General features: G+C 67.1%; 46 protein-coding genes (2 of these 46 only partly in view). 33 read left to right on the top strand and 13 right to left on the bottom strand.

All coding sequences use genetic code 11. From position 1 onward, the window contains the following. The 21 genes from AACZ75_RS11305 to AACZ75_RS11405 all read left to right on the top strand — a co-directional run. Positions 1-446 carry the 3' portion of a nuclear transport factor 2 family protein gene (locus tag AACZ75_RS11305; RefSeq protein WP_339872959.1) on the top strand. The gene continues 25 nt to the left of window position 1, outside the view, so the window shows 446 of its 471 coding nt (coding positions 26-471); the start codon falls outside the window, past its left edge; it ends in the stop codon at positions 444-446. Positions 447-496: 50 nt separating this feature from the next. Next, positions 497-961 carry a DUF411 domain-containing protein gene (locus AACZ75_RS11310; protein WP_339872960.1) on the top strand — a complete coding sequence of 155 codons (465 nt, stop codon included), beginning with the start codon at positions 497-499 and terminating at the stop codon, positions 959-961. Between the two features lie 39 nt (positions 962-1,000). Further along, positions 1,001-1,702 carry a PepSY domain-containing protein gene (locus AACZ75_RS11315; RefSeq protein WP_339873032.1) on the top strand — a complete coding sequence of 234 codons (702 nt, stop codon included), beginning with the start codon at positions 1,001-1,003 and terminating at the stop codon, positions 1,700-1,702. A 213-nt stretch (positions 1,703-1,915) separates the two neighbouring features. Then, on the top strand, positions 1,916-2,341 hold the full coding sequence (locus tag AACZ75_RS11320) for a hypothetical protein (protein ID WP_339872961.1): 426 nt from the start codon (positions 1,916-1,918) through the stop codon (positions 2,339-2,341). A 98-nt stretch (positions 2,342-2,439) separates the two neighbouring features. Next, a complete protein-coding gene (locus AACZ75_RS11325) occupies positions 2,440-3,711 on the top strand; it encodes a TolC family protein (protein WP_339872962.1) in 1,272 nt (423 codons plus the stop codon). Then, complete coding sequence (locus tag AACZ75_RS11330; RefSeq protein ID WP_339872963.1) at positions 3,708-5,216, top strand: efflux RND transporter periplasmic adaptor subunit; 1,509 nt, start codon at positions 3,708-3,710, stop codon at positions 5,214-5,216. The genes AACZ75_RS11325 and AACZ75_RS11330 overlap by 4 nt, the downstream gene beginning before the upstream one ends. After that, complete coding sequence (locus AACZ75_RS11335; protein WP_339872964.1) at positions 5,213-8,362, top strand: efflux RND transporter permease subunit; 3,150 nt, start codon at positions 5,213-5,215, stop codon at positions 8,360-8,362. The genes AACZ75_RS11330 and AACZ75_RS11335 overlap by 4 nt, the downstream gene beginning before the upstream one ends. Next, complete coding sequence (locus tag AACZ75_RS11340) at positions 8,359-8,763, top strand: copper-binding protein (RefSeq protein ID WP_339872965.1); 405 nt, start codon at positions 8,359-8,361, stop codon at positions 8,761-8,763. Before AACZ75_RS11335 ends, AACZ75_RS11340 begins: the two co-directional genes overlap by 4 nt. A gap of 183 nt (positions 8,764-8,946) precedes the next feature. Then, the gene (locus tag AACZ75_RS11345) at positions 8,947-11,496 is read left to right on the top strand and encodes an NAD-dependent epimerase/dehydratase family protein (protein ID WP_339872966.1); all 2,550 of its coding nucleotides are present in this window, start codon (positions 8,947-8,949) and stop codon (positions 11,494-11,496) included. A gap of 187 nt (positions 11,497-11,683) precedes the next feature. Next, positions 11,684-12,211: a hypothetical protein gene (locus AACZ75_RS11350; protein ID WP_339872967.1), complete on the top strand. Its 528-nt coding sequence runs from the start codon at positions 11,684-11,686 to the stop codon at positions 12,209-12,211. 31 nt (positions 12,212-12,242) lie between these two features. After that, positions 12,243-12,524 carry a hypothetical protein gene (locus AACZ75_RS11355; protein ID WP_339872968.1) on the top strand — a complete coding sequence of 94 codons (282 nt, stop codon included), beginning with the start codon at positions 12,243-12,245 and terminating at the stop codon, positions 12,522-12,524. Between the two features lie 475 nt (positions 12,525-12,999). After that, entirely contained in the window at positions 13,000-13,383 is a 384-nt protein-coding gene (locus AACZ75_RS11360) for a copper-binding protein (protein WP_339872969.1), read from the top strand. Positions 13,384-13,838: 455 nt separating this feature from the next. Continuing rightward, on the top strand, positions 13,839-14,543 hold the full coding sequence (gene radC / locus AACZ75_RS11365; RefSeq protein ID WP_339872970.1) for a DNA repair protein RadC: 705 nt from the start codon (positions 13,839-13,841) through the stop codon (positions 14,541-14,543). Positions 14,544-14,550: 7 nt separating this feature from the next. Then, positions 14,551-15,444 (top strand): toprim domain-containing protein, encoded by an 894-nt coding sequence (locus AACZ75_RS11370; protein ID WP_339872971.1) that lies wholly within the window; start codon positions 14,551-14,553, stop codon positions 15,442-15,444. Between the two features lie 51 nt (positions 15,445-15,495). Further along, positions 15,496-17,538: a chromosome partitioning protein ParB gene (locus tag AACZ75_RS11375; RefSeq protein WP_339872972.1), complete on the top strand. Its 2,043-nt coding sequence runs from the start codon at positions 15,496-15,498 to the stop codon at positions 17,536-17,538. Positions 17,539-17,694: 156 nt separating this feature from the next. Further along, positions 17,695-21,957 carry a strawberry notch family protein gene (locus AACZ75_RS11380; RefSeq protein ID WP_339872973.1) on the top strand — a complete coding sequence of 1,421 codons (4,263 nt, stop codon included), beginning with the start codon at positions 17,695-17,697 and terminating at the stop codon, positions 21,955-21,957. Positions 21,958-22,078: 121 nt separating this feature from the next. Further along, positions 22,079-22,444, top strand: coding sequence for a hypothetical protein (locus AACZ75_RS11385; RefSeq protein WP_339872974.1), 366 nt, complete (start codon positions 22,079-22,081; stop codon positions 22,442-22,444). A gap of 50 nt (positions 22,445-22,494) precedes the next feature. Beyond that, a complete protein-coding gene (locus AACZ75_RS11390; RefSeq protein WP_339872975.1) occupies positions 22,495-22,914 on the top strand; it encodes a single-stranded DNA-binding protein in 420 nt (139 codons plus the stop codon). A gap of 145 nt (positions 22,915-23,059) precedes the next feature. After that, positions 23,060-23,521: a GcrA family cell cycle regulator gene (locus AACZ75_RS11395; RefSeq protein ID WP_339872976.1), complete on the top strand. Its 462-nt coding sequence runs from the start codon at positions 23,060-23,062 to the stop codon at positions 23,519-23,521. 451 nt (positions 23,522-23,972) lie between these two features. After that, positions 23,973-24,908: a DUF2493 domain-containing protein gene (locus AACZ75_RS11400; protein WP_339872977.1), complete on the top strand. Its 936-nt coding sequence runs from the start codon at positions 23,973-23,975 to the stop codon at positions 24,906-24,908. Positions 24,909-25,241: 333 nt separating this feature from the next. After that, on the top strand, positions 25,242-26,480 hold the full coding sequence (locus AACZ75_RS11405; RefSeq protein WP_339872978.1) for a DUF3363 domain-containing protein: 1,239 nt from the start codon (positions 25,242-25,244) through the stop codon (positions 26,478-26,480). Between the two features lie 66 nt (positions 26,481-26,546). Here the strand turns inward: AACZ75_RS11405 and AACZ75_RS11410 are convergent, their stop codons facing one another. From AACZ75_RS11410 to AACZ75_RS11420, 3 genes are read right to left on the bottom strand one after another with little or no spacing between them, the layout of a single operon-like run. Next, the gene (locus AACZ75_RS11410) at positions 26,547-27,203 is read right to left on the bottom strand and encodes a hypothetical protein (RefSeq protein WP_339872979.1); all 657 of its coding nucleotides are present in this window, start codon (positions 27,201-27,203) and stop codon (positions 26,547-26,549) included. 3 nt (positions 27,204-27,206) lie between these two features. Then, positions 27,207-28,070, bottom strand: a complete 864-nt coding sequence (locus AACZ75_RS11415) for an ImmA/IrrE family metallo-endopeptidase (protein ID WP_339872980.1) — start codon at positions 28,068-28,070, stop codon at positions 27,207-27,209. Continuing rightward, complete coding sequence (locus AACZ75_RS11420; protein WP_339872981.1) at positions 28,063-28,443, bottom strand: helix-turn-helix transcriptional regulator; 381 nt, start codon at positions 28,441-28,443, stop codon at positions 28,063-28,065. The genes AACZ75_RS11415 and AACZ75_RS11420 overlap by 8 nt, the downstream gene beginning before the upstream one ends. A 187-nt stretch (positions 28,444-28,630) precedes the next feature. Between AACZ75_RS11420 and AACZ75_RS11425 the strand changes: the two genes are divergently transcribed. Genes AACZ75_RS11425 through AACZ75_RS11435 form a run of 3 tightly spaced genes read left to right on the top strand, consistent with a single transcriptional unit; the run spans position 28,631 to position 31,148 of the window. Then, complete coding sequence (locus AACZ75_RS11425; protein WP_339872982.1) at positions 28,631-29,407, top strand: multiubiquitin domain-containing protein; 777 nt, start codon at positions 28,631-28,633, stop codon at positions 29,405-29,407. Further along, on the top strand, positions 29,404-30,810 hold the full coding sequence (locus tag AACZ75_RS11430; protein WP_339872983.1) for a ThiF family adenylyltransferase: 1,407 nt from the start codon (positions 29,404-29,406) through the stop codon (positions 30,808-30,810). The genes AACZ75_RS11425 and AACZ75_RS11430 overlap by 4 nt, the downstream gene beginning before the upstream one ends. Then, positions 30,807-31,148 carry a DUF6527 family protein gene (locus AACZ75_RS11435; RefSeq protein ID WP_339872984.1) on the top strand — a complete coding sequence of 114 codons (342 nt, stop codon included), beginning with the start codon at positions 30,807-30,809 and terminating at the stop codon, positions 31,146-31,148. The genes AACZ75_RS11430 and AACZ75_RS11435 overlap by 4 nt, the downstream gene beginning before the upstream one ends. 148 nt (positions 31,149-31,296) lie before the next feature. Here the strand turns inward: AACZ75_RS11435 and AACZ75_RS11440 are convergent, their stop codons facing one another. The 4 genes from AACZ75_RS11440 to AACZ75_RS11455 all read right to left on the bottom strand — a co-directional run bounded on the left by AACZ75_RS11440 (position 31,297) and on the right by AACZ75_RS11455 (position 37,744). Next, the gene (locus AACZ75_RS11440) at positions 31,297-31,767 is read right to left on the bottom strand and encodes a hypothetical protein (protein WP_339872985.1); all 471 of its coding nucleotides are present in this window, start codon (positions 31,765-31,767) and stop codon (positions 31,297-31,299) included. Positions 31,768-31,930: 163 nt separating this feature from the next. Next, complete coding sequence (locus AACZ75_RS11445; RefSeq protein WP_339872986.1) at positions 31,931-34,126, bottom strand: DEAD/DEAH box helicase; 2,196 nt, start codon at positions 34,124-34,126, stop codon at positions 31,931-31,933. A 1-nt stretch (position 34,127) separates the two neighbouring features. Further along, positions 34,128-35,441: an ATP-binding protein gene (locus tag AACZ75_RS11450; RefSeq protein WP_339872987.1), complete on the bottom strand. Its 1,314-nt coding sequence runs from the start codon at positions 35,439-35,441 to the stop codon at positions 34,128-34,130. Further along, positions 35,438-37,744: a TerB N-terminal domain-containing protein gene (locus AACZ75_RS11455; protein ID WP_339872988.1), complete on the bottom strand. Its 2,307-nt coding sequence runs from the start codon at positions 37,742-37,744 to the stop codon at positions 35,438-35,440. The genes AACZ75_RS11450 and AACZ75_RS11455 overlap by 4 nt, the downstream gene beginning before the upstream one ends. Before the next feature lie 374 nt (positions 37,745-38,118). Here AACZ75_RS11455 and AACZ75_RS11460 point away from each other — a divergent pair, with 374 nt between their 5' ends. Further along, on the top strand, positions 38,119-38,895 hold the full coding sequence (locus AACZ75_RS11460; RefSeq protein WP_339872989.1) for a TerB family tellurite resistance protein: 777 nt from the start codon (positions 38,119-38,121) through the stop codon (positions 38,893-38,895). Between the two features lie 151 nt (positions 38,896-39,046). Here the strand turns inward: AACZ75_RS11460 and AACZ75_RS11465 are convergent, their stop codons facing one another. The 3 genes from AACZ75_RS11465 to AACZ75_RS11475 form a co-directional block, all read right to left on the bottom strand. Further along, positions 39,047-42,436 carry a TM0106 family RecB-like putative nuclease gene (locus tag AACZ75_RS11465; RefSeq protein ID WP_339872990.1) on the bottom strand — a complete coding sequence of 1,130 codons (3,390 nt, stop codon included), beginning with the start codon at positions 42,434-42,436 and terminating at the stop codon, positions 39,047-39,049. 200 nt (positions 42,437-42,636) lie between these two features. Continuing rightward, a complete protein-coding gene (locus tag AACZ75_RS11470; RefSeq protein WP_292062164.1) occupies positions 42,637-42,843 on the bottom strand; it encodes a helix-turn-helix transcriptional regulator in 207 nt (68 codons plus the stop codon). A 111-nt stretch (positions 42,844-42,954) separates the two neighbouring features. Beyond that, positions 42,955-43,179 carry a helix-turn-helix transcriptional regulator gene (locus tag AACZ75_RS11475; RefSeq protein ID WP_339872991.1) on the bottom strand — a complete coding sequence of 75 codons (225 nt, stop codon included), beginning with the start codon at positions 43,177-43,179 and terminating at the stop codon, positions 42,955-42,957. 118 nt (positions 43,180-43,297) lie between these two features. Between AACZ75_RS11475 and AACZ75_RS11480 the strand changes: the two genes are divergently transcribed. The 4 genes from AACZ75_RS11480 to AACZ75_RS11495 all read left to right on the top strand — a co-directional run bounded on the left by AACZ75_RS11480 (position 43,298) and on the right by AACZ75_RS11495 (position 50,317). Continuing rightward, a complete protein-coding gene (locus AACZ75_RS11480) occupies positions 43,298-43,801 on the top strand; it encodes an RNA polymerase sigma factor (RefSeq protein ID WP_339872992.1) in 504 nt (167 codons plus the stop codon). A gap of 14 nt (positions 43,802-43,815) precedes the next feature. Beyond that, positions 43,816-44,796, top strand: a complete 981-nt coding sequence (locus tag AACZ75_RS11485) for a FecR domain-containing protein (RefSeq protein WP_339872993.1) — start codon at positions 43,816-43,818, stop codon at positions 44,794-44,796. A gap of 70 nt (positions 44,797-44,866) precedes the next feature. Then, a complete protein-coding gene (locus AACZ75_RS11490; RefSeq protein WP_339872994.1) occupies positions 44,867-47,812 on the top strand; it encodes a TonB-dependent receptor in 2,946 nt (981 codons plus the stop codon). 6 nt (positions 47,813-47,818) lie between these two features. Beyond that, positions 47,819-50,317 (top strand): prolyl oligopeptidase family serine peptidase, encoded by a 2,499-nt coding sequence (locus AACZ75_RS11495; RefSeq protein WP_339872995.1) that lies wholly within the window; start codon positions 47,819-47,821, stop codon positions 50,315-50,317. Here the strand turns inward: AACZ75_RS11495 and AACZ75_RS11500 are convergent. The 3 genes from AACZ75_RS11500 to AACZ75_RS11510 all read right to left on the bottom strand — a co-directional run bounded on the left by AACZ75_RS11500 (position 50,253) and on the right by AACZ75_RS11510 (position 53,853). After that, the gene (locus AACZ75_RS11500) at positions 50,253-51,725 is read right to left on the bottom strand and encodes an asparagine synthase-related protein (protein WP_339872996.1); all 1,473 of its coding nucleotides are present in this window, start codon (positions 51,723-51,725) and stop codon (positions 50,253-50,255) included. The genes AACZ75_RS11495 and AACZ75_RS11500 overlap by 65 nt on opposite strands. 259 nt (positions 51,726-51,984) lie before the next feature. Continuing rightward, the gene (locus tag AACZ75_RS11505) at positions 51,985-52,626 is read right to left on the bottom strand and encodes a lasso peptide biosynthesis B2 protein (RefSeq protein WP_339872997.1); all 642 of its coding nucleotides are present in this window, start codon (positions 52,624-52,626) and stop codon (positions 51,985-51,987) included. A 741-nt stretch (positions 52,627-53,367) separates the two neighbouring features. Then, a complete protein-coding gene (locus tag AACZ75_RS11510; RefSeq protein WP_339872998.1) occupies positions 53,368-53,853 on the bottom strand; it encodes a helix-turn-helix transcriptional regulator in 486 nt (161 codons plus the stop codon). A 232-nt stretch (positions 53,854-54,085) separates the two neighbouring features. On the opposite strand from AACZ75_RS11510, the gene AACZ75_RS11515 reads away from it, so the two are divergent. The 4 genes in view from AACZ75_RS11515 to trbB are tightly spaced (at most 16 nt apart) and all read left to right on the top strand, a layout consistent with a single transcriptional unit that may run on beyond the window. Beyond that, positions 54,086-54,715 carry a hypothetical protein gene (locus AACZ75_RS11515; RefSeq protein WP_339872999.1) on the top strand — a complete coding sequence of 210 codons (630 nt, stop codon included), beginning with the start codon at positions 54,086-54,088 and terminating at the stop codon, positions 54,713-54,715. Further along, the gene (locus AACZ75_RS11520) at positions 54,716-56,593 is read left to right on the top strand and encodes a type IV secretory system conjugative DNA transfer family protein (RefSeq protein WP_339873000.1); all 1,878 of its coding nucleotides are present in this window, start codon (positions 54,716-54,718) and stop codon (positions 56,591-56,593) included. A gap of 16 nt (positions 56,594-56,609) precedes the next feature. Beyond that, positions 56,610-57,020: a hypothetical protein gene (locus AACZ75_RS11525; RefSeq protein ID WP_339873001.1), complete on the top strand. Its 411-nt coding sequence runs from the start codon at positions 56,610-56,612 to the stop codon at positions 57,018-57,020. Continuing rightward, on the top strand, positions 57,020-57,671 hold the 5' portion of the coding sequence (gene trbB / locus AACZ75_RS11530) for a P-type conjugative transfer ATPase TrbB (protein WP_339873002.1). The gene runs 305 nt beyond the window's last position; 652 of the gene's 957 nt are visible here — the first part of the coding sequence; it begins with the start codon at positions 57,020-57,022; the stop codon falls past the right edge of the window. Before AACZ75_RS11525 ends, trbB begins: the two co-directional genes overlap by 1 nt.

Below are 57,671 nucleotides of genomic sequence, written 5' to 3' on the forward strand. Positions count from 1 at the left end.
GACTGGCGTTTGCCGCCGTCCTCGCCACCTCCGCACAGGCACAGGTCACGGATGAGCAGCAGGTCCGCTCGGTCGTGACAGCCTACAAGGACGCCATCACGCGGATGGATGTGTCACAGACTCCGGCCCTGTTCTGGGCGGACTCGGAGATTTTCGAGAACGGCGGGGTCGAGGGATCCTTCGCCTATTATCTGGAGCACCACCTCGGGCCGGAGTTCGCCGACCTGGCAGGCTTCGAATTTCGCAATCATCAGATGACGGTGGAGATGGACGGCGACACCGCCTTCGTCAGCGAAACCTATACCTATCGTATCACCTTCAAGGACACCGGGCGGGCACCGATCGAGCGCCGCGGCGTCGCCACGAGCGTATTGCGCAAGCGCGATGACCAATGGCGTTTCGATGTCTACCATTCGTCGGCCCGACCCATTCGTCCGGCGGCCTGAGCGCATGCAACCGGGCTCACCCTGCTCTTGATCACTGGAGGAATGAGTCGATGACAGCATCGTTCTCCCGCCGCACCCTTCTACTCGTCGGTGTCGGCGCGGCGGCGACCGCGGCCTGCGCGCAAACCGCGCGACCGTCGTCCGACCTCGCTGTCTACAAGTCGCCCACCTGCGGCTGTTGCGGCGCGTGGGTCGAGCATATGACGGATGCGGGGTTCCAGGTGCGGACAACCGAGGTGGCCGATCCCGGCGCGGTTCGCCGCGCCTGGAGCGTCCCCGACCCGCTGGCGGCTTGTCATACCGCCGTGATCGGCGGCTATGTGCTGGAGGGGCATGTGCCTGCCGAGGATGTGCGCAGACTTCTTGTGGAGCGCCCCGACGCCCTCGGGCTCGCGGTGCCGACCATGCCCCTCGGCTCGCCGGGGATGGAGATGCCCGATGGCCGCCGGGAAACCTATGAGGCCCTGCTGATCCTCAAGGGCGGCGGCACGCGCGTGTTCGCGCGTCACGCCTGAACGGAGGCTGTCCTGAAAGTCCTCAAACTCTCGACTCAACTGCATAAATGGATCGCGCTGGTGGTCGGCCTGCAGGTCCTGTTCTGGGTCGGCGGCGGCCTGGTGATGGTGGCGATACCGATCGAGACGGTGCGCAGCGAACATCGCGTGGCGGAAGCGCAGCCGCAGCCTCTGGCCCTCGACGGCCTGCCGGGACTGGCCGAGATCGCCGGTCGCGCCGGGGTCGTGCCGGTGCAGGTGGACCTGCACGGCACGCCGCGCGGCCCGGCCTGGACGCTGAAACCGGCGAGCGGCGAGCCGGTGATCGTCTCGGCCATCACCGGGCGACCGTTCGCGCCCATGTCGGCGGACGAGGTCTCGGCCTTCGCCAAACGGGCCTATCGCGGCGAAGCGGAGGTGACGGGGGTGGCCTATCTGGCCAGCGCGCCGGAGGAGACGGGCAAAACCGGGCCGCTGTGGCGGGTCGACTTTGCCGATGGCGAAAAGACCGCCTTCTATGTGTCGCCGTCCACCGGTGAGGTGGTGTCGCGTCGCTCGGGGATCTGGCGTCTGTTCGACTTCTTCTGGCGTCTGCACGTCATGGACTGGGACGACGGCGAGGATTTCAATCACCCGCTGATTATCATCACCACGGCCCTGACGCTGAGCATCGTCATCTCGGGATTCATCCTGTTGTGGATACGGATCGCTCGGGACATCAAGTCCTGGCGCGCCGTGAAACGGCGAGCAAGGCCCGACTGATCGCGGGGTCCGGTGCCAGCATGAGGTGGTCGAGCTCGAGCTACTCGAAACCGATGTTCGCGCCGGCCAGGATTCTGCGGGGTCGACGCTGATGGCGGGATGGAGCCGAGGCCACAGTGCACCTACGCCGGTCCGAAAGCGGGTAGTCGCTCACGGGTCGGCTTCCCGATCCGAAACCCGTCGCACCGGGGTTGTCCGTTCTGGTCCGGTGACTTGACGACCGTCAATTTGGGCGGCAACCGGGTTGTGCAACCGCCGGCGAAGTGGGATTATCTCGCCATGTGGAGCCTGCTGCGCATTGTGATCATCTCCCTGGCGTTCGTCGGCTTCCTCGGCCAGACGGAGGCGCGGGCGACTCCATTTTCAGTTGCGTCCCTAACACAGGATATGGCGCACTGCGCCGAGATGGCGGTGGGACCCACAGACGCCGCGCCGACCCAGAAGCAGACCCCATGCAGTGATATGACAGCGGACTGCATCGCCAAGATGGGCTGCGCAGTGGTCTCGCCGGTGTTTTCGAACGAGCCGTCGTTGGACCAGCCGGCTTCAGGTCTCTCTCCCTCCTATGGCGGAGTGACGGAGCGTCTGACCGGAATCGTAACGGCACCGCCCCGCGCCCCTCCAAAAACCGAAGCCTGATCCTGCATTCGCGGGTCTGTGCGGCGTCCCGGCGTCTGCGGACCTTTTCGATCAGCTGACCTCTGCTCCAGTGGAGTGGGTGTGTCCGGAGCTTCGTCGTGTTGAATTCAATAAACGGTCGGGCGCGCCGCGTCGCGCCGATCTGGGTCCGTGTGGCCCTGGTCAGCTGTGCGCTGGTCGCCGCGAGCGCCGCGCGCGCTGAACCCCTGACCTATACGCAGGCGCTGGCCCTGGCGCGTTCAGACGCCCCGGGCGTGCGCGCCGGTGCCCTGGGCGTGGCGGCGGCGGAGGCCTCGGTCGAGGCGGCAGGACGCCTGCCGGATCCGCGGCTCAGCTTCGGTCTGGACGGCTTTCCGGTATCGGGTCCCGCGGCCGGGCGGTTTGACGGGATCGAGATGACCAATGTCCAGGTCGGCCTGCAGCAGGAGGTGCCCAGTCGCGCGCGCCGTCGGGCTGAACGCCGCATTGCCGAGGCTGATATCGGCGTGGCCCGGGCGCGGGAGGACATCACGCTATGGGATGTCCAGGTCGCGACCGGTCAGGCCTGGATCGACCTGTACTATGCCGAACGGCGACTGGCGGAGATGGACGATGTGCTCACCGCCCTCGACCCTTTGTGGGAGACGGCCCCGTCGGGCGTCGCCTCGGGAGCGAGCCGACCGGCGCAGAGCCTGGGTCCGGTTGAGCTGCGCGCCGCTCTGGATGATCGACGTGACGGCCTGCGGGTCGATCTCGTCCGGGCGCGGGCGGAACTGTCACGATGGACCGGCGATCCGATGCCAGGCGTCACTGGATCACCGCCTTCCATCGACCTTGAACCCGGTGTGTTCGATGTCGATCTCGACCGGCTTCCGACCCTGCGCGCCTACGGCGCGGTGCAGGACCGGGCCGATGCCGACCTCGATCTGGCCCGGGCTGCCCGCCGACCCGACTGGTCGTTCGAGGCCGGCTACGCCCGCCGCGATCCGATGTTCGGCGACCTGGTGTCCGTCGGTGCCAGTGTCAGCCTGCCCCTGTTCCAGGGCAGTCGCCAGGCACCGGTGATCGCGGCCCGCGCCGCCGATGCCCGGCGTGTTTCCGCCGAGCGGGAGGCGGTGGAACGTGAGTGGGCGGCGACCCTGAAGGGCGACCTCGCCGAATATGAGGTGGCCCGGAGCCGCTGGATCCGGGCGCGGGACGTGGTCCTGCCCAACCTGCGCACGCGCGCCGATCTCGAAACCGCAAGCTACGGCGCGGGTCGGGCCGGGATCATGGAGGTGCTGGACGCCTTCACCGCCCTGGCCAATGGCCGACTGGATGCTCTCGACAAGGAAGCCGATGTGGCGCGCCGCGCCGTCCGATTCACCCTGATTTATGGAAACGACCAATGATCCGGTTTGAGCACAAGAACCTGAGGCTGGCGGCTGCGGCCGCCGGTCTGATCATCATCGGCGGTGTGGCCGGTCTGGCGCTGGCCCGCTTCGGTCCGGGCGGTGGGGACCCCGTCGCCACCTCTGCGGGCGAGCGTGAGGTCCTCTACTGGTATGATCCCATGACCCCGGGCCAGAGGTTCGACAAGCCGGGCAAGTCGCCGTTCATGGACATGCAGCTGGTGCCCCGATACGCCGATGAGGAGCCAGGCGCGGCGGGCGTTCGCATTGATCCCGCCCTGGTCCAGAACCTCGGCGTTCGTTTCGCCACCGTCCGGTCGGGGACCCTTGAGGGTGATCTGACCGCCAGTGCGGTGGTGGACTACAATGAACGTGACGTCGCCGTGGTTCAAACGCGCGCCAGCGGCTTTGTCCAACGGGTCTATGGACGCGCGCCCGGCGACGTCATCGCCGCCGGCGCTCCACTGGCCGACCTGCTGGTTCCGGACTGGGGCGGAGCCCAGCTCGAATACCTCGCGGTCCGGCGCACCGATGACGCCGCCCTGATCCAGGCGGCGCGCCAACGGCTGCTTCTGCTCGGCATGCCGGAGTCCCTGATCTCGGCGGTCGAGCGCTCGGGTCGCCCGCGCACCACGGTGACCATCACCAGTCCGATTGGCGGGGTCATTCGAACTCTCGGCGTGCGCGCCGGCATGACCGTGCCGGCGGGTCTGACCCTGGCAGAGGTCAACGGCCTGTCGACCGTGTGGCTCAACGCCGCCGTGCCCGAGACCCTCGGCGGCCAGCTACGGGTTGGCCGCTCGGTTGAGGTGACCCTCGCGGCCTTCCCCGGGGAACGCATGAGCGGTCGACTGATCGCCCTGCTGCCCGAGGTGGCCAGCGACAGCCGGACGCTGACCGCGCGTATCGAACTGCGCAATCCGGGCGGCCGTCTGCGTCCGGGCATGTACGGACGGATCGCCTTCGGCGGATCCTCGACACCGGCCCTGCTGGTGCCGTCAGAAGCGGTGATCCGCACCGGTCAGCGCAATCTGGTCATGCTCGCCGGAGAGGGCGGGCGTTATCAGCCCGCAGAAGTCCGGGTCGGGCGCGAGGCCGGAGGTCAGACCGAGGTCCTCGCCGGCCTGCGCGAAGGCGAGCGGGTCGTGGCCTCAGGCCAGTTCCTGTTCGATTCCGAGGCCAGTTTGTCCGGCGTCGAGGCGCGCAGCCTGGAACAGGCCCGGGCTCCATCGGCAGCCCCAACTCCAGCTCCTGCTCCGGCCGCAGCCCAGACCCCGGTCTACCGGACAAGCGGCCGGGTCCAGGTCATCGAAGGGCGGTCGGTCACCCTGGCGCACGGACCCGTACCCGCGCTGCAATGGCCGGCCATGACGATGAACTTTACGGTGGCAGACTCGGTCCCACTGGCAGGCATCTCCGTGGGAAACCAGGTCGATTTCACCTTCGACTTGGTCGGCGGCAAGGCCACGATCCGTAGTGTGACCCGGCGTGAGACGGGCCAATGATCGCCGCCATCATCCGCGCCTCGGTCAAGGCCCGCTTCCTCGTCCTGATGGCCACCTTCGCCCTGGTCGCCGCCGGTCTGTGGGCCGTGCGCAACACGCCGGTGGACGCCCTGCCGGACCTGTCCGACGTGCAGGTGATTATCCGCACCTCCTATCCCGGCCAGGCCCCGCAGATCGTCGAAAACCAGGTCACCTACCCACTGGCGACCACCATGCTGTCGGTGCCCGGAGCCCGCACGGTGCGGGGCTATTCCTTCTTCGGCGACAGCTATGTCTATGTGCTGTTCGAGGACGGGACCGACCTCTACTGGGCCCGCTCGCGGGTGCTGGAATACCTCAGCCAGGTCCAGGCGCGCCTGCCCGACAGCGCTCGACCCGCGCTCGGTCCGGACGCCACGGGTGTCGGCTGGGTCTATGAATATGCGCTCGTCGACCGCACGGGCCAGCATGACCTGTCGCAGTTGCGCAGCCTGCAGGACTGGTTCCTGCGCTATGAGCTCAAGACGGTTCCCGGCGTGGCCGAGGTCGCCAGTATCGGTGGCATGGTGCGCCAGTATCAGGTGGTGCTCGACCCCACCAAACTGGCCGCGTTTGGCGTAACGCACCAGCAGGTCGTCGCGGCGATCCAGCAGGGCAATGGCGAGGCCGGCGGGTCGGTCCTGGAGCTGGCCGAAACGGAATATGTTGTTCGCGCCAACGGCTATCTGACCACGCTCGACGATTTCCGCGCCGTACCGATCCGTACGGCGGCCGGCGGCGTGCCGATCCAGCTGGGCGACGTGGCCACCATACAGATCGGCCCCGAAATGCGGCGCGGCATCGCCGAGTTGAACGGCGAGGGCGAGGTCGCCGGCGGGGTGGTGATCCTGCGTTCGGGCGAGAATGCCCAGGCGGTGATCACGGCGGTGCGCGAGCGGCTGGAAACCCTCAAGGCCGGGCTGCCGGCGGGGGTCGAGGTTGTGACGGTCTATGACCGCTCACACCTGATCGACCGCGCGATCGAGAATCTCAGCACCAAGCTTATCGAGGAGTTCATCGTCGTCGCGCTGGTCTGCGGCCTGTTCCTTTGGCACGCGCGCTCGGCCCTGGTTGCCATCATCACCCTGCCCCTGGGGGTGCTGGCGGCCTTCATCCTGATGCATCTGCAGGGCGTCAACGCCAACATCATGTCGCTGGGCGGCATCGCCATCGCCGTCGGAGCCATGGTCGATGCGGCCGTGGTCATGATCGAGAACGCGCACAAACACATCGAGCGATGGGATCACGAACATCCCGATGAGGTTCTGGCCGGCGAGGCCCGCTGGCGGGTGATCACCGAGGCCGCGGCGGAGGTGGGACCGGCCCTGTTCCTCAGTCTGGTGATCATCACCCTGTCGTTCATTCCGGTCTTCACCCTTCAGGCCCAGGAGGGGCGGCTGTTCGCGCCGCTGGCCTTCACCAAGAGCTATGCCATGGCGGCGGCGGCGATCCTGTCGATCACCCTGGTGCCGGTGCTCATGGGCTATCTGATCCGCGGACGGATTCCAGCCGAGCAGAGCAATCCGATCAATCGCTGGCTGACCCATATCTATCGTCGGCCGCTCGACTGGGTGCTGCATCGTCCCCGCACGACCCTGTTGATCGCGCTCGCGGTGTTCGCCAGCTCGGCCTGGCCGATCAGCCAGCTGGGCGGTGAGTTCATGCCGCCGATGGACGAGGGCGACCTGCTTTATATGCCGTCGGCCCTGCCGGGTCTGTCAGCGGCCAAGGCGTCCGAACTGCTGCAGCAGACGGACCGCATGATCCGTTCTGTGCCCGAGGTGGACACCGTGTTCGGCAAGGCCGGACGAGCGGACACGGCCACAGATCCGGCACCGCTCGAGATGTTCGAAACGACCATCCGCTTCAAACCACGCGATCAGTGGCGTCCCGGTATGACGCCAGAGAGATTGGTCGAAGAACTGGATGCAGCCGTGCAGGTCCCCGGTCTGGCCAATGTCTGGGTGCCGCCGATCCGCAACCGCATCGACATGCTGGCCACCGGCATCAAGAGCCCGATCGGTGTCAAGGTCTCCGGTGCCGATCTTCAGGCCCTCGACCGGATCGCCGCCGAGGTCGCCGAGATCGCGAAAACCGTCCCGGGCGTCAGCTCGGCCTTGGCCGAACGCCTGACGGGCGGACGTTATATCAATGTCGACATCGACCGTCAGGCGGCCGGGCGCTACGGCCTCAACATCGCGGACGTCCAGAGCATCGTCGCCGGGGCCGTCGGCGGTGAGACCATCGGCCAGACGGTCGAAGGCCTGGCTCGCTATCCGATCAGCGTCCGCTATCCCCGCGAAATCCGAGATAGCCTGGCGGAGCTTCGAGCCCTGCCGGTCCTGACGCCCTCGGGCCAGCAGATCACCCTCGGCACGGTCGCGACCCTTCAGGTCGCGGACGGCCCGCCGATGCTGAAATCGGAAAACGGCCGTCCCACGACCTGGGTCTATATCGATGTCCGGGGCCGGGATCTGGCCTCGGTGGTCGGCGATCTGCAAACGGCGGTCACAGATCAGGTTCAGCTGAGTCCGGGCGTGACCATCGCCTATTCCGGGCAGTTTGAATATTTGACCCGTGCCGCCGAGCGGCTGAAGATCGTGGTCCCGGCCACCCTGCTGATTATCTTCGTCCTGCTGTATCTGACCTTCGGACGCTTCGACGAGGCGGCCCTGATCATGGCCACCCTGCCGTTTGCCCTGACCGGCGGAGTCTGGCTGCTGTATCTGATGGGCTATCACCAGTCGGTCGCGACCGGGGTCGGATTCATCGCCCTGGCCGGACTGTCCGCCGAGTTCGGGGTGGTGATGCTGATCTATCTGAAGACGGCGCTCAACGACCAGGGGCCAAACCCGGGGCCGGATCAGGTTGAGACGGCCGTGCGTGAGGGGGCCCTGTTGCGGGTGCGTCCCAAGGCGATGACGGTGGCCGTCATACTGGCGGGCCTGTTCCCTATCCTGATCGGCCACGGTGCCGGCTCGGAGGTGATGAGCCGCATTGCCGCGCCCGTCATCGGCGGCATGCTGACGGCACCTTTGTTGTCCATGCTCGTTATCCCCGCAGGCTATCTGCTGTTGAGACGCCGCAGGTCCCGTTCGAAAACGTCACCCCAAGGAGAAACACCATGAACCATGCCCTTATCCTGTCCGCGGTCGCTGCCCTCGGCCTGAGCGCCTGCGGTCAATCCGAGACCGCGCCGGCCACCGACCCGGCCCCCGCTTCTGAAATGCCCATGGCGTCGAACGCGTCCGGCATGCCGATGGCACCGGATATGTCCGGCATGCCGATGGCGGGAGGGCAGGCCGCCAAGACCGGTGCCGGCACAGGCACGATCACGGCTGTCGATGCCTCGGCCGGCACCGTCACCATCGATCATGGCGCGATCCCGGGTGTGGGCTGGCCGGCCATGGCCATGACCTTCTCGGCCCCGGCCGCTGTGCTGGAGGACGCAAAGGTCGGAGACCGGGTCGCCTTCGAAGTCTCGGTGCACGACGGGGTCAATGAGGTCACCGCCCTGCGCCCGCAGTAGTCGGGTGCCCCGGCCGGGCGGAACGCCCGTCGTAGGACGGGCCTGAACAAGGAAGAAGCGCGATGATGGATGGAAAGGAATGGGCTGGATGATGGGCGGCATGGGGCTGGTCAGCCTTCTGGCGATCGTCTTTCTGGTGCTGGCGATCGCGGCCCTGATCAACTATCTGCGAGGGCGCGGCTGATGGCGACGCCGGCCAGTGACCGGCCGGTCGTCATCGTCACCGGCTCCAGCGGTTTCATCGGTTCGGCCCTGGTCAAACGTCTGGCCAATCGGTTCCGGGTGATCGGTTTCGACCGCGACCTGCCGCCCCATCCCCCCGCCGACGCCGAATGCGTCTGCATCGACCTGGCGGATGACGCCAGCGTCGAGGCGGCGTTCGACCGGGTCCGGACGGGATACGGGCGCAAGATTGCTTCGGTCATCCATCTGGCGGCCTTCTTCGATCTCAGTGGCGAGCCCGACCCGCGCTACGAGGCGGTGACGGTGCGTGGAACCGGCCGCCTGCTGGACGCCCTCCAGGCCTTCGCCGTCGAGCAGTTTGTCTTCTCCAGCACCATGCTGGTGCACCAGCCGACGGAGCCGGGCCGGCCGATCGACGAATCCGCGCCGCTCGACGCGAGTCTGCCCTATCGCGAATCAAAGGTTCTCACCGAGGCCCTGATCCGCGAAAAACGCGGCAAGATTCCCGCCGTCTTCCTGCGGCCGGCCGGCATCTATGACGACAGCGGTCACTCCGCCTTCCTGGCCCAGCAAATCGCCCGCATCTACGAGAAGCGGGCCAGCGCGCGGGTCTATCCGGGCAGTCTGGCCACCGGCCAGCCCTCCCTGCACCTCGATGATCTGATGGCCGCCATCGAGCGGGTGATCGATCGACGCGCCGATCTTCCCGAGGTCTTTCCGGTCCTGCTCGGCGAGACCGATGTGATGACCTATGACGAAATCCAGCGCGATCTGGGTCGGCTGATCCATGACGAGGCATGGGAAACCCTCTCCATTCCCAAGGCCGCCGCCAGGGCCGGAGCCTGGGCGGAAACCGCCGTCTTCGACGAGGACAGTTTCATCCGGCCCTGGATGGTCGACATCTCCGGGGACCACTACGAACTCGATCTGACTGCGGCGCGGACCCATCTGGGCTGGTCCGCGAAACACAGCCTTCGCAAGAGCCTGCCAACCATTGTCGCCGGGCTGAAGGCCGACCCTTTCGCCTGGTATCAGGCCAACCGGCTTAATGCGGCCCGGGTCGCCGACGACAAGGTCGAGGCGGCGGCGTCGCGGGCCCACGCCATGAAGCCGGCCGAACACAGCCGGATGCTCGCCGATCACGCCCGCTCCATGCGTGGCATGCATTTCGACATGCTGTGGGTGCATTGGCTGACCATGGGGCTGGGCCTGTGGCTGGCGACGGTTCCCTTGATATTCGGCGTCTTCACCCAGACCGAATTCTCGACCGCGATTCTGATGGTCACCGAGGAACGGAACCTGTGGGCCCCCGCCCTTCGCAACGCCCTGAGCGGCTGGAACGACGTGATCTGCGGCGTCCTGATCATGGTCTTCGCCGGGTTTTCCATGTCGCCCAGGGGCGGCTGGGCCCAATGGGCCAACGCGGTGATCGGTATCTGGCTGCTCGGCGCCGCCATCCTGTTCTGGACGCCGAGCGCGGCCGTCTACAGCAACGACATGCTGGTCGGCGCCCTGGTGGTGGCCCTGACCATCCTGATCCCGATGATGCCGGGGATGAGCATGGAAGGGATGATGGACGAGACCGACACCCCGCCGGGCTGGAGCTACTGTCCCTCGACCTATCTCCAGCGCGTGCCGATCATCGCCCTGGGCCTGATCGGTCTCGTGCTGTCACGGATCCTCACCGCCTACCAGCTGGGCCACATCGACGGGGTCTGGGAGCCGTTCTTCAATGTTCCCGGACCGCTCAACGGAACCGAGCACATCATCACCTCCGACATGTCCAAGGCCTGGCCGGTGGCCGACGGCGGGGTCGGGACCATCACCTATATGACCGAGATCCTGATGGGCGCCATGGGCGGCCGGGCGCGCTGGCGCACCATGCCCTGGATGGTGCTGTTGTTCGGCATCGTGGTGGTGCCGCTCGGCGTGGTCAGCATCTATTTCATCATCGCCCAGCCGATCGTCATCGAGACCTATTGCACCCTGTGCATTGCGGCGGGCGTCGCCATGCTGGTCATGATCCCCTATTCGCTCGACGAACTGGTGGCCATGGGACAGTTCATGGTGCTGAACACCCGTCGGGGACGGCCCTTCTGGCGCGCCTTCTTCCGCGGCGACGCCCTGCCCGGGAGCACGAAAGATCGCCGCCCGGGGTTCGCGGACGGCTTCCCGGCCGCCGCCGCCTCGGCGTTGCGCGGCGTCAATGCGCCATGGACCCTCGTCGTCTGCGCCGGCCTCGGGGTCTGGCTGATGTTTTCCCGGACGTCGCTCGGATCGGTTCCGCCCATCGCCGACAGCGATCATCTCGTCGGTGCCCTGGTCGTGACGGTCGCCATCATCGCGATGGCCGAGGTTGCGCGACCATTGCGGTTCGTGAACGTCCTTTTCGGACTCTGGTTGATCGCCGCGCCATGGCTGCTCCAGGGATCGAATGTCATCGGCGATGTCGCGGGCATGGCCGCTGGTGTGGCGCTGATCGGATTGAGCCTACCGCGCGGGCGTCGCAGCCAGGAGCACTACGGAAGTTGGGATCGGCTTATCGTCTGAGCGGTCGTCTCATCGCCGCGCTTTGATACAGATGTGGCTTGCCGAACGAAGAGAGCTATACACTGACGCGCCCGGGGCCGGAGGCGACACGAGCCGGTGTGCGGGCACTGAACGGACGATGTCGGAGCTTCGGCGAGGTTAAGGACTCTGCAACAAGCGCGTAAAGATTCAATAGATCCGGGGCCAGATGACGATGCGTAAAACCGACCCGACAAATCGTGTAATCGATCGGTCAAGCGTTCTCCGCCAGGCGATCGATCTGCCGGAACTAAACTTTGCAGTATTCGCCTTTTTGCTGAACTTCCCATGGGAGTTGCTGCAGATAACCTTGTACGTCGGCATGGCCGAAGCGCCCCACTGGGCCGCTACCAAGGTCTGCGCTTTCGCCACACTCGGCGATGCCCTCATCATGGTCGGCGCTTATTGGATGGCAGCGTTCGCGGCGCGCTCGCGCCAGTGGTTCGTCAAGCCGCGCCAGTGGCCGATCACAGTCTTCTTATTGGCGGGTATTGCCATAACGATCGTGCTCGAACGTTTGGCCACAGGTCCGCTCGACCGCTGGCAGTATGCCGGCACCATGCCGGTCGTGCCGTTTCTGGGGGTAGGATTGACGCCTCTACTGCAATGGTTGGTCCTTCCCCCTCTATGCTTGTGGTTCGTGGGTCGCCAAATTCCTGGCCCGCAGTCCAGAATCTCCAAGGCAATCACTTGTTAGCGATAGCGACCGGGTAGATCTTGAAGCGTCGGTGCGGTCCTCAAACCCTCGCTTCCGTGCCTACGTCGGAATCGAACGGAGCCTTCAGGATCGGGCAATCCGGAGTGGAGCCGTCGGCGCAGCGGGCGACCCTCTCGACGAGCACTTCGTCCATCTTTCGCGGGTCTTGGGGGCTCATCTCATGGCGCCGAACATGGACGAGGTTTTCAACCTGTTCGCCTTGGCGATCCGCCATGGGCTGACCGCCGATGACCTTAAATCGCCGATGCTCGCCTATCCGACCGGGGCCTCGGACATCGGGTACATGCTATGATTGGTCGCGGCGCGTATGTCGGACGGAAAGCCGACTCGTCGACGATCGGCCAGCGAGGGGCCAGCGCGCGCGGGATCCAGCAGACGCCGATCAGCTTGACCCCGTTATATTCAATACCAGCGCCCAGCGCACCACAGCGCACCACAGCGCACCACAGCGACGCCATGCGAAGGCGCAGGTTCCTTCCGATGACCGCGCCGATCAGCACGGCTGCGGCGTGGAGGGGACGCCCGGATCGGTCGCGAGCGGTTTGGGCGCGCTGGCTAAGCAACGGAGGGATTGTTCGAGCGGTCCATGGGCACGGTCCTAGCCAGTTCGCCTTGCTGACAATCTGAATTTGGGCTGACGGCGCCTGCCCCGTGGTCGGCGGCATGTTCACGGCGCTTTTGTTCTCGATGCTCATTATTTATGCGAGTTTTCTGCTGCTGAGACGCCGCAGAGTCCGTTCGACCCCTGTTCCTCGACGAGACACACGATGAAGCGCCGCATTATCCTGATGTTCGGTCTTACCACTGTTTTGACCGCCTGCGGTCAGCGGGCGGAACCCGAAACCCCGGCGATGCCGATGGCCGAGCCCCGATCGCCGAGGGCGAGTGTTGCGGTGGATGGCGCGTCGTCCTCCCCGGCCGCCGAGGCCAAGACCGCAGACGGTGCGGGCGTGATCACGGCCGTGGATCCGGCGGTGTCGACGATCACCATCAACCACGAACCCATCCGTTCAATCGGGTGGCCCGCAATGACCATGAAGTTCAAGGCCTCGCCGGCTGCATTGCAGGAGGCCGCGGTCGGTGACCGCATCCAGTTTGATTTGACGGTTCGGGATGGAGCAGGAGAGGTGACGGCGATCTACCCCCATTGACCGGCGGAGGCTTCGGCCTCCGGAACGCCCCGACGCAACGCGGCATCGACTTCACGCCGCGCCATGCGGATTCGATGCGTGCCGGCCGACCACGCGGATCAGGCGGTCGCGGTCGGCTCGGCCGTTGGGGCTGTGCAGTTCGGCGGCGTCGAAGTCCGAAAGCCGCACCTCGATTCAGGTGGCGGGGTCGGTGGTGTTTCCCAGGCACAGGCTGTCGCCGTCGCCGACGTAGCGCACGATGCCCGCGAAGGTCTCGCCGGCGCGCCCCGGGCAGCCGGTCTTCGCAAGGGTCAGCTCGGGCGGCGGCGGGAACGAGCAGAATCCCGGCGCAGATCAGAAGGCCTTTCATCGGCGCAGGGTGGCGCGCCGCCGACGAGAGGACAAGCCCGGCCGAAGGGAGAAAGGAAGGCCGGATGGCGGGTGCTCCGTGGTGGAGCGGAGAAGGAGAGACCGCCATGAGACCGAACCCGACCCGGGCCTGGGGCCCGGACCCCCACAGCCGTGCGCTCGCGCCGCCGACCCTGGTGCACGCGGCGCTGGATGATCAGGCCCTGCTGGGCTTGATGTTGAGCCGGGCGGTTCAGGGTCCGGACGGCGATCCCGGCAGGAACACACATCGGCTCGCCGGAGCCCTGCTGGAGCGGTTCGCGGGACTGGGCGCTGTCGTCGCCGCCGAGCCCGGCGAACTGGCGCGCGCGCCCGGACTCGACCCGGCCGCCCTGTCCGATCTCAAGCTGCTGCGTGAACTGGCGATCCGCCTGGCCCGCGATGAAACCTGCCGGCGCCCCGTAATCACCTCCTGGACCGCGCTCGTGGCCTATGTCCGGGCGGCGCTTGCGCATGAGCCCCGCGAACAGTTCCGGACCCTGTTTCTGGACCGGCGCAACAAGCTGCTCCGGGACGAACTGGTCGCTCACGGCACCGTGGACCACGCCCCGGTCTATCCCCGCGAGGTGGTCCGGCGCGCCCTTGAGCTTTCGGCCTCCGCCCTGATCCTGGTGCATAACCATCCCTCCGGCGATCCGACGCCGTCGCAGGCCGATATCCAGATGACGCGCCAGATCGTCGAGGCGGCCCGGGTGTTCAATCTTCAGGTCCACGACCATCTCGTCGTCGGCCGGGAAGGGACGGCCAGTTTCAAGGCCCTCGGCCTGATCTGAGGCCGTCATGACCCTGCACCCCATCGTGGCCGCCCTGGGCGGCGAACTCTATTGCGAGGGGCGGCGCGCCAATATCCCCGCGCCCGGCCACAGCGCCGGGGATCGTTCGGTCTCGCTTCTGCTGACCGATGACCGGGTCGTCATTCACGGCTTCGGCGGCGCCGACTGGCGGATCGTCCGCGATCAACTGCGCGATGCGGGCCTGATCGATCACGCCGGCCGACTGATCGGCGGCACGCGACCGGGTCTGTCGGCCCCCAGACCCGATCCGCATGTCCGCTTCCGGGTCGCCGCCGAGCTCTGGGCCGGTTGTCGTTCCATCCGCTCCGGCGACGTGGCGGATCGCTATCTGCGTCGTCGGGGTGTCGGCTCCGCCCTGAACCTCAGATTCCATCCCGGGGCGCCGATCTCGGTCTACCGGCCGCGCGGACGAGGCCGTCCGGCCCTTGTCGCGCGGGTCAGCGACGGAGAGGATCGGTTGACCGGGGTCGAGCTGACCTATCTGGATCCGAACGGACATCGCGCTGCGGGGCTTCGCCTGACTCGCAAGACGGTGGGCCGGGTCCCGCCCGGCGCCGCTGTCCGTCTGGCTCCGTGCGCCCCTGAGATGCTGGTCGGGGAGGGGGTGGTGACGACCCTGTCCGCCATGGATCGCTTCCAGCTTCCGGGCTGGGCCCTGATGGCGGCGAACAATCTCTCAGCCTGGACGCCACCGCCGCCGGTGCGCCGCCTGCTGATCGCCGCCGACCGGGGAGCCGCGGGCGAACGCGCCGCGGTACGCCTCCGGCGACGCCTGAAGACCGTCGGTCTTGAGGTTCGCATCCGCCTGCCGGACCCCCCGTTCGGGGACTGGAACGAGGTGGCGGTGGAGGCGGCCAAAGGAGAGGAGCGAGGACGCTGACGGGCGCCGGAGCGGCGGGGATGGGCCCCGTGGCCCGGCGGGAGAGCCCCCATGACCGACCTTGTTACCCAGCCCGTCCCGGCCGTGACCGTCGAGCGCGATGAGCGCACCGTCCGCCTCGGCGACATCGGCATCGCTCGCGAGAATCTGCGCTTCAACGAGCCGCCGGATGACGACATCCCGACCCTGGCCGCCACATTGAAGGCCGCCGGCCAGCTGCAGCGTCTCACCGTCCGGCCCGGCCGCGGCAGGAAGGAGCAGCCCTGGATGGCGTTGGACGGGCGTCGCCGCCGCCTCGCCCTGGGTCTGTTGCTGGACGCCGGCGGGATCGACGCGGACTATCCCGTCACCGTCTGTGTCGAAACCGATCCGGCCCGTCAGGCCGCGGCGGTCCTGCTCACCAACACCGCCGTGCCGGTCCATGTCGCCGACATCATCGCCGCCATCGGCCGGATGCTGAAATCCAGGCTGACGGTGTCGACGATATCCCGGGCCCTCGGCTACGCCGAGATCGACATCAAGCGCCTGGCTGCCCTGGCCGGGCTGCCGCCGGTCGCGCTCCTGGCCCTGAAGGCCGGCCGGATGACCCTCAAACAGGCCAGGCTGCTGGCCCGGCTGCCAGACACCGCCGAACAGGCCGAGCTCGCCGAGGCGGCGCTCGACGGGCACGGGTTCCAGGACTGGCGCATCACCGAGCGGCTCGACGAGGGGCGGGTCACCAGCCGGGACCGACGCTGCGCCCTCGTCGACGCGGTCAGCTATGGCGAGGCGGGCGGGCGCACCGAGGCGGATCTGTTCGGGGAACTTGCCCCCGTCCTGCTCGATCCGGACCTGCTGACCGACCTGTGGATGGCACGGGCGCGCGCCATCGCCGCCGTGTTCGAGGCCGAGGGGATCGCCGTGCATGTCACGGCCGGACCCGAGCCGGACCTGCCGGACGACCTTGAGGCCCTGGGCTATGTCTATGGTGGCCAGCTTCCAGCCGACGACATGGCGCGCTACCGCGCCGAACGGGAGACGTTCAACACGCGGGCGGACGCGGTGCGGCAGGCCCTGGCCGAGGCCCGTGATCCTAAGGCCGTCGACGCCGCGATCGTCGCCATGATCCGCGCCCGGGTGCAGGCGGACCAGACCGGTTGCGGCGGGCGGGTGGTGACGACCATGGTGTTGTGGCCGGCCGCCGGCACGGGCGTCGATGTGCGCTGCTACACGCCGCAAGAGCCGGAGATCGAGGACGCCGGATCGATCGACAGTGATCCGGCGGACCGGGCGTCGGCTCCGCCGGCCTATGTCGCTCCGGAGGCGCCGGCGCCCGAGCCTGACACCGACGGCGTCAACCACGCCCTGCATGGGGTGCGCACCGATGTGGCCACGCGCGGACTGATCCGGGCCCTGGCCGACGATCCGGGCGCGGCGTTGACGGCCCTGATCGCGCGCCTGTTCACCCTCCTGGTTCTGCGCACCCATGTGGCGCGATCCGACTCGGCCCTGGCCATCGTCGCCACGGCCTTTGATCCGGTGGACGGGCGGGTGATCGAGACCCTGGATGGCGAGGTGCGGCAGCGGCTCGATGACCGTCGTGCGGCCTGGCAGGCGTCGGGTGAGACGGTCATCGCCTGGGCCGATGGCCTGCCGCACGGCGAGAAGATGGGACTGCTGGCCGAACTGACCGCGATCAGTCTCGACGTGCGCGAGACGCGCACGAGCCTGATCCGGCGCAGCGCCCGGATGGAGGCGGCGGAGCTGGCTGCCCTGTGCGCGGCGGACATCACCCTCCACTGGACGCCGGACGCGCCCTTCCTGCAGGCCCACTCCAAAGCGCTGCTGCTGGGGATGCTCGAGAACATGGGCGCGGTCGATGAGCGGGCGCGGTCCCTGAAGAAGGCCGAACTGGTCGACTGGGTCGCCGAACAGGCCGCGTCGCGGAGCTGGGCGCCGGCCGGCCTCGCCTGGGCGGGCCCGTTGCCGGACGAGGATCGGGCAGCCAGCGACGGGGACGTTGGCAATGACGACTCCACCCTCGACGACGACGGCGTCGGGGCCTTCACCGTCACCCCGGCGGGCGAGGCCGCGCTCGGCCCCGCCGCCGCCTGACGTCGATCCGCCCGAGGACGCCGCCCCGGTTCGCGCCGGGGCGGCGTTGTCGTGCCAGCCGTCCCGTCCGTGAAAGGCGAGGGAAGGGCGAGCGGGGACGAGCCTGCAGGACCGGGAGGGAGGAGCCCTCCGCTCCAGGCTGACGGAGCTTGTTCCATGTCCTCGACCCGCACCCTGTCCCTGTTCGCCGATCCGGCCGGAGGCGACGCCGCCGCCAATGTCCTGGCCGCCGCCCGGGCGCTCGCGGCCCATCTGGCGCGATCGCGTCCGCTCGACCGCCGGCTGGTCGCCGCCGTCATGACCACCGCCTTCGGCGCGTCCGACGCCGAGGGGGCCTGGGCCTGGCGCGACGCCTATGACGCGATCGAGGCGGCGACGGTTCTGCAGATCCGGCGCCTGGCGGCCCAGGTCGGGCGTCTGGAAGATGCGCCGGCGGAGATCGCCGCCCTGCTGGCGGCCGTCTCGGCGCTGGGTCTGACCCAGACCCGACGCAGCGAGGCACAGGTCGCCCTGGACCAGTTCTCCACCCCGCCGCATCTGGCCGCGCTCGCGGTCCTGGCCGCCCGGGTCCGCCCCGGAGACCGGGTCCTGGAGCCGTCGGCCGGCACCGGTCTGCTCGCCGCGGTCGTCGAGGCCTGCGGCGGACGTCTGAGCCTGAACGAAATCGCGCCGGGGCGCGCCGATCTGCTTGACGGTCTGTTCCCCGACGCCGACCGGACCCGCCATGACGGACGCCATATCCATGACCTGAGCGCCGACAGCGGCAAGTTCGAGGTGGTGGTGTGCAATCCGCCGTTCTCGGATCTCGGCGAGCATCTGTCAGCGGCCTTCAAGTCCCTGGCCGACCATGGCCGGTTGGCCGCGATCGTCCCCCTGACCGCCCTGGAGGACGCCGGCCTGCTCCGCCGCTTCGGTGAGGCGGGACGCGTCGTGGGACGCATCGCCTTTCCAGCCCATGCCTTCGCAAAACACGGGACCTCTGTGGAGACGGGCCTGCTGGTGATCGACCGGGCCGAGGGCGACGAGGCCGCGGCGCCGCTTCAGACCCCTGACGATCTGCAGGACGCGGCGCGGAGGATCGGAGCGCTTGCGCCACGGGTCGGCGCCAGACCGCGGACGCGCCTGCCCGTGGCGACCGCCGCCCTGCTGGCACCGCGCGCGCGGGGCCTGGCCCTGCCCTCGGGCCGCCTGGCCTTCCTCGCGGGGGCGGCGCCCCTGGCCTATGATGTGCAGGCCTGGACCGGCGAGGGGCGCGATGTCGGCCTCTACCAGGCCCATGCCCTGGGGCGGATCGTCCTGCCCGCGTCCCGGCCGCATCCCTCGCCCCTGGTCGAGTCCGGACCGATGGCGTCGGTGGCCCCGCCGGCGCCGACCTATCGGCCGGTCCTGCCGCCGGCCATTCGCGATGAGGGGCGGATCTCGGACGCCCAGACCGAGATGGTGATCTACGCCGGGGAGGCGCACGCCGCGCACCTGCCCGGATGGTGGCGGCCGGATCAGGCGCCGCACCAGATGGTGCTGGTCTCCGAGGACCATGAAGCTGCTGTCCGGTTGCGCCGCGGCTTTTTTCTCGGCGACGGCACGGGATGCGGCAAGGGTCGCCAGATCGCGGCGGTCATCGCCGACAATATGTGCCAGGGACGTGTCCGGGCGCTTTGGCTGTCCCGAAACGACGCCTTGCTCGAGGACGCGCGGCGCGACTGGGCCGCGATCGGCGGGAGCGCCCACGACATCGTGCCGCTGTCGAGCTGGAAACAGGGGGACGCCATCCGGCTCGACCCGGGCGTCCTGTTCGCGACCTACGCCACGCTGCGCCAGCCGGCCCGCGGTGACCGCCAATCCCGCCTCGACCAGGTCATCGCCTGGCTGGGCGCGGACTTCGACGGCGTCATCGCCTTCGACGAGGCCCATGCCATGGCCAATGCCGCCGGCGGCGGCAAGGGCGCGCGGGGAGCGAAGAAGGCCTCGCTTCAGGGCATGGCCGGCCTCGCCCTGCAGAACCGGGCGCCGGACGCGCGGGTTCTCTATGTCTCGGCGACCGGCGCCACCACGGCCGAGAACCTCGCCTATGCCGCGCGCCTGGGTCTGTGGGGCGGTCCGGAGGCGCCCTTCATGTCGCGGGCGGATTTTCTGGAGGCCATGGACCGCGGCGGGGTCGCGGCGATGGAGCTGGTGGCGCGCGAACTCAAGGCGCTGGGGCTCTATGTGGCGCGCAGCCTGTCATTCGAGGGGGTCGAATATGAGCCGCTCGTCCATCCCCTGACTCCGGACGATATCGCCATCTGGGACGCCTGGGCCGACGCCTTCCAGCTGATCCACGCCAATCTGGCCGAGGCCTTGAAGGCGGTCGGCGTCAACGACGAAGAGGGGAAGGCCAGAAGCGGCCAGGTCGCCTCGGCCGCCCACTCCGCCTTCGAAGGTGCCAAGCTGCGCTTCTTCGGTCACCTGCTCGCCGGCCTCAAGGCGCCGAGCCTGGTCGCCGCCATCCGGGAAGATCTCGCCTCGGATCGCTCCGCTGTGGTCCAGATCGTCTCGACCAATGAGGCGGTGATGGAGCGCAGGCTGTCGTCCATTCCGCCGGATGAGTGGAATAACCTCTCCATCGACCTCACCCCGCGCGAATATGTTCTCGACTATCTGCGTGAGGCCTTTCCGGTCCATCTGATGGAGGCGATCGAGGACGGGGACGGCAACGTCACCATGGTCCCCGTCATGGACGGCAGCCGGCCCGCTGTCAGTCAGGAAGCCCTCGCCCGTCGCCAGGTCCTGATCGAGCGTATGGCCTGTCTGCCCGCCGTGCCGGGCGTGCTCGACGCCTTGCTGGAAGCCTTCGGCACCGACGCCGTCGCCGAGATCACGGGCCGGTCGCGGCGGGTGGTCGTGCGCGACGGTCGCAGGCTTGTGGAACGGCGGGGAGGCTCGGCGGCGCGCGCCGAGACCGACGCCTTCATGAGCGGTCGCAAACGGGTGCTGATCTTCTCCGACGCCGGAGGCACCGGGCGCAGCTATCACTCCGACCTGTCGGCGGCGAACCGGCAACGCCGGGTCCATTATCTGGTCGAACCGGGCTGGCGCGCCGACGCCGCCATCCAGGGTCTGGGCCGCAGCCACCGCACCCACCAGGCCTCGGCTCCGCTGTTCCGCCCCGTCACGACCGACATCCAGGGCGAGAAGCGCTTCACCTCGACCATAGCGCGCCGGCTGGACACGCTCGGCGCCCTGACACGCGGCGAGCGCCGCACGGCCGGCGCGGGCCTGTTCCGGGCCGAGGACAATCTCGAGAGCCCGTGGGCGCGCAGGGCCCTTCTGGTCTTCTACGGTGCCCTGGCCTTCGGTGAGCTCGGCTCGATGACGCTCGAGACCTTCATGACCCGGACGGGGCTCAAGCTTCTGGACGCCGACGGCGGCCTCAAACCCTCCGACGACCTGCCGCCGATCCACACCTTCCTGAACCGGCTGCTGGCGCTGCGGATCGCCGACCAGAACGCCCTGTTCGAGGATTTCGACCGCATCCTCTCGGGCATTCTCGAACGCGCGGCCGCATCGGGTGAGCTGGACCGGGGTCTTGAGGATATCGAGGCCGAGGAACTGGAGGTTCTGAACCAGGAGACCATCCGGACCGATGTCTCGACGGGGGCGGAAACCGCCTTGGTGACCTTTTCGCTGAGGGTTCGTCGCGACATTCTGCTCGTGGACGACGCCCTGGCCCGGGCCGCCGACATCGCCCATCAGCTCGTCGTCAACGCAAAATCCGGTCGGGCGGCGATCGCCGAACTCGGCCTGACCACCGCCACGGACGAGGACCGGCTCGTGGCGGCCGTCCGTCTGATCCGGCCGGATGGACGCCAGACCCTGGCGGAGAAGGCCTTCGAGGAATCCGCCTGGAAGCCGGCGGCGATCGATGACTGGCGCCGGGTCTGGGATGAGGAGGTCGCGGGCACGGACCCCTGGCGGCGGCGCGAGCTCACCCTCGCGACCGGCCTGTTGTTGCCGGTCTGGGGGCGGTTGCCGGCGCGGGGTTGTTCGGTGCGCCGGGTTCGGGCGCCGGACGGCCGACGCTGGCTGGGGCGGGTCCTGGACGAGACCCAGGCCCGGACGCTCAAGGCGAGCCTGGGCCTGATCGACATCGGCGAGGCCTGGACGGACGGCGACAGGACCGTCGCCCAGCTGCTCGACCGCAGCGTCCAGATCTGCCTGGACGGCGGCCTGTGGCTGAAACGGGCCCGGGTGATGGACCGCTGGCGGATCGAGGTGGTCGGCGGCCGAACCGATCGCGACGCCCTGGTCGCGCTCGGCTGCTTCGTCGAGATCATCGCCTTCACGCCCAGGGTCTTCATCCCGTTCGACCGGCCCCGGGTTCTGGAAGCCGTGTTGCGTCGCCACCCGGTGCAGTCGGTCCTCGACGGCGCGGCGGCCTGAGACCGGCCGAACGGGCCAAGGCCCCGCCCGGTCAGGAGGAGGACGGGAGGAAGGGAGGATGCGGGTGAAGCGGGATCGGGGAGATCGGCTCCCCGGCGCTTCGGATCAACAGGAGACTGACATGCAGACCATGGTGTTCACCGGCCGACTGGCGGCCGACCCCCAGATCAGCCCGGACTTCGCCAAGGCGGTGTTCCGGCTGCTCGAGAAACGCGGCGTCGACGCCGCCGGCAAGGACCGGCTCGTCGGAGTCAATTGCGTCAGCTGGTCGAAGGGCCTCAATGAGAAGGTCATCGCCCGCGGTCTGGCCCAGGGCTGCGAAGCCGTCGTCGTCGGCGCCTTCATCGACACGGCCTATGCGGCCAAGGACGGGACCGAGCGCACCGCCAAGGAACTGGTGGTGAACCGGCTGACCGTCCTGGACTGGGCCGAGGACCGCGAGGCCGCGGCTCTCGGGGCGTCCGAAGACGGCCGCGCCGCCGCCTGACCCCGCGACCCTTCATTTCCTCGCAACCCTAATTTCCAAGGAGACTGATCATGCAAACCCTCACCCTCGAAGGCTATCTGGCCGCCGACCCGTCCATCCTGTCGGCCCAGGGCTCGGGCAAGAAGCGCGCGAGCTTTCGCGTGCTGGAGACCACCCGCTTTCGCAAGGCCGACGGCACGCCCGGCGAGCGCACCACCGGCTTCAACTGCATCTGCTTCAACGAGGCCACGACCGAGAAATACATCGAGGCCTTCGCCCGCAAGGGCAGCCGCGTCGTCATCCAGGGCCATGTCGAAAACGACACCTGGACCGGTAAGGACGGGGTCGAACACTACGACCTGCGCCTGATCGTCGGCGACATCCGGCTGAAGAACCGGCGCGCCCGGCCTTCCACGGATGACAGTCCCGCCGACCTGCAGGTGCAGGAACCGGCGAGCGGCTATGATCTGAACGACGACATTCCGTTCTGATCCGACGGCGAGACAGACGGAACGGCCCGGCGTGCGAGCGCCGGGCCGTTTTCCTGTGCGGCACCGGGAGGGAAACGCACCGGGAGGGGAAGGCGAGGGCGGGCGCGGGCGAGCCGATGGGGCTCGCTGGCACCGGAGTTCCGCCATGACCGCCTCCGCCTGGACCGAAGACCGTATCGACCGCCTCAGGACCCTCTGGCTCGAAGGCCACAGCGCGGCCCGGATCGCGCGCGAGCTGGGTGCGGGCCTCACCCGCAGCGCCGTCCTCGGCAAGGTTCACAGGATGGGCCTGTCCGCGGGTCGCCCGCGACCCCGAGGGGCGTCTGCCGTCGTCCGGTCGCCGCCCAGGGATCGTCGCCCGCCGTTCACGCCTGTGAGTGAGGCCATTGCCGGGCCGGCGGCCGTCCCCAACCAGGGGCGGACGACCCTGCTGTCCGTGCGGCGCTGTGAGTGCCGGTGGCCCTTTGGCGACCCCAAGGCTGAGGGCTTCAGCCTGTGTGGGCGGCCCGTCGAGCGCGGCGCCTTCTGCGGGCCGCATGCGGCTGTCGCCTATCGCCCCGTGCGGCAGACGCCAGAGAGCCTGGAGGCGCTCGCGGGGCTGCATTGAGGCGCGGGTCTCTGGCCGGTTTCGCGGTGAAGAAATCAGTGACTGTTTCGACGGCGGCCTCGATGAGGTCGCCGTTTTGTCTTCGGCCGGCGTCGAAGGCTCCAGGACCGGCGGTCAAGGGGTTGAGGTCCGGTCGGGGTCGGCGTCGATGGACGCCCCGGGTGCGGCGCCGGCGGCTCGCCGCCGACGAGGCCGGCGAAGATCGATGCCCGGTCGTCCGTATCGGCGCGACGGCGCCGAAAGGTGTCCTCGCCCGAAGGCGGGCGAGGACTTGCCCCCACACAACGCCCTCCGATTTTGTCACATCACCCCGGAAGTCAACGGCTGCGCCGTTCCCCTCCACGGACAGCCAAGCGGCTATCCGCTCCGGTGACTGCCGGGGACCCCGATGTGGCCAAAACCGGGGTCGTTGCGCATGGGGCGCTTCGACATCTTTTACAGGATGTTCCCGATGCAAGCCTTTCCCTCACCCTTCTTCGCCAAATCAGACTCCGCCTTCGACGACCTGACCGCCGCGCTCGGCGACCCCCGCCCACATCCCACCGAGGAGGCCCTGATCCAGCTCGGGCGCGCGGTCATGACCGAGCTTGTGGACGTGATCTCCGACACGGCCTTGGAGGACTTCCAGACCATCCTCGGAGAAGCCCTGATCGGCGCCTTCCATTCGGCGGCCGGACGGATCGAGCGCAACGCGGACCGGGCGCGCGACGCGATGCGCAGCCTCGACCGCGACTTCGATGGATCCGAGGCGGCCGACACCGAGCTTCAGGAGGCCACGGCCCGGGCCCGGGCCGGAGACACCGCGACCCGGGCGACGGAACTGATCCGGGACGCCGCCGCGGAAACCTGGACCATCGCGACCGGCGAGGTCTGGACGGCCTGGCGCGGCAGCCGGCGGGGCACGCATCTGACGGCGGCCCAGCTGGAAGCCAAACAGGCCATCCGCGCGATCCGGAACCGCAGGGCGGGGGACGCCGATCCGGGCGGTCCGGTGGTCGCCTTCCGGGGCGCGCCGACGGCCGACACCGCCGATGACGCCGGGCGGATCTTCGACGCCCTGAACTGGGCGCTGAAGGAGTGGCCCGACATGGCGCTCGCGACGACCGGGGCGAAGGGATCCGAGAAGCTGGCGATCAGATGGTCCCGGCAGAAGGGGGTGAAGTTGATCCTCGCCCGGGCCGACTTCGACACCCATGGCAAGGCCGCGCCTTTCCGGGCCAACGACGAACTGATCGCGCTCGAGCCGACCTGCTGCCTCACCCTGGTCCATTCCGTGGATCGGGTCCGTTCGGAGGACAGCCGGCCGTTCGGGCCCGCGCTCAATCTCGGACAGAAGGCGATGGAGTCCGGGCTGCGGCACGTCTCCATCAAGGCGCGCGCGGCATGATCGCCTGCAACTGACATCAACGACCCGCTCGGCTTCGGCCGGGCGGGTTTTTGTTTGTCGTCCGGGCGCTTCCTGCGGTTCAGGAAGTCGCTTCAGGGGTGACAGATCGACAGACCGGGGAGGCGATGACGGGGTGTGGTCGGCTGTGCGAAGGTTTGATGGTGGTGTCCGGAAATCTGCGAAAAGGGGCTTAGGGCAAGATAAAAGAGGGTGTTTGGCGGTTCCGCTTTTTCGTATCCTGTCCGCAGGTTAGCGGCGCATCCGAGGGTGTTGGACGACTTGCGGTGAGTTGTCGTCTTCGGACGACGTCGGCGGCCTGGTCGGAGGCGTCGAATGCTGATCCGTGAAGCCATACAGTCCCGTCTTTCGGCGGGCGGCGGTGTGGAGCCGGAGGCGGTCCAGGTCCGACTGCCCCTGTCCCTCAAACCCGACCGGGTCAACGTCCGCACCGGCCTGATGCGGCGGCTGGCGAGCTCGCGCGCCTTCGCCCTGGGTGACCGGTCAGGCGTGCTCAGGGCGGCGCAGGGACGCTCGGGCAGGGCCTTCCGGCTGGACGTTCGCCAGAGGGTGATCGTCAAGGCGCTGGTTTCCCGGCACATCGGCAAGGGCGCCGAGCGGGCGGCGGCTTTGGCGGCGCATGTGAGCTATCTCGGACGTTCGGGAGCCGGGGTCGAAGGCGCGCGGCCGGAGTTCTTCGACCGGGCGACGGACGATGTTCAGCCGGCGGCCGAGACCGGGGGCTGGAGCGAGGACCGGCACCATTTCCGCTTCATCATCTCGCCGGAGCACGGCGACCGGATCGAGGGCCTGAAGGCCTATGTCCGCGAGGTCATGGGTCGGGTGTCGGCGGACCTTGGGGAGCCGGATCTGCGATGGGTGGCGACCTGCCACTACGACACCGATCAGCCGCACGCCCATGTGCTGGTGCGGGGTCGGCGAGGTGACGGGCGGGACCTGGTCATACCGCGCGACTACATCGGATACGGCTTCCGGGCGCGGGCGCAGGAGGTGGCGCAGGAGCGGCTCGGCGACCTGTCGCGGGTGGAGGCGGAACGGCGCATCTGGAAGGAGACCGGGGCGGACCGGTTCACGGGATTTGACCGGCGGCTGCTGGCGGCGGCGGATGCCAACGGAATGGTCGAGGACGGGGTCGGCGTCAACGACGCCTGGGCGGCGCTGACCCGGGGACGGCTGCGGCACCTGGAGGGGCTGGGGCTCGCCGTGCGGACGGGGCGGCGCTACAGGCTCGACGGGGAGATGGAGACGAAGCTGCGGACGCTGCAGGCGCGGCGCGACATCATCAGGACGCTGAACCAGAGACGGCTCGAGGGCGCCCGGGAGGTGCGACCCTTGGGGATGGACCGGGTGCGCGGGGTGGTGGTGAAGTGCGGGTTTCACGACGAGGCGGGTGCGGCGCCGTTCGTGGTGGTGAAGGATGCGGGCGGGGTCGAACACTATGCGCGGGTGAGGGCGGGGGACGCCGCGAGGGTGGGGAGCAGGATCGCGCTGGCGCCGATGTCGAACGGGCTGGCGCAGGTGGTGGCGGGACGGGGTGCGGAAGCCGGTCGATGAGGGCGCTTTTTGACTCGAAGGTGACGTTCGTAATGTCCGCACCACGCAAGGAGAGCTGCCTATTCGTTATTGCCGATGGATGGACGGGAGGCCTTCCGCGCCCGGGGGCTTCCGCCACGAACTGCGCTGTGACACCGACATCGCCGGCAACAGCCGTTCGATCTGCCAGTCGGCCATCTCCATAAGCTGCACCTTTTCCCGGTCACGCCGGATGGTGAGTTTGAAGTCGCGTACGCCGAACGGAACACGGTACTTCTCGAAACGCCACAGGAGGATCGTCAGCTGCTTCGGGGTGAACGCACCGCGATCTTTCAGGTAGTCGATGAACGAGAGGATCGTGAACTGGTCGTCCGCTTGGGACAGGGTCACCAAGGCGGTGATTACGCGCTTTTTCCTAGCCTCCTCCACCAGCGTCCGCCGATCGCGGCCAACCTTTTTTCTGGTGCCGGCGGCGTCCAAGTCTTCACCGTCTTCACCGGTCGCGCTGATGCCGAAGCGGTTGATGCACTCGGAGCTGATCGGAAGGCGGGAGTCGATGAATCGGTTCCTGATCTCGAACTGGTAGCGAATGTCGGGATGATCGCAGAGTTCGCAGGTCTCTTCAGGCAGTTCGAGATCGTAGAAGCCGCCTTCGTAACGCCACTCGCGCAGCGCCACGGCGAGGTCTGACTTCTCGCGGCTAAGCGGCAACAGGTTTCGGGCGGCGCGCTGAGCCCAGCTCATTGCCTATCTCCGCCGCTTGGATTTACCCGGCCAAGGGAGATTTCCGTCGAGTTCGCGAAGGCCGTAGGTGTCTTCTTCCCAGCGCTTGCGCTCAGCAGGAGGTGGCGGAAGGTCCTCGTCGTCGAACCAAAGAAGCGTCAGCGTCTGGTCCCACTTGCCCAGGTGGCGAACGTCCTCATAGAGAGTGCCATCGCGATCCCAATCCTCGAACCACTGGTCAGGCTCGGCGTCCTCAGGGTCCGTTTGCGCGGCTCCGGCGCGAACGCGGGCGCTGTAGGAGTCGCTCGGCAAATCCATGCCCAGCCTGATCCAAGCCTTGGCGTCGCGAAGGGACGTGGAGCGCGCGCTGTAACGGATCTTGCCGTTCTCTGACAGGACGTAGGCGCACAGTTCACGGGAGAAGGTCGCGAACCGCGATGCCGTGGACATCAACGACGCATCGAAGTCTTCGGCCAGGTCGCTGATCGCAGCGAAGCCCATGTCGGCGGCATCCACGCGCGGCTTGAACAGCTTGTGGGGCAGGAGAAGCTCCGCTGCGAAAATATCGCAGGCGATTTCACCCTGGGGGCGACGAGCAAAGCTCCAGCTCGGAGCCGTATGGTCGGCGGCGATTCCGAGCGCTTCATGGGCCACTTCATGGCAGACGCTGAAACGCTGGCGACGGCCATCATGCAGGCAGTTCACGCAGATCCGGTACTTCCCGTTCTTGTCACGGAAGGACCAGGCGTCTTCGTTCGCCTGAAGCGTATCGATCTTCACCACGCCGCCGATTTGTGCGGCGTAGGCGTCGACGGAGACTGGGAGTGCGAGAGGACCGCATTTCGCGATGAAGTCGCGCGCCTTCATCGCGACGGCGAGCTCATCCACCGTCGTCCTCTCTCATGTACCTGCGAATGCGGGCGAGCGATGTGGCGTAGTCCGGCCGGGTGCCGCGGTTCACGACGGTGGTGAGCATATGTAATTCCTCGGGAGTGACGGCATCATCGGCCTGCGCGAACTCGGCGAGACCTGGGTCTACGTTGGGGTGGCTAGCCAAAAAACGCAGAATCTCCGCGTTGCGCTCTGAGGGCCTCAGACCGGTGATCAGCTTGTCCAAGACCTCGGACGATGGCGACTCCTTCGCGCCAGTCTCAAGGCGATAGATATAAGCATGGTCGACTTCGCTCTGCTCCGCGACCGTCCGAAGGCTCCGCTCTCCGCGGAGCGCTTTAAGCCAAACCCCTAGCGCGGACTCCGGCATACGCCCTCCTTGACAATGGTCACTGCTTACCCCATTCTGTTGTCCACACAGACAACGCGCTCTGAATTGGCTCTCTGCCGAACAGGGCGTTTTTTAGAGCCCTAGTGTTGTCTGACCGGACACCAACGTGCCACTCGGCAGGGCTAAACGCAAGCACCGCGAAAGCGGAGAAAATTGGAGTTGGAATATGGAAACGAACGACCACAGCGATCCGGAGGCCGCCCGCCTCCTTGAGGTTCCCGCCGAGCTGATCGAGGAGGCTGAAGAGCTGCTCGATGAGGTCATCGACCTGGAACTGCACTCGAAGACCGGCAAGCGCGCGCCTCGCGCCAAGGGCTACAAGTTCAAGGTCAACGACGAGGTGATCATCTGGCCGACGCCGGTGGTCACCGCGCGCGAGGCGCTGACCAGGGCGAACCTGACGCCGCCCGACAACTACAACGTCCGTCTGAAGGTGGCGGGTCAGAAGCCCGAAGCCATCGGGCTCGACGTTCCGGTCGACCTGCGCCGCCCGGGCGTCGAGAAGTTTCGCGCGATCAAAAAGGGCCAGGGCGAGGGCGAGTATCAGGGTCGGCGTGATGCGCCGACCCTCGATCAGGATTGTGACTTCCTGGACACCTACGCCACCCGCTGGGAAGTTGTCGTCGATGGCTCCACCTGGATCCTGATCCCGAACTTCAAGCTGCCCGCGGGCTACACGGCGACCGAGGTGACCCTGGCGATCCGCATGGAGGGTGGCTACCCGCTGTCGCCGCTCGACATGTTCTACGTACACCCGGCGATCCGCCGGGCCGACGGTAAGCACATCCGGCAGGCGGACGTGATCCAGCATATCGACGGCCGCGATTTCCAGCGCTGGTCGCGCCACCGGACGGACGCCAATCCGTGGGTGGCCGGCAAGGACAGCCTGGAAACTCACATCTTCCTAGTCGAGGACGCCCTGACCGAAGAGCTGCTCAAGTGATCCCGAGGGTCTCGCTCTCGCTCACCGGCGACCATCACGATGAACTGAAGCGGCATCTGCTGCACGGCGACGGCCTTGAGGCCGTCGCCTTCATCGCATGTGGGCGTGCGGCAGGCCCTGAGCGTCACCGCCTCGTCGCCCAGTCCGTCCACCTGATCCCGCATGAACACTTCGAGCGGACGCCGAACAGCGTCAACTGGAATGCGGAAGACGTTGAGCCGCTGATCGAGCAGGCGGAAGCCGATGGGCTCACCCTCATTAAAGTCCATAGCCACCCGCAGGGCTTCGCGGCCTTCTCCAAGGTCGACGACGAGAGCGACGCCCAGCTCCTTCCGACAATCCGCTCCTGGGTTGAGGCCGACATTCCGCACGGTAGCGTCATCATGCTCCCGGATGGCCGGATGTTCGGCCGATATCTCTGGCGCGGTTCGAAGCTCCACGACATCGAGCTCATCAATGTCGTGGGCCCCGACCTGCATTTCTGGTGGAGCAAGGAAGACAGCGCCCCGGTGCCGACATTCGGCGCGTCACAGGATCAGGCCTTCGGCGAAGGCACCACGAGGAAGCTGCGCCGGCTGCGCATCGGTGTCGGCGGCGCGTCTGGCACCGGAAGCCCGACGATCGAGCAGCTAAAGCGCCTTGGCGTCGGCGAGATTGTCCCCATCGACGATGACTACGTTGAGGACCGGAACCTCAACCGCATCACCTTCGCGACCGCCAAACACGCCAAGGATGGGACCTTGAAGGTGGAGGCGCTAAAGAAGGAAGCAGACCGTCAGGGCCTCGGCGTGAAGATCATCCCTATCCCGAAGGAGCTCGGAAGTCCGGAAGCGCTGCGTGCGCTGTCACAGTGCGACGTGATTTTCGGGTGCGTCGATACGGCAACCGGCCGGCTGGTTATGAACCTGATGGCGACCCATTACATCCAACCTTACTTCGACATGGGTATCCTTCTGGATGCCGTGCAAGAAGGCGAGGAGCGCGGCCGCATCAAGGACATTCTCGGAACGGTGAACTATCTCGTTCCCGGCAAATCGAGCCTGGTTTCTCGCCAAGTTTTGACCATGCAGGACGTATCGACAGAGGAGCTGCACAAGCGCGATCCGGCGGCGGCCGTACAGCAGGTGCAGGACAAATACATCAAGGGCCTTCAGGTCCAGCGGCCAGCGGTCATCAGCGTCAACATGCTGGCGGCCTCGCTCGCCACGAACGATTTCCTGGCTCGCCTCCATCCTTACCGCCAACGCCCCAACTCGGAGGTCGCCTCCATCGAATTCAGTCTCGGGGAAATCCGCCTCACAGCTGATGAAGAGATGGATGACTGTCGGATGATGTCAGCCTTGGTCGGCCTTGGCGACCGCCCGCTTTGGCTCGGTCTGCCGCAACTGGGACCGCTGACATGAGCGCGATATGGACCTGGTTCGTCGGCCTCTGGACGTGGCTGGCTAGGCTCTTCGACCAACCGTACAAGTTGCAGACCAACGAGGGCACGTTTCCGAAGCGCCTGGAGAAGCGCCGCATTTACATTCTCACAGAGGACGGCGATCCATGGGAGGCCAAATTGGTCTGCCCGTGCGGCTGTGGTGAGGTGCTCGAACTCAACCTCATTCCTGATGATCACCCGACCTGGAAGGCGACGGCCGACGCGCAAGGCCGTGCCACACTCCATCCGTCGGTGTGGCGCCATATCGGTTGCCAATCCCACTTTTGGGTTCGGGGCGGCCGCATCATCTGGGTGTAGCCCGGCGGGAGCTAACAAGCGGAGCCGGGATCCCCCATCTGCAAGTTCAACGGAGCGAATGCCAGATCTGGAGACTGGAAGGTCCGTTTTGCGACCCAGGTTCAAAGTCCGCTACTGGCGCGATGCGGCGCTATCGGACAATGGGCGATCAGCTTGGCCCTTCGTCGTCCGCCACAATACCGAACAGTCGCTCGAATAGGTCCGGATCGAGTTCAGCTGGCTCCTCCGGCACGGGCAGGTTGGCCGCGCTACGAAATTCCCCAATCGCGGCCAGAATGTCTTCCAACTCTTTTGGCTTGTTGGTGCGGCCGGGCGAACTATGGACCGCGGCGACGGCACTCTCTACCTCCTGCAGAGATCTGCTGAGCCAAAGGAGCCTTCTCCGGAGCTTGGCTCGAGCACTGGCGCGAGGTTTTTTGGAAGGACGCCCGAACGTGCTTCGGCGGAAGATTTCCCGAAGTTCGGCGGGGGAGATGTCGCTCCCATATTCCTCCCGAATCTCGTCGTCGGTGACGGCATCGGGATCGGCCTCCATCCGACGTTGGAAGGCCAGCAAAGACGCAAACGAAAAGTCGTCGTCGCTAAGCCCCACGCCATCATTGCCTTCGTTCTCAGCCATGTCATTTCTCGTGTCGCCAGTGGAAGGCGTCAGGCATGCCCTCCGCAGTCAGGAGACTGACTGACCTGGGCCGCGGTGCCAACGTCCGCTACTGGGCGCCTCATCAACCTCGAATCGTATCCGCATTTCGTGAAACTAGGCCGCAGCTTCGTTGCCCCTCGGATCAGGCCGGCCAAGTTTCCGCAACCGCGGCGATAGCCGGAAGCTCATCACAAATGACTGCGTGCCTTCTCGCCCAGAGCCTTTGCAGCAAGCTTGTCGGTGCCAGATGATCGTATTTCGCACTCTGAAGGTTCTCGACAAACTCGCTGAGCGCTTCAGCCGAGGGCGAACGATCAAGCTGCATAAGCAGGCTTCGCGTTTTCTCGGCCGTCGTGTCCGCCAAGGTGACGCCGAGATCGTGCGCTTCGCAGCCGATACCCGCAGCCGTCAGCGCGACGGCGACCACATTGTTCATCGCGGTTCCCCGCCATAACAGCACATGGGTGTCGCTCCCCGACCTGACGAGGCCGGTGCGTTCAAGGTCCAGGTCCGCGAAGGCTTCCCGTCCTTGGGTCAAGAATGTCAGAGACTGGGCGTCCAGCCACTCCGGCATGTCGGCGTCCAGATAGACCTTGCGCATTTCCTCAAGGATGCGGTCGTCGAGCGGTTCGTTCGACTGACGGTCGAATTTGGGCAGGCGTCCGCTTGGATGGGGGGCGACCGACAAGACGCGGGCCCGATCATCGACATCGACTACCCGCCATCGCCGGCCAGCGAAGGCAAGCAGACTGCCGGTCGCCAGCACATTGGAAATCGGAATCTGACCGAGGGGTCGGGCACCGTGAAGCAGCTTCCATTCTTGGTCCGTCTCGAACACCGCATAGAAGTCGCGCGCTGACGTCAGGGCCTCTCCCTCGGGTCCGAGCATAATCAGGCCATCGGGCGACTGCTCGATCACGGCCAGTCCCGGCGTGGCGAGATGGCGGAGCAATTCGATGAAGTCGGCGATCTCAATCGAGGACAAGGGGCCCTGTTCGCAGAGAATCCGGTAGAGGCCATCCGGCCTAACGCCCCCTCGCTCCACAATAATCGACAGGAGCTGATGGATCAGGACAGTGACCACCGCCGGATCCGATCGTGGCGACTCCAGGAAGCGGGCCAGCAGGAGCCGCACCACCGCGACCGCCCTGATGGTCTGGGGACGAAGGCGATCCAGGGGATCAAGGGCGCGCCCCAGATGTCGCTCGCGCGTATAGATGCGAAGGATGGCCGGCGCCCCGGCGCGGCGCCCGCTTCGCCCCAGTCGCTGGCGCAAGCCCGCGAGGGAACGGGGGGCACCGATCTGGGCCACACTCTTCACCGACCCGAGGTCGATTCCGAGCTCGAGAGTCGTCGTCGCCACGCCGGTCGTCGGCAGCTTGCCGGCCTTCAGGCGGCGCTCCAGTTCCTCGCGGAGCTCCTTGGAAAGGCTCCCGTGGTGGGGGAGGAACTCGTTGGGCACGCCCGCCTGCTCTGATCGACTCAGAAGCCGGTTTGACAGGGCCTCGACCGTTCTGCGCGAGCCGCCGAAGACCAGATGGTTGTCGCCGCGCAGCGTCTCGAACAGGTGGTCGGAAATGACGTCCAGGGCCTGCGGTGCCTCGCCCTCCAGGGCGTCGGCCCCGGGATCACTTTCGGGCGGCTCCTCATAGCCCCGAACCTGCAGGCGAAGCTCTGGAGACCCGGAGGTTTCGGCGACGCGATCAACGGTGTCGGGCGCTTGCGGGTTCATCCATGTCGCGGCGAAGGCCATATCCCCGAGAGTTGCCGAAAGGCCGATCCGACGCACCCGACGGCCGATCAGCAGGTCGATCCGCCGCAACAGGCTTGCGAGATGGAGACCGCGTGGACCTTGCAGGAATGCATGCAGTTCATCGATGATGATCGCGTCGAGTCCCGCGAACAGTCGCTCGGCGTCCCGTGTCCGGCGCAGGAACAGCGCTTCTATGGATTCGGGCGTAATCAGCACCACCCCCGCAGGCGATTTCATGATTCGCGCCTTGGGGCCGGCGGGCGCGTCGCCATGCCATTTCGCAGCCGGCAGTTCGAGCCGCTCGGACAACAGCTCCAGTCGCCTATGCTGGTCGTTGATCAGCGCCTTGAGCGGACTGACGTACAGGACGGAGAGGCCCGGGGCTTCCCGTTCCGCGGCCCGTGTGAGGAGGGGCAGGAACACCGCTTCGGTTTTCCCCGCGGCTGTCGAGGCGGAGATGAGCACGTCCCGGTCATGTTCCAGGACCGCCTCGATGCCGTTCACCTGGACAGGACGGAGCTCGGACCAACCCTGTTCCCGAACCCATTTGCGAACCTGCGGATGCAGCCGGTCAAACGTCTCCATCCTAGAGCCGCAGGGTCGCCAGGCCGTCATCCGTCGCTTCGTCGGCCACCTCGTGATCGCGGGCACCCTCGGTGTCATTGGCCACGTCCACACCGCCGATCAGCTCGCTCCAGCCCTGTCCCGGGTTCTGTTCAAGCACGGCGAGAAGTTGGACGAAGGCCTTGATGGTGTTCCGGGGCGTCCGGAAATAGGCCTCGCCGATCCGTTTGTTGCAGTGGGTCATGAATAGCGGCAGCGCTTCGTCCGGAACGAGGTGGCGGGCTGGATCGCCTTGGGAGAAGACGTTGCGGATGTTGGCGAGCAGCACGAGCAGGTCTTCCGGCGTCAGGCTTTGCAGGCGAACAACGGGGCCGGAGAGGTCGATGAGTCCCTGGCCGGCAAAGGCGTTCTCCATGAGGCGGGACTGGAGCGCCTCGTAGCTATAGAGCCCGCGGCGTGAGTCCATGAGGAACTCGGGCGTGCCGCCGAACACGAACCCGATCCCGGAGGCGCTGCCTTGCAGGCCGTCGTTCACGATGCGCAGGATCTGTTCGAAATTCTGGTTTCGCGCCTGGGCGCTCTGCAGCTTGTAGAGATTGACCATCTCGTCAAAGACCACGACCAGACCTGCATATCCGGCGAGCCGGACGAAGGCGGCGAGCAGCTTCAGACTGTCGTAAACATCTCCGTCGTCGATGATGTTGCGCACACCCAACGCCTGCCGCGCCTCGGTCTTCGTCGAATACTCGCCTCTTAGCCAGCGAAGGGCCGCCCCGGTCAGGCCGGCGTCGTCGGTCTCGCTGCCGCGCCAGTAGGCCTTGAGCACGGCCGCATAGTCATATCCTCCGACATGCACCTGAAGGGCGGCGAGCCGTGCGTCGATGGCGGCCTCCACCGCCGTCCCCCTTTCTTCCGAGTCGCGCACGCATTCGGTGATGAATTTCTCGACGACCGTGGCGAGCGCGCCGCCGTCCGGCTTGGTCCGCGTCGCCAGATTGCGAACCGCCTCGGCATAAAGCCCCCTGGCCTGTCCGGCGGTCGCGTGAATTCGGCGATCGGGCGCGAGGTCGGCGTGGATCGTCACGCACTTGCGCTCCAGCGCGATGAGCCTCACCAGGTTGAGGAAGAAGGTCTTGCCCGCGCCGTACTCGCCGATGACGAAGCGCACCGCGGATCCCCCGTCCGCGATGCGGTCGATGTCGCGCACCAGCGCGCCCACCTCTCCGGCTCGCCCGACCTGGATGTGGGCGAGACCCGTCCGCGGCACGACACCCGCCGCCAGGGCCTGGAGAATGGTGTCGCGGTCGCGCGTCTTGAGCGGGGCTGTGGTGGTCATGCTGCGTTCTCCAGGGCGCTCAGCCGATCCCGGAGGTGGCTGGCCGGATAGATGTCGTCGTCTTCCTCGAGGAGGGCTTCGTCGAAGATCTCGAAGGCCCATTCGTTGATCGTCTCGAGCGCGCCGCCGGGCAGGAGTTTGAGGTCACGAGCCCGGGCCGCGAAGGCGTCCTGATCCAGCCGACCGGCCGTCAGGATGGCCGACAGAAGATCGGCATGCCGCGCGTCGAGACCCTCGAACCGTGAGCTGGACGTCGCAACAGCCCGCGCCGGCATCGCGTCCACCGGGTCCTCGATGAAGATGCTCGTGAGGAGGGCGGACACCTGTGACGTCTCCTCCCGAATCCGCGCCAGGCGGGTCGCATCGAACGCGACGACCGCGTCAGCTTCGGGCGGAAGCGGGACGCCGGCCGCGCATTCCGCGGCGGCCACAGTGACCGGTTCATCCGCGCGCCCTGTTCCCCGGTGCAGTGCGGCGTAGGCCTCGTCCTGGGGCAGACCCAGCGCCTTGTGGAGCTTTTCGAGAAAGCGCACCTCGACCGGCAAGACGCGACCGTCGGCCAGGACCGTGGAGACGGCGGCCTGGGTCGCCGCGCGCGTGGCTTTCGCGGGGAGGGCGCCGAGACGCTTCAGCGCGGCCTGGAGACGGGGCGGGTCACGGCTAAGCCACAAGGCATGGGCCGAGAGGCGCCGCCGCTCGTCGGTGGAGAGCTCCGGAAGCGCGGCGAGGTCTGTTGCGACCTGGTCGAGTTCGGCAGGTACGACCTCGCCGTCCGAAGCCGCGGCGAGAAGCGCGATCTCGACCAGGGTGCGCGCCGCGATGAATGTCGCGCTGGTCTGGGCGGGGGCACCCGTTGAGCCCTTGAAGAGAACGAGGGTGCCGTCGCGGTTCAGGGACGCCTCGGTGTGGCGGCGATCGGGTTCGAAGGCAAACCCGAGGCGATCCAGCAGCACGGCGATATGACGTTGCAGTGTAACGGGCAGCTTGTCGTCGCCGTCTTCAATCTCAAGAAGGGCCAGAACCTCGCGCGTGCGCGCGCTGGACATCTGTGCGTCGCCGAGCAGCCGGTTCATAGCGGCCCGGACAGCCCCGACTCTTTCGCCGAAACGTAGATCGACCGTATCCGAGGGCAGGCAAAGGGCTCCCTCGAGCGTGTCCCTAGCATCCGGCCGTTTCAGCAAGAGGCGGCTCAGTGCGTCGAGTTCAGGTTGCCAGCTCAGCAACAGATCACGTAGGCGGGTGACCGGCTGCGTCAGGGCTGCGATGTCGGGCAGGTCGCCGATGGACAGATTGACCTGGAACTCGCTGCTCGCCGCGCGATACTGGGCGCTCAGCGGGCGCTTCGGGGCCCGGACCTTGATCCCTTCGGGATAGAGTTGGGCAAACCGATGCCGCCAGAGCTCGGTCAGCTCTGGAAAACAGCGGCGGCCCGCCGCTCCCAGATAGGTGTCGGGCATGCCGAGGATCCAGAGGAGGCAATCATCCGCCTGGAGCGCCTCTCCGGTTGCCAGCTTTCCGCCGAGATAACGGCGGACCGACAGCGGCATCTCCCAGTCGCCGGCCCGGAGGTCAGGGGAGAGTTCTGGGGCCTGTGCCGCCGCGCTGCGGACCAGTCTCGCGGCCGTCAGTAGTCGTTTCGCATAGCCGTGGAAGGAGTTGTTGTCCTGGTATTGCGCGTAGAGGCGTTCGACTTCGGCGATGATGACGTCGAGTTCGGCGCGGGCGTTGTCGACGAACAGACGGCGTTCGAGTCCGTAGAAGAAGATGAAGACATAGCCGATCCCCACCCTCGTCGTGCGCCCGCCGGCCAGCCAATCCAGATAGGTGCGGCGGCCCCCGGGCGACAAGGCATGATAGGAGGGCCAGTACGACAGGGCGATGCCGAGTTGGTCCTCTCCGGTCAGCCCTACTCGAGCCGTCGGATCCACACGGTCTCGCGGCGTGTCATATGAGCGTGTGGGGCCGACGTAGATCATCGGGGAGGCGATCCTGACGCCGCCGATCTCTATGGGCTCAGCCGATCCGTACCAGCGCGGCCGGACATTATCGGGCCTGGGGAAATTCGCCGACGGCGGTTGTTCAATTCCGATTGCGTCGTTCTGATCGGCCCGGTCCGGCCTCGGCGATGGCGATATCGAATGAACGTCCATTGCCGGCGGGGCCACTGCGGCGCCGCTCTGGAGCGCCCGCGCGTGGTCCAGCACTCGATCAACGGTGTCGAACCGCCGATGCCTGCAGAAGAATCCCTGCGATGTGCGCTTGATCCCGTAGTGCTCGACAAGCCGAAGGTCGTCCGCCGCCAACCCTGCCATCCAGGCGTCCAGGTCAATAATGGCTACAGACGCCTGTGAGGACGCTGGATCGGAGGGGACCGAGAGATCTATCGTCAGTCGCGCAGTTTCGAGACGCGACGGCGCGGCTGGACGTGACGCAGAGCGCGCGGCCCTGCGGCTGGCTCCCCGCAGGTTCAACCAGACGACCAGGGCGGCTAGCGCCAATACCCAGAACCAGAAACCCATGCCACCCCCGCAGGATGGTCAGGCTACTATCTGTGAGTGTGGCGATCCACTCCAAACAGTTCCGTGGCTCCAGAGGTCTTGGTGGACCCCACGAGTCCCGGGATGCACTAGACTCTCGTCATGCGCGCAGCTTAGCTGCTGATGGAAGGGGCGCTGTCATGACCACGCTGACCATCGACCATTTTCTTACGGCCAAAGCCGGGCTCAGGCGCAACCTCACTCAGTCGCGCGCCGAACGGCTCGGACGGCCGATCAAGGGGCATGAGTTCGACGATCACGGGATGTACGTCGAGGTCGATGATCCGCCAGCCCCGCCGATGGCGTTTCACCTGATCTATTCGGACGCCCGGAATGCCCTGTCGGGACGGTGCGTGACGTTGAACAGCCTCAAGCATGAGGTCACGGACGTCAGGCTGACAGGCTACTGTTATATGCGCTCGGCGATGAGAATGTTCATGGCGTCACGGGTGGTCGAGGCGACCGACTTGGCGACCGGCGAAGTGCACGAGGACGGTCTCGAATTCTTCCGCGAGCATCCGCTTCTGAAAATGATGACGGCGAGCGAGGTCGCCGCGAGATCGCCCGAACTCCTCGCGCTGCAGGATTGCCGGGACGAGATCATCATTCTCAGCTTCGTCGGTGCATCTGACGGCGACTTCGACGAGGACGAACGGGAGCAGGTCGTCAGACATGTCATGCTGAGATCGGACGAACCGCTTCATGAACCCACGATCCGCAAGCGCGTAGCGTCTATCGTGCCGGATGAGCGGGCGTTCGAGCGCGCTTTGAATCGATTATGCGCCGGAGAAGGCGACCCCGCCGCCCTCATGCTGTCGATGCGGCGCGTGATCGATGCGGACGGCGAGGTCGATGCCGAAGAGGTGGCGTTCGCGTCCGAGGTTCAGGCGCGACTGCGGGCCGCGGGGCGGCTCTAGATACGGGCAACGCCATTGTCGCCTGTTGTGACGCTCGCCGACGGTCCTGGAGGCCGCCTCTGGCCGCGGTGCCTGGGCCGCCCTGGTGCATAGGCGTTGCGGGTGCAGCCTCATTCCGGCCGGTGTGGCGGCGCCAAGAGGCTGACCGACACTAGCTTGCGACTTCGAGATACCGGCAGAAGGCGTTGGCCAGCTGCATCTGCCGGGGCGTGCGGCAGTCGGCTTCGAACACGCTGGGCGATCCGACCATGATGGAGAGGCATTTCGCCCGTGAGGTGGCGACATTCAGGCGGTTGGGGCTGTAGAGAAACTCCATGCCCCGGGGGGCGTCGGCGTGGCTTGATGTGGCCATCGAGTAGATGGCGATCGCCGCCTCCTGACCCTGGAACTTGTCGACGGTTCCAACCTTGGCCCCGGGGATCCGCCGCTGGATCTCGTAGACTTGGGCGTTATAGGGCGCGATGATTAGGATGTCTTCGAGGGTCAAGGGATGTGAGCCCTTGCGGTCAATCCAGCTGGCCCCCGCGTCGACGAGATCCTTGACTATAGCGGCGATGGCCGCGGCCTCCTCGAGTGACGAACTCTGGTTGCCGCTGTGTGGGACGGACACGAATCGCAATCCTGAGCCGCTGAATGCGCCGGCACCGACGATGGCTTGCGCTTCGGATCCAGGGCGCGGGCTGAGCTTGCTCTCGTAAAATAGTTCGGACGTGTAGTCGCATATGGACGGGCAGAGCCGCCAGGTCTCCTCGAGGAAGAGGCCTTCCTCCGGGGCGATGGTCTGTTTGCCATTCAGGAGATGGTGCAGGGCAGAGCACTCGGTGCCTTCCGGATGGCTGCCCTGGGTCGGTTGGTCGAGTTGCTGCGGATCGCCGACCAGCACCAGCGTCGACGCCGCCTGTGAAACGGCCAGGACGTTGGCGAGCGACATTTGTGCGGCTTCATCGACGAACAGGACATCCACGGTCTGGAAGGCGTCTGGCGACGACCAGAGCCACGCCGTACCGCCGGCCACGTGACAGCCGACGCCAAGGGCGGCGAACAGGTCGGCGGTCCTGGTGACGATCCGCATCCGGTGGGAGTCGTCTTCCTTCTCCTTGGGCTTCTGAACGCACTGGACGTCGACGCCCGTCTCGTCGGCGGCCTCGACCACCGCGTTGAGGAGGTTGCGGATCACCGTGTGGCCGTTGGCGACGACGCCCACGGTCTTTCCTTGCGCCACCAGTGCGCAAATCATGTGGGCGGCTGTGTAGGTCTTCCCGGTGCCCGGCGGGCCTTGGATCGGCAGCACGCCGGCGGCGAGGTGCGTCGCGATGCGGCGCGCTGCGTCGAGCGTCGTCTCGCCTTCAATCCTCAGATCGGCGCCGTCAAGAAGGGGTGGACCGTACCGCATCAGCAGCGCCCGCGCGGCGGCGTAAGGCCCCTCGCCCGCCATGCCGTGCGCGACCACGTGTGTTGCGAGACGGACCAGGGACAGCTGCATGGGTTCGGGCGACACATACTCGTGGACGAACACGGCCTCGGGGTGCAGCGCCGCCGTATCCTTGCGAGTCTTGATGTCGACGGTTTGGGCGGCGGAGGAGATATCTTCCACCGCGCCCATGGGGTGGCCGCCCACATACTGCAGCGCCTTGCCGGGCCGGACGTCGGTGTCCTGCGGCGGAAACCGGTAGCGATGGATAGGCGCGGCCGGCGTGCCTCCCACGATGCCTTCGAAGGTCAAGCCTGACAGGGCCGATTTCTCATCGATCAGTTCGGCCGCGGTCAGGTCCTTAAGGCGGAAGAACTCCCACCAGGTCGCCTTGTCCTCGCGCCGGTGCCACTCCAGCATATTGGCCAGCAGCCAGCGGCCGTGTTGCTCCTGGGTGCACTCCAGCGGGTCGGCGGGGACGTCGCCCGTCAAGGCCTCGACAAGGGGCGCGATGGTGGCCAGCCATTGCCCAACCTTCTCGGACGGGGCGCCGTCGCCCGGATCCGGCCGCGCGATGTCGGCGCCCCCCGCCACGCGTTCCGCCCGCAGTTCCTCGAGCCAGCCCCGCAGATGGCGTGTCGAGACGCAGTCCTCGCGGTTATAAGCCTGCACGGTGGCGCGATCCGCGTCGTCGATCGCGGCCAGGTCATTCAGTTCGAGGCTGGTCTGCAGCCGCGTGAGCGCCAGCCGGGCGTCGGGCAAGCTCGTGTCGCGCATGAAGCCATACAACGGCTCGAGCTTCTTCAGGGAGTAGCTCTCTACGCCGGCACGGAGGCTCTGGCGGGTGACGCTGAGAAGGTCGACAGTCAGGAGGCCGCGAAGGATGCGATCGAGGGCGTCTTCCCGCGTGGCGTAGCGGCCCATCAGCCGCTTGAGTGCGCCCGTCTCGTAACCGCCGAAGTGATAGATGTGGAGGTCGGGAAAGCGATCCCAGCGCGCCATGATGAAGTCGATGAACTGCTCGAAAGCGGCCTTCTCGTCCGCCCGGGTCAGGGCCCAGAGGGGAGTATAGGTCCACTGGCCGTCTTCGGCCTGGTGCTCGTAGCCGAGCAGATATTCAAGTCCGTGCTCACCCACGAAAGGATCCGACTCGAAGTCCAGGAAGACGTCCCCGGAAGAGGGGGCGGGCAGGCGCGACAGACCAAACCCCTCCTGGTGGTCGAGCAGCTCGAAGACGCTCGCGCCCGTCTCGCGCGCCTGCAACTGCACCCGCGCCTGCTCCCGCACGCGGACGTAGGAACTGGCTGCGCCACGTTCGGGCTTCCAGGAGATCGGCACCGGCATCGTGGCCAAAGCGGCTGTGGTGTTGATGGCCCGTTCGACGAGTTCGACCATCTGGTTCTTGGAAATCCCCGCCACCAGGCTGAGATGATCGTCAGCCCGTCGCCGTTGATCGCAGATGTCGCGCCAGCGACAGATTTCACAGAACGGGTTGGGCTCGGGATAGGTCTGGCCATCGGCCGGGTTGGCGACCGCCGCTTCCAGGCTGCGCCTCACGACGCGGTAGTAGGCGGCGAAATCCGCTGTGCGAAACGTCTCGGGCGTGAAGTCGGTGTAGGGGGCGACGACGTGCATCAACTCGGGGGAACGACCCTGCACGTCCGCGAGCAAATCCGAGTAGAGGCTGATCTGCAGGACGGTGCTGCCCTTGGTTTCACGGGCGAGCTTCGTATCCTCTACCTCATATGACCAGTCGCCGAGCGCGCTCGGCGTTTCGATGCGGCGCAGCACATCCGTCCGACCAGCCCAAGCGCCCGTCCGCAGGGCACCTTGAAGGATAATGGCCTTGCCCGCCTGCATCGCCGCTGTGGTTTCGGCGACGGCCTCTGGGGTGATATCGACACCGTCGATGGTGACGATCTCCAGACCCTGATCTGTGAGGTGGTCGACGTAGCTCGCCTCATGCTGCTTGCCGCGCTCCCAGAGAGCCTCCAACGCCGGATCCCAAACCTTGGGCTCCGGCAAGCTTCCCCGGGCGACGGCCCTGTCCTGCTCGGTGAGATGGCGGCAGTTCAGATGCCCGACCAGATCGGTGGCGCTGAGCCGGACGTCGTCACCATCGTATTTCATGCGCCAGTAGGTACAGTTGAGCTTGTTGCCGTCAACAACCAACGATTTCGCTGGTGGCGTGATGCCGGTCCTCCGCCTACAGAAATATCAGCTCAGCCACCCAGCAGCGGCCTAGGCTGAATGTCGTCTTTGTAGCGCTAAGTGAATGACCGCTCCTAGCGCATGTGAGCCGCGAGCCGAGCCCGGCATGCAATAGGTGCCTAGGGAGCGAGGAGTTTTAGAGGATCCACACCTAACGCAATCGCGATGCGCTCCACCACTTTGAGGGTTGGGTTACGGCGACCGCGTTCCAGTTCCCCAACGTAGCTGTACGACAGCCCAACATCGTGAGCGAAAGCTTCCAGGGTGATCCCGGCGGCCTGCCGTCGCTCACGCACATTCCGTCCGAAATCTGCCGCTAGACCCATCCCGGCTAACACAGCCAGATCGGCAATTTGGGCCAGTTACTATAGTAACTTCGCTCGCGAACGTGGTGTGGGAAGGGAAGACACCGCACATATGCGGTGTGCCCGAGAGCCTTATTGGGCCTCCAATGGCCGCAGAAGCAGATGCGGCTCCACCGCCAAGCTAACCGCGAGTCTTTCGATGACTGCCAAGGTTGGGTTTCTCAGCCCTCGCTCGATCTCGCCGAGGTAACTGTAGGATAGGCCAGCGTCCTCGGCCAATCCTTCGATCGTGATCTCTCGCCAGAGCCGAGCGCGCCGAACATTCTGACCAAATTGAGCCCGCAACTCCATCGCCATAGGCGCACGGATTTGAGCGCGTCGGGCCAGTCACTATAGTAACCATTCTGGCTGTCCGCTAGATTCTCGAACGGCCAGTTGAAGTGACTCGCCGATACGCTGTTAGGCGGAGACATCCGTGTCCCACGGCTCTGATCGACTAGGTGATCCCGGACGGGGGGCCATATCGGCTTTTTACGATCGTTACGCCGCTTGGCTGAAGGCTCGGCTGGTAAGGCGATACGGTGTTCAAGATGCGGAGGATTTGTTTCAGGAAACTTGGCTGCGGGTCGGCCCGTATCAAGCCAGTCAGGGCATCCGGCATCCCAAAGCGCTCTTGCTGCGCATCGCTTCAAATCTGGCGGCGGACCTTTATGCCGGGCGAGATCGTCGGGCTCGTTGCGCCCGTGAAGTTGGTCAACTGGACGGCTGGGGCGTTGAGATGCCCGCCCAGACGGATGAGGTTTTGGCCAAACAGCTGGTCCTCAGCTTGCCTGTGCCCCTTCGCGATGTCTTTGTGCTATCCCGGTTCGGCGGTCTGACGAACACTCAGATCGGAGAGCAGCTCGGGATCAGTCCCAAAACCGTTGAGTGGCGCATGACCAAGGCCCTGGCTCATTGCGCAGCCCAGCTTCGGCGCTAGAGATGGGGCGCACCATGACCAGCCCGACGGTCCGGGTTGAAACCGCGGAGACCGAGGCGGCCGCCTGGCACGCCCGTCTGGGCGCGCGCAACGTCAGTACCGACACGATCGAGGAATTCTTCGCCTGGCGCGCGGCGCCGGCGAACGCCGAAGCCTACCGCCGTGTCGAGAAGGTCTGGGCTGATACGGGCAAGGTGGCGGACGATCCCGCCATCCTGGAGGCCCTTGATGCTGCGATGTCGCGCAAGGCTGGCAGCGCTCGACCCCGTGCGGTGCCACGCGGTCTTCTGGGCCTGGCGGCGGTCGGCGCGGCGGCGGCGCTGGCGATCGGCGGATGGGCCTGGATGCAGAGCAGGACGGTCTTCGTTACGGCCGTGGGCGAGCAGCGCGTGGTGCAGCTGTCGGACGGATCGTCGATCCGGCTGGATACGGCCTCGCGGGTCAGGGTTCGGTTCGCGGGCGATCAGCGCCTCGTGGATCTGGAGCACGGACAGGCGCTCTTTACCGTGGCGCACGACCGGACGAGGCCGTTCGTCGTCCAGGCGGGCGGGACGCAGGTGACGGCGGTCGGCACGGTCTTCGATGTTCGCCGCGACGGCGCCGCCGTCAGCGTGACCCTGGTGTCGGGCGTGGTCGATGTGGCGCCGGCGGGGGAGGGCAGGGCGGTGCAGCGGATGGCGGCCGGCCAGCATGCCCGCGTCAGCGCCGGAGAGGTCGCTGTCCGGTCTGTCGATGTGCAGGCAGAGACCAGCTGGACGGACGGGCGTATCGTCTTCCGCGATACGCCGCTGCGTCTGGCCGTGGCCGAAGTGAACCGGTACCTGACGGCGAAGATCGAACTGGACGCGACATCGCTGGACGCCGTCCCGGTCAACGGGGTGTTCAAGGCGGGGGACCGGGACGCCTTCGTCTCCACGGCCTCGCAGGTGTTCGAACTTGAAGTCACTCCGGGGCCGGATGGAACCGTCCGCCTCTCGGAGCGGAAAAATAATTGAGAAACCTCTCCGGGGTTACCCGGGGTCTGAACCGTCTCTTCTCTGACGCCATGTGGCGGGGAGGGGAGCCATGAATATGAGTCGCTCGAGTCTTTTGTCCTGCAGTGCGCTGGTCGCCTGCATTCTCGCCGTCAGCACGACGGCCTGCGCCCAGGAGGCGCGCGAGTTCAACATCCCGGCCGGGTCGCTGGGAGACGCGTTGAACCTGTTCGCGACCCAATCGGACCAGCAGATATTTTTCACCGGGGATCTGGTCGCCGGTTTGCGGACACCGGGACTGAGAGGTCGCTATGCGCCGCCGGAGGCATTGAACACACTCTTGCGAGGGTCGGGCCTGTCCTGGTCCCAGACGCGTCCGGGGGTCATATTCCTGCGTCGAAGCGGGCCGTCCGAGACGGCGGAAAGCCCCGTCCTGCTGGACGAGATCATCGTCACGGGTACACTTCTGAAGACATCGGGCGAACTCGCCTCGCCCGTTGTCGTCCTGGATCGTGACGATCTGGATCGTCGCGGGCCTGCCACGGTGGCCGAAATCCTGAAGGACTTGCCCCAGAACTACGCCGGCTCGGCCAATCCCACGGCGACCCTGGCCGGCGTCGATGGAGCCGGATCCAACTCGGTGTTCGCCACCGGCGTGAACCTGCGCGGTCTAGGGGCCGACGCCACCCTGGTCCTGGTCAATGGCCGCCGGCTCGCGGGCACGGGCTACCGGGCGGAGTTCGCCGACGTATCGGCGCTTCCCTCCGCTGCAGTCGAACGCGTCGATATCCTGCTCGACGGGGCGTCGGCCCTCTACGGCGCTGATGCGGTGGCCGGCGTGGTCAATGTGATCATGCGCCGGGCCTTCAACGGCCAGGAATCCCGGGTCCGGATCGGCGCCGCCGAGGGTGGGGCCGAGGACCTGATGGTCTCGCATCTCGCAGGAACCTCCTGGACGACGGGGTCGGCCCTGCTGTCGTATGAATACCAGCAGGTGAACGCCTTCAGTTCTCTGGACCGGCCCTGGACCGCGGACGGGGATCTCAGACCCTTCGGCGGTACGGATCACCGGACGCCGTTCGCCTCGCCCGGCAACATCGTCGCCTTCGACCCGGTGGCCAGGGGCTACGTCTCCCGCTGGGCCATCCGGCCTGGCGCCTCGGGCGTCGCCACGACCCCGGCGGATTTTGTGGCGGGGGAAGCCAACCTCCAGGCGACGGCCCTGGGGCAGGACCTCTCGCCCGAAACCGAACGCAGCAGCGTCTATGGGCGGGTTCGGCAGAGCGTCGGCGAGCGCCTGGAGCTCACGGCCGATCTGCGCTTGAGCCAGAGGAATTACAGCATTGCCGGGGCGACAACGCCGGCCGTGTTCAACGTCACGAGCGCCAACCCCTGGTTTGTGTCCCCGTCCGGGGCGGCGTCCCACACGATCGGCTATTCGTTCTATCGGGACCTGGGGCCGCCGCACCGGTCCGGTTCCTCCCGAAGTCTTGGCGTAACCGCCGGCGGGGCTCTGGAGCTTGGCAGCGACTGGTCGCTGGAGGGCTATCTGGCTCATGCCGAGGAACGGGGCTCATCCGGGACGGAAGGTCGGGTCAACTCGCGATTCCTGAACGAGGCGCTCGGCAACATTCCGGATGATCCCGCGACGCCCTATCGGGCGGCGGTGGACGGCTATTTCAATCCGTTCGGAAACGGGTCCGCCAACGGTCGAGCGGTGCTGGATTTCATCAGCAGCGGTTACACCCGGGCCCATGACCGGAGCGGGGCCAGTTCGGCCAACCTGCTGTTCAGCGGCCCGCTCTTCAACCTCCCCGCGGGACCGGTGCAGGCGGCGGTCGGTCTGCAGTTCCGGCGCGAGAGTTTCAACACACAGGTCGAGAGTCTCGGCTCGACCGTGGCCCCCGTGCTGACAGTCACGCCAGAGCAGGATCGCAAGATCAGCGCCATCTTCGGCGAAGTGCGCGTGCCGCTGGTGGGCGATGGAAACGCCCGGGCCGGCGTCCAGCGTCTGGAGCTTTCGCTCGCGGGGCGGTTCGAGGAGTACGACGACTTCGGCTCCACGGCGAACCCGAAACTGGGCGTGATCTGGTCGCCGTTCGATTCCCTGTCGGTCAGGGCGTCCTGGGGCACCTCCTTCAGGGCGCCCGGACTGCCACAGCTCCACGACGCCTCGGCCATCTCGGTGACGTCCGTGCCGCGGGCGGGCGCGAACGTCCTGTCCCTGTATCTCTATGGCGGCAATCCGGATCTCGAGCCGGAGACGGCGGAGACCTTTACACTCGGCTTCGACTACCGACCGGACGGCGGCGGGATCGTGAGCGCGAGCCTGTTCAGCACCGACTTCAGCGACCGCATCGCACAGCCTTTGGCCGCCAACATCGCCCGCGCGCTGACGGACCCGTCGCTCCAGCCGTTCGTGACCCTCGTCGATCCGGCCAACAACCCGGCCGACCTGGCCCTGGTCAACAGCTACCTGGCCCGTCCGGACTTCGCCAGCGGAAGCCTGTTCCCGCCGACGGCCTATGGGGCCATCCTCGACGGGCGTTGGGTCAACACCGGCGCCGTGGCGGTCCGGGGTCTGGATCTTTCGGCGCGCTATCCGCTGTTGACGGGAAGCCATGCGGTCTCGCTGGACGCCTCGGCCTCCTGGCTGATCGATTATGACATCCAGGCCACGCCGACCGCCGATGTGCGCGACGTACTGGGCCTTGTCGGATATCCGGCCCGACTTCGGTCTCGCGCCGGCGCGGTCTGGTCATACGGAAGCTGGGGGTTTGACGCTCACTGGAATTACGTGTCGGCCTATGAGGGCCTCGCGGGTCAGGAGATCGCGGCCTGGAACACGATCGACGTCCGGGCGTCCTGGTCGGCGGAGACGGGGCCCTTCGCCGGTCTGCAACTGGCGCTTTCGATCCAGAATCTGATGGACGAAGACCCGCCCTTCTACGACTCACCGGCGGGCTACGGCTTCGATGCCGCCCAGGCCAGCGTCCTGGGGCGCACCATCGCCCTGCAGATGATCAAGCGCTGGTAGGGCGACATGATCATCGTCCTGCTGCGTCGCCTGGCGACGATCGCGATGACGCTTGCCTGCCTGTCATCCGTCGCTCACGCCCAGGGTCGTCCCATGACGATCCGGGACATTGTGTCGATGTCGTCGTTCGGCGCGGCGTCTCTGGATCCGGGCGGAAGGTGGGCCGCCTATGAGCGGCGGGGGGCGTATGACGCCGCCCCGGCCTTCGACCTCGACCACCGGTCGGTCTGGACCCTCAGCGAACTCTGGATCGCGGAGACCGGAGGCGGGACGTCGCCTGAACGTCTCTTGCCGGCTTCCGAGGGACCCGGCCTGCTCCTCGGGGACTGGTCGCCGTCCGGGCGGCGGCTGCTGATCTACAGGCTCAGAGACGAGCGGTTCGAGGCGGGTGTGGTCGAGATGTCGGACCGGACCGTCTGGTGGACCGGCCTGACCCCGGATGCGCCGTTTACCGGCTCGACCGCCACCTGGCTTGATGATGACCGGCTTGGATTGACGGTGCTTCCGGACGAGGGGCTTCCCTGGCTCTTTCGTTACGCCGGGGGAGCCCAGGTCGAGATCGCGCGCCAGTGGTCGGCCCAGGCCCGAGGGCGCGAGCCGAGCCGGACCGTGGTCGACACGCGCGGCGGCGCGGCCACGGCGCAAACTCCCGCGCGCGACCGGTCGCTGGTCCTGCTTGATGTCGCTCGCCGGGAGGTCCGGCCCCTGGCGTCCGGCCTGATCCGGGACTGGGCGGCCTCCCCGGACGGTCGCACCATCGCGGTGCTGCGCTCCGGTTCTCCGGTGCCGATCAGTCCCGACGGCGTGCGTCAGTTCGGCAACTCCGAGCGGGGGCGGCTGAAGCTGATTGAGGTCTCGAGCGGACGGGCGACCTCTCTGCCCGCGGATCTGGATGTGGCCCCGCACCTGCTGCGGTGGACAGCCGCCTCCGACGCCTTGCTGGTCTGGGTCCGGCGAGATGGAGAGCCATGGGCGAGCGGCGATCTGGCGCGCGTGGACCGGGACGGCGCGCTCGTCCGTATTGACCGTCATGGCCTCGACCCGTTCCCGCCGGGCGGCGACATCGACCAGCTCGCGGGCGTGCGCGCGGACTGGGTCGGCGAGACCCCTGTTCTCTACGCGCGGCGGCGAGACGCCTCCCGGTTCGATTGGCAGGCCCTGGCCCCGGGAGAGCCGCCGCGCGCGCTCACGGCGGACCTGGACCAGCCGCCGGGCAGACTGTCGGCCCTTGGCGACGATACGGCGCTCCTGTTTGCGAGCGGCGGCCTGTGGGAGGTCGGGGCGAGCCGAACGACGCGCCGAAGCGCCCACGATGTCCATGTCTCCGATGCCCGAACCGCGGATCGGATGAAGCCCGTCCGTCTGCGCGTCAACGCGCCGCCCCGCCAGGATTGGGCGCTGGCGATCGACGGAGCCGGTCACCTGGCGGTCTTGCGGACGGGTGCGAGTCCGATCCCGCTGGGGGGGACCGCGCCTTCCGGCGAAACGACGGTGTTGTCCGCTACGGCGGAGGCCGCCCTCGTGATCAGCCGCGACCGCGGCAGGGAGACCCTGAGGCTGTTGGCGCCGGGCGAAGACCGCGAACTGGACGAGGTCAATGCAGGGTTCGCGGACCTATCCCTGTCCCGGCCCGTGCCCGTGCCGCACCTGGACGCCTCGGGGCGGTCGACGACAAGCTGGCTCTTCCTGCCGCCGGGTCGGACGCCGGAAGAGGCCAGGGGGGTGGTGGTTCTCGCCTATCCCGGGGCGGTCGATGACGGACGCTTTCTGAGTCCGCCGAACCTGCTTTACGGGCCGCGGGCCGCGTTGCTCGCCTCGGAGGGCTATGCCGTCCTCTCGCCCTCAATTCCGGTCGCCGCCTCAGGCAGCGGAAGTATCGCGAGCTTTCTGACCGATACGGATCTGGCGGTCGACGCCATGTGGGCCGCCTGGCCGGGCCTCCCACGAGACCGGACGGCGCTTCTCGGGCATAGCTTCGGAGGATATTTCACCGTCGCCGCTGCGGGTCGTTCAACGCGATATCAGACCTACATCGCCTGGGCTCCGGCCACCGACCTGCTGGGCCTCTGGGGCGAGTTCACCCCGGCCAGCCGCGCCATGCCGGAGGAAGGCCTGACCCTGCGACAGCAGACGGGTTGGGTAGAGGCCAACCAGGGCGGGATGCCCGGTCCACCGTGGACGGCGAGCGAGCGCTACCTTGAAGCCAGCCCCTATCTGACGGCGAACCGGATCACTCAGCCCATCCTGCTGATCACCGCGGATCGCGACTATGTGCCGATGTCCCAGGCGGAGCGGGTTTTCAGCGTGGTCAACCGCCAGGGCGGCCGAGCCCGTCTCATCACCTATTGGGGCGAGGGACACGTCAACATCAGCCCGGCCAATATCCTCGATGTCTATGACCAGATCCTTCGCTGGCTGGATGAGACCCTCGGCGGCGGGGTCACAGCGGGACCAGACGCTGGCTCCAGGCCCGCACCCATCCCTCTACGGCCGCGACCGTCATGATTTCCCCATAGGTCCCTCGCCAGATCAGATTGTCGCGCGAAAGCAAGACCTCAGCGGCCGCCCGGTCGATCAGGCCGACCTCCGCCAGCCGCCCGTCGAGCAGCCACGGCCGGAGGAAATCGAGGTTGTCTGCGACCATCCGGCCATAGATGGCGGACATCTCCCCCTTGCTGCGCCGTTCGCTGATGATCGAGGGCAGGCGATCACGGAAGGCGAAGCGCGCCAGTCCGCGGTCACGCTGGCCGAGGACGAGCTGTGTGGCGGGCAGGGCCAGGCAGGTCTCCACGACCGGTTGCGACAGCAGGGGCGTCAGCACACTGAGGGTCCGGGTCTGCAGGGAGGGGGATTGGCGGCCGATACCGTCGATCAGACCGGCGATCTGCAAGACCTTGGCGGGCCCGAGGTCGTCGCAGTCATTGAGCCAGCGAGGAACCGTTCTGTGAGCGATCGGTGTGATCAGTTCATTGCGTCGCGCGGGGCGGGCTTCGGTCTCTCTTCGCGCCCCGGCGATCAGAGACCAGATTGATCGTTCATTCAGCCTGGCGAGCCCGGTGAGGGCAGGGGAGGTCAACGATCTCCAGCCACGGGCGCGCCAGAGATCGGTAAACACGTCGGCTGTCGCACCCTGCAGCAGGATGGAATCTCCGCCCCGACCGGTCATGATCGCCGTCGCGCCGGCAGTCCGGAGGCGATCGGACCAGTCACGATCGTGGTGCATGTCGATCCCGGCCAGGCCCGGACGGACGCCTCGGGAAATGGCTTCGAAGTCGGCTTCGGTCAGCGGCCCGGTGGCATGGGGGACGCTGAGGATATCGATCCCGAGCGCGGCACCCAGGGCGATCGCATAGGGACGTTCATCGGATTGGGCCTCCGCCCCGTAAAGATTGATCCATGGAGCCACATCCTCGCGGACGCGGATGAGGCTGGCCGCCACGAGACTGGAATCCAGTCCGCCCGACACTTCCGCTGCCAATGGGCCGGCGGCGAGAGCCAGCGCCCGAACGGCGTCGTCCAGCGACATCGTCAGCGACGCGGCGGCTTCGGCGTCGGCAACAGGTTCCGCCGCTCCGCGCCGGACGATGGCCGCGGGCGACCAAAGCGCGGTCGGAAGGGTCTCAAGGGGCGCCGGCTGGATGGTTCCGGGAAAGATGGCGACCGGACCGTCGAGCAGCAGGTCCTCCCACACGAGCAACGGATCATGCAGTGCCTGGGCGACGCGATCGAATGCGATGCACCAGGAGCGCGGAACCGGCAGCCAGGCCGGCACTGCGGATGCGACGATCGTCAGGCCGTCATCCTCCCACGCGATGCAGTCCAGGCCCCCGCAAGGATCACGCAGGATCTCCGCCACCTCGCCTTGAGCCGATATTCGAACCCCCACGAACCGGCCCCAGAACCGCGCGAACAATTTGCGTTCGTAGCTCCAGGGTTCCTGGTCCGTGTCCGTCCTGACGATGCGATGCTCGCGGTGAAAGACCTGACCGATCAGCCGCCAGCCTCCCACGACCAGGGTGGCAGGAGGCGACGGTCCGTCGACCGCCAGCCAGGTCCGTTCGCCGAGGCTCGAGACGGTCATGCCCGCGGCGACCGCCCGGTCTCGCAGGGCGTCGGCCCTTGCGTTCACCGCCGACGCGGAGCCCCGGGACACGATCAGATAGTCGCCCACCTCAGAACACGGCGATGGGGGTGAAGGAGCGGACGCGGTCGAACCGGTCACCGATCACGAGGTCGTCGATCTGGAGCCAACAGTGAGCGAAGAAGGGCCAGGTCTTGACCCCGAAGACCCAGTCCACGGGCTGGCCGTCGGACGCGAGGATGCGTCGCAGCTGCCAGGCCCGTTGAAGACATAGCCCCTCGAACGGAATGAAGGGCAGGACGGTGCGGTAGGCGGACGCCCGGGCCGAAACCCTCCGGCAGTCGACACGCGCCGACCGGCTGCGCCGGGGGCCTGCGTCGTCGATCAGTTGCGACAGGGACTGGTTCCGGAACGCCGCGGTCGCCGCCAGAGTCCGGACCATGGTGTCCAGACGCTTGATCCGCCCGGGATATTCCCCGGCGGTCAGTTCGCCTCGCGGCGCCACCGGCGAGCGGCAGGTCGGCGCTCCTGGATCGGAGGCGATGAGTCCGGCCGATTGAAGCTCTTGCAGGACGTCGTCGTCTGCCGAGACCGCGCCTGATCCGACCGGCGTGAGTTGATTTCCGCCGCCGACGAGACACGAGTACCGGTCCGCGCCGACGTCGAGAATGACCACGTCGTCACGTATTCCGACCATATGCAGACCGGCTGCGAGGGTGACCTGGCGTGCCATGGGGCCTCCGGATGACGGGCCTCGGGGCGGTCGCCACGAGGACGACCGCCCTTCTGTTCAGGCCGGGGTGCGGCTCTGGACGATCAGCAGTTCGAAGTACGGACCGATTTCCCCGTCCTGGGTGAGCGCCTTGGCGCTGCCGAAGCTGACAAGGCGGAGTTTGGGCATGGTCATCACAGTCTCCTTGGGTTGATCGCCACGGGTGTGGCAGCCCCAGTGAGCGCTCGGTGTTGCCCGCAGAAAAGCTATATCTGGAGTATATTCAATGGCTCCTTCCCGACCCCGCACATCCGGACCGTGGTTGTCAGTGACCTGCAAAGCGCCAGGCCGCCAACGGGTCGGACGCGGCGCCCAGGCTCGTCATCGGGCTGGGAGGAATGAACTTTCTCGCGATTTCGAATGGGCCGCAGAGAGCGTCGACGGAGATTTTCCCGGACGCGAGGGCTTCCGGACAGGGATGGCCTGTATGCGGCTTCAGTATAAGGCCTCCGTGGCCGCCCCTTTGGGGGCGACCACTCAACCGTTCAGGCCGGAGTGCGGCTCTTCACGAACATCAGTTCGAGGTACGGTCCTTCCTCGCCATCCCGGGTAAGCGCCTTGGCGCTTCCCAGGCCGACGAGTCGGAGTTTGGGCGTGGGGGTCATCACGGTTTCTCCTTGGGTTGATCGCCACGGATGTGGCGCAGGGAGTGAGCGCGCGGCTTGACCGTCTGAAAAGCTATATCTGGAGTATATTGAGGGGTCAGCGCCCAGGTTTGGGGCGTTTGGAGAGCAGCTCGGCCGCGCCCGTCTGCAGCCAGGCCTGGGCCTGTTCGCTGGTCTCGTCGCCGTCCAGCAGGGTGTCGAACATGCCGGTGATGGCGGCGATCAGGGTGCGGGCGTCCAGGTCCATGAGGCGATCCTGGATGGCCTGGTCGAAGCGCTGAATGGCTACCGTGAGGATGGTCGCCATCTTGTTGTCGGCGCAGCGTCGGGCCAGGTCGGACGATCCGATCACGACCGACAGGATGAGCGCATAAGGATCGCTGTTGGTCGCCGCGGCGAACCGGTGGATGTGGTCCAGGTTGAGGCGGGTGGCGCCCGACTCGAAGCGTTCATAGGTTCTGAGCGCCATGTTCATGGCGCTGGCGACCTCGGCTGTGGTCATGCCGCGATGTTTGCGCACCGCCTTGACCGCCGCGGAAAGCAACTCGCCGTCACGGGGCAGTTCAGGCGGCACTCCACTCATCGGCGAAACCTCTCAAACACGGGATGGTGCGACGGGACGCTTCAGTGGGCAACGCTCATCCTTTCGTTTCCGTACACAACCGGCGCTCCTCCGCCACAAAGCGGCGGATGAACCGACGGCGCACGGCGGATATCTCGACGTTTTATGGCGCTTTTGGCCATTCGGGCTTGCAACTCATTGGCGAGCCGGTCGATCCGCGCCAGAAACCCCGGCTCCCTTCCTGGAGACGGCCGTGACCCGAAAGCGCGATCCCTTCCTGCTGGCCCTGGAGAGCATTCGCCATCTGTCCGAGCAGGGGGCCTATGCGCCCGGGACGCCGATCGTGATCATCGAGGAGGCCCGACGATTGCGGCTGTCGACCACGCCGGTGCGCGAGGCCCTCGCCTGGTTGTGCGGCGAGGGCCTGGTCGAACGGGCGCCGTTCGGCGGCTATCTCGCCTCGCGGATCGACGCGGCCCTGGTTCGGGACCGGTTCGCCTTCCGGCTCCATTGCCTGACGACGAGCCTGAAACTGGCCGAGGCCGTGCGGGACCGTGATGAACCCGTTCCGTCGGCCGCCGCCCCGGAAAAGCGGCTGGCCGAACATCTCGACCGCATCGTCCGAGGCGCGGGCAATCAGGTCCTCGCGGAAGCCTTCGAGCGGGTGGGCCGCCAGCTCCTGCCGCTGGCCCAGGCGGAGCAGCGGATCCTGCATGATCGTGAAGCCGAGGCCGTCTCCATCCTTCGGCTGGCCGACTCCGGCCCGATCCCGGCCCTGCGGCAGGCCCTGGTCGCCTATCACCAGCGCCGGCTGGATGCCGCGCCGCTGCTGGTTCTCGACGTTTCCGGCGAGCGGCGGGATCCTCCCGGCGGGGCGGTCTAGGTGCCGGCGCGGCTGGCCTTGCTCGGTCTGGGTCTGCTGGCGGGACTGCAGGCGGCCACGCAACTGTTCGCCTGGACCTATCACTGGGCCGCGGCGCTGGGACCGGCGCTCAGGGTTAATCCCGACCTGGCCCTCTATCCGCCCTGGGCCATCCTGGTCTGGCGCGGGGAGTTCGGCGACGAGGCCCGTACGGCGGTCTCGCGCAGCGCGCCGCTGATCCTGATGGGCGCGGTCGGGGGGCTGGGCCTGGGCTCGCTTTTCGGGGAACGGACGGCGCGCCGGATCCGGGGGTGGGGCGGATGGGCCGAGGTCCGCGGCGCGGGTCTGCTCAGCCCGGCCGGCGCGGTGCTGGGGGTATTCAGGGGGAGGCTGCTGGCGACGGCGGACCTGCGACCGACGCTGGTGACCGGCGGGACCCGCAGCGGCAAGGGACGGGGCCACGTCATCCCGACGCTGCTGTCGTGGACGCCGAGCGTCCTGGTCCACGATCCCAAGCGCGAACTGTGGCGGATCACCGCCGGCTGGCGGGCGCGGTTCTCGCACGTCCTCTATTTCGCGCCGCGGGATCCGGCGTCCGCGCGCTGGAATCCGTTGGCCGAGATCCGGCCGGGACCCGGCGAACTGGCGCAGGTCCAGCGTCTGGTGGCCATACTGTCCGATCCCGGCGGCGCGCGGGACGATGAGGCGATCTGGGACAAGGCCGCCTCGGAAATCCTCGAAGCCGTGATCCTGCATGTCCTCTACACCGCCCGGGACGCCGACAAGACCCTGCTCAGGGTGCGCGAGCTCCTGGCCGATCTCGACGATGCGGCCGATGCGATGATGAAGACCCTCCACCGGTCGGGCGCGGACGGGAAGCCCGAGACCCATCCGTTCATCCGGACGGCGGTGAAGGGCTATGCCGCCATGCACGACCGGTTCCGGACCTCGGTGCAGGGAACGGCGCGGTCCTATCTGAAATGGCTGGCCGGCGAGGATGTGGAGCGCGCGCTGTCGGCGTCGGACTTCGCCATGGGCGATCTGATGTGCGCCGGGGCGCCGGTGTCGCTCTATGTCCAGGTGGCACCGGCGGACGCAGCCGCGCTGCGGCCGCTCGTGAGGTTGATGTTCTATTCCGCGGCCCAGGCCCTGACGGCGGAGGAGACGAGGGACGCGACCGGCCGGGAGAAGCGCCACAGGCTGCTGATGGTCATGGACGAGTTCCCGCTCCTGGGGCGGCTGGCCTTCTTCGAGAAGTCGCTGCGCCTGATGAGCGGCTACGGGGTCAAGGCGATGTTCGTGGCCCAGTCGCTCAACGACATCGTCGAGACCTATGGCCCGCACAACACCATCCTCGACAACTGCGCGGTCTATACGGCCTTCTCGGCCCTGGATCCGTTGACCCAGGACAAGGTGTCGAAGCTGACGGGCTCGGTGACGGAGACCCGCACCAGCCGCAGTGGCCCCGCCGGTCTGGGGGCGGGCCGCAGCTCGGTGTCGCGCTCGCAGATCGAACGGCCCCTGCTGGAGCCGGGGGAGATTCGCGCGCTGCCGGACGACCAGCAGCTGTTGTTCCTGGCGGGGCATCGGCCGCTTCGAACCCAAAAACTTCTCTATGACCGGCGCGAACCGTTCCGGAGCCGGGCGGGGGAGGCCGCGCCCGATCAGGGCCGCCGCCTCGACGTTCCGCCCCGCGCCCCTCATCCGTGGGCGGGGCGTCGCAGCCTCGGGGAGGATGCGGAGGCGAGCCTGCCGCTGTTCAAGGAGGTGGTGGCGGCCATGGACGACAAGAAGGTCGCCGCCAGGGCGGCCGATATCTACGGGCGGGTGGCGCAGGAGATGGCCGCACAACAGGCGGCCCTCGATCAGTTGCAAGGACCAGGCAATGCCAAGGACTAACCCCCAGACCGCCCGCGTGCAGGTCTATCTCACCGATCCCAAGCTCGCGACGGCCCTCAATCGCGAGGCGCGGGCCGGCCGGATGCCGCTCAGCCAGGCCGCCGGGCGGGCGATCTCGCGGGGGCTGCAGAAATCGCCCCATGCCGATCCCGAGGATCGGCTGCTGCAGCTCGAACGCTCGCTGAGGGACCACATGCGGTCGACGGCGAGGGACATGCAGATCGTCCAGGAGCTTCTGATCGAGGTGGCGCGGGCCTTCTTCCTGCGTCTGCCGGACGCCGTGGTCGACCAGGACCCGACGGTCCAGGCGGCCGTGGACCGGCGCATCGAACGGCTGCTTGACGCGACCGCGGCGCGGATCGTCGCGGGCCGGACCGCGACCGACACGGTCGCCGGCGAACCCCGCTCGTTTGACCCCTCGACCTGATGGCGATCCATCCGATCGTCGCGGAACGCAAGCTGGAGGCGTTGCGCCACGCGCTCGGGCCTACGGTTCTCTCAGCCCTGGAGGAGCCCGCCGTGGTGGAGATCCTCGCCAATCCCGATGGGCGGCTGGTGCTCGACCGGAGCGGAGAGGGGCGTCGCGACACCGGCGAGACCCTTTCGCCGGAAGCGCGCGAGCGCGCCATCAAGCTCATCGCCGACTATGTCGGGGAGACGGTGGCGCGCGAGGACCCGCGTCTGTCCGGCGTCCTGCCGGGGACGGGCGAACGGTTCCAGGGATTGCTGCCCCCGATCGTCGCGGCGCCGGCCTTCTCGATCCGCAAGCGGCCGGCCGTGATCTGGAGGCTGGACGACTATGTTCGCGACGGCGTGATGACGGAGACCCAGGCGGACGCGCTGCGACAGGCGGCGGCCGAACGCCGCAACATCCTCATCTCCGGCGGGACCGGCTCGGGCAAGACCACCCTGGCCAATGCGGTGCTGGCGGAGCCTGCCTATTCCGGGGACAGGGTCTTCCTGATCGAGGACACGCCGGAACTGCAGTGCTCGGCCTGGGACGTGGTCGCGGTGCTGACCCGGCGCGCGCCGGTCGTCATCGGGGTGGTCGATCTGGTGAGGGATGCGCTGCGGATGC

It is taken from the genome of uncultured Brevundimonas sp., from assembly GCF_963975535.1.
Lineage (GTDB): Bacteria > Pseudomonadota > Alphaproteobacteria > Caulobacterales > Caulobacteraceae > Brevundimonas.

Bases quoted from the DNA above. Each gene is read 5' to 3' on its own strand.
- AACZ75_RS11350 (WP_339872967.1), top strand. From the start codon at position 11,684: ATGACGATGCGTAAAACCGACCCGACAAATCGTGTAATCGATCGGTCA.
- AACZ75_RS11440 (WP_339872985.1), bottom strand. From the start codon at position 31,767: ATGGCTGAGAACGAAGGCAATGATGGCGTGGGGCTTAGCGACGACGAC.
- AACZ75_RS11390 (WP_339872975.1), top strand. From the start codon at position 22,495: ATGCAAACCCTCACCCTCGAAGGCTATCTGGCCGCCGACCCGTCCATC.
- AACZ75_RS11400 (WP_339872977.1), top strand. From the start codon at position 23,973: ATGCAAGCCTTTCCCTCACCCTTCTTCGCCAAATCAGACTCCGCCTTC.
- radC (WP_339872970.1), top strand. From the start codon at position 13,839: ATGAGACCGAACCCGACCCGGGCCTGGGGCCCGGACCCCCACAGCCGT.
- AACZ75_RS11370 (WP_339872971.1), top strand. From the start codon at position 14,551: ATGACCCTGCACCCCATCGTGGCCGCCCTGGGCGGCGAACTCTATTGC.
- AACZ75_RS11335 (WP_339872964.1), top strand. From the start codon at position 5,213: ATGATCGCCGCCATCATCCGCGCCTCGGTCAAGGCCCGCTTCCTCGTC.
- AACZ75_RS11375 (WP_339872972.1), top strand. From the start codon at position 15,496: ATGACCGACCTTGTTACCCAGCCCGTCCCGGCCGTGACCGTCGAGCGC.
- AACZ75_RS11510 (WP_339872998.1), bottom strand. From the start codon at position 53,853: ATGAGTGGAGTGCCGCCTGAACTGCCCCGTGACGGCGAGTTGCTTTCC.
- AACZ75_RS11340 (WP_339872965.1), top strand. From the start codon at position 8,359: ATGAACCATGCCCTTATCCTGTCCGCGGTCGCTGCCCTCGGCCTGAGC.
- AACZ75_RS11450 (WP_339872987.1), bottom strand. From the start codon at position 35,441: ATGACCACCACAGCCCCGCTCAAGACGCGCGACCGCGACACCATTCTC.
- AACZ75_RS11475 (WP_339872991.1), bottom strand. From the start codon at position 43,179: ATGGCGATGGAGTTGCGGGCTCAATTTGGTCAGAATGTTCGGCGCGCT.
- AACZ75_RS11345 (WP_339872966.1), top strand. From the start codon at position 8,947: ATGGCGACGCCGGCCAGTGACCGGCCGGTCGTCATCGTCACCGGCTCC.
- AACZ75_RS11420 (WP_339872981.1), bottom strand. From the start codon at position 28,443: ATGCCGGAGTCCGCGCTAGGGGTTTGGCTTAAAGCGCTCCGCGGAGAG.
- AACZ75_RS11505 (WP_339872997.1), bottom strand. From the start codon at position 52,626: ATGGCACGCCAGGTCACCCTCGCAGCCGGTCTGCATATGGTCGGAATA.
- AACZ75_RS11495 (WP_339872995.1), top strand. From the start codon at position 47,819: ATGATCATCGTCCTGCTGCGTCGCCTGGCGACGATCGCGATGACGCTT.
- AACZ75_RS11435 (WP_339872984.1), top strand. From the start codon at position 30,807: ATGAGCGCGATATGGACCTGGTTCGTCGGCCTCTGGACGTGGCTGGCT.
- AACZ75_RS11425 (WP_339872982.1), top strand. From the start codon at position 28,631: ATGGAAACGAACGACCACAGCGATCCGGAGGCCGCCCGCCTCCTTGAG.
- AACZ75_RS11470 (WP_292062164.1), bottom strand. From the start codon at position 42,843: ATGGGTCTAGCGGCAGATTTCGGACGGAATGTGCGTGAGCGACGGCAG.
- AACZ75_RS11405 (WP_339872978.1), top strand. From the start codon at position 25,242: ATGCTGATCCGTGAAGCCATACAGTCCCGTCTTTCGGCGGGCGGCGGT.
- AACZ75_RS11485 (WP_339872993.1), top strand. From the start codon at position 43,816: ATGACCAGCCCGACGGTCCGGGTTGAAACCGCGGAGACCGAGGCGGCC.
- AACZ75_RS11460 (WP_339872989.1), top strand. From the start codon at position 38,119: ATGACCACGCTGACCATCGACCATTTTCTTACGGCCAAAGCCGGGCTC.
- AACZ75_RS11360 (WP_339872969.1), top strand. From the start codon at position 13,000: ATGAAGCGCCGCATTATCCTGATGTTCGGTCTTACCACTGTTTTGACC.
- AACZ75_RS11385 (WP_339872974.1), top strand. From the start codon at position 22,079: ATGCAGACCATGGTGTTCACCGGCCGACTGGCGGCCGACCCCCAGATC.
- AACZ75_RS11395 (WP_339872976.1), top strand. From the start codon at position 23,060: ATGACCGCCTCCGCCTGGACCGAAGACCGTATCGACCGCCTCAGGACC.
- AACZ75_RS11465 (WP_339872990.1), bottom strand. From the start codon at position 42,436: ATGAAATACGATGGTGACGACGTCCGGCTCAGCGCCACCGATCTGGTC.
- AACZ75_RS11445 (WP_339872986.1), bottom strand. From the start codon at position 34,126: ATGGAGACGTTTGACCGGCTGCATCCGCAGGTTCGCAAATGGGTTCGG.
- AACZ75_RS11410 (WP_339872979.1), bottom strand. From the start codon at position 27,203: ATGAGCTGGGCTCAGCGCGCCGCCCGAAACCTGTTGCCGCTTAGCCGC.
- AACZ75_RS11490 (WP_339872994.1), top strand. From the start codon at position 44,867: ATGAATATGAGTCGCTCGAGTCTTTTGTCCTGCAGTGCGCTGGTCGCC.
- AACZ75_RS11380 (WP_339872973.1), top strand. From the start codon at position 17,695: ATGTCCTCGACCCGCACCCTGTCCCTGTTCGCCGATCCGGCCGGAGGC.
- AACZ75_RS11310 (WP_339872960.1), top strand. From the start codon at position 497: ATGACAGCATCGTTCTCCCGCCGCACCCTTCTACTCGTCGGTGTCGGC.
- AACZ75_RS11330 (WP_339872963.1), top strand. From the start codon at position 3,708: ATGATCCGGTTTGAGCACAAGAACCTGAGGCTGGCGGCTGCGGCCGCC.